The organism is Pseudomonas sp. AM14(2022) (genome assembly GCF_036346455.1).
Taxonomy (GTDB): Bacteria; Pseudomonadota; Gammaproteobacteria; order Pseudomonadales; family Pseudomonadaceae; genus Aquipseudomonas; species Aquipseudomonas putida_A.
The window spans coordinates 115,344-171,384 of record NZ_JAOTNY010000014.1; the positions used below are offsets into that span (position 1 = coordinate 115,344).

The following is a 56,041-nucleotide window of genomic DNA, read 5'->3' on the forward strand; positions in this document are numbered from 1 at the left end:
GTAGCGATGGCTTTGGTCAACAAACGATCCTTGGCACGAGCGCGAAGCTCGTTGACGATATCTTCGTCAAAGCCGTCGATGTTGAGCATTTCTTCCAACGGTACGTAGGCAATCTCTTCCAGGCTGGTGAAGCCTTCATCTACCAGCACCTGAGCCAGTTCTTCGTCGACTTCCAGCTCGTCGATGAAGTTGCGCAGGATGTCGCCGGTTTCTGCTTGCTGCTTAGCCTGGATGTCCGATTCGGTCATCACGTTCAGGGTCCAGCCAGTCAACTGGCTCGCCAGACGCACGTTCTGACCACCTCGACCGATGGCCTGAGCCAGATTGTCTGCGCCAACGGCGATGTCCATTGCATGGGCATCTTCGTCAACGATAATGGCCGCCACTTCTGCCGGCGACATGGCATTGATCACGAACTGCGCCGGGTTATCGTCCCAGAGGACGATATCGACACGCTCGCCACCCAACTCGCCCGACACGGCCTGGACGCGCGAACCGCGCATACCGATGCACGCGCCCTGCGGGTCGATGCGTTTGTCCTTGGAACGGACAGCGATCTTGGCACGCGACCCCGGATCACGGGACGCCGCCATCACTTCGATCAGGCCTTCAGCGATTTCCGGCACTTCGATACGGAACAGCTCGATCAGCATTTCCGGCGCGGTACGCGACAGGATCAGCTGCGGGCCGCGGTTCTCGGTGCGGATTTCCTTGAGCAGTGCACGCAGACGCACACCGACACGGAAGGTTTCGCGAGAAATGATGTCTTCACGGGCCAGCAACGCTTCGGCGTTGTTGCCCAGATCGACGATCACGTTGTCGCGGGTGACTTTCTTCACGGTGCCGGAGATGATTTCTCCCAGGCGCTCGCGATAGGCGTCGACCACTTGAGCGCGCTCGGCTTCACGAACTTTCTGCACGATGACCTGTTTGGCGGTCTGTGCTGCAATGCGGCCGAACTCGATGGATTCGATCTTTTCTTCGACGACGTCGCCGACCTTGGCGCCCGGATGCGTTTCGGCAACCTTGCTTGGCCAGGTTTCGATCGCAGGATCGTCGAGATCATTCTCTTCGACGACTGTCCAGCGACGGAAAGTCTCGTAGGAACCGGTGTGGCGGTTAATTTCCACACGCAGGTCAACTTCGTCTTCAAAACGCTTTTTGGTAGCAGTGGCCAGAGCCAGCTCCAGCGCTTCAAAAATCACGCTTGCCGGTACGCCCTTTTCATTGGATACCGACTCAACAACCAGCAGTACTTCTTTGCTCATCGTACGCCTCGCCTTTCGCAAGCCATTGGATCCGCGGGATCCGCGTCTCAGTCAAAACTGGGAATAATGTTGGCCTTGTCGATCATATCGATCGGCAACAGGAATTCATGGTCATCTACCTGCACCACGACATCCTGTTCTTCTACACCGCGCAGAAGGCCCTGAAAGTTGCGTCGACCTTCAAAAGGCGAGCGCAGCTTGATCTTCACTTGTTCACCGGCAAATTTTGCAAACTGCTCAAGAGTGAACAGTGGGCGTTCCATGCCAGGCGAGGAAACTTCGAGGGTGTATTCAACGGAGATCGGATCTTCAACATCCAGGACACCGCTGATCTGACGGCTGACAATGGCGCAATCGTCCACCAGCACGCCACCCTCTTTATCGATATAAACGCGCAACATCGAGTGACGACCTTGAGCCGAAAACTCGATACCCCAGCATTCATAGCCTAGGGCCACGACCACCGGGGCCAACAAGGCCTGCAACTCTTCTAGCTTGCTCGACACCTGAACCCCCTCGTGCATGTAAATGCATGCGCTGCAAAATAAAAAAATGGGCGAAACGCCCATCCTTGAAACGCCGTCGAACATCGGCGTAGAAAGTGTCCAGCTAACAAAAAGCCCCTGAAAAGGGGCTCCTTAAACTGGTTGCGGGGGCCGGATTTGAACCGACGACCTTCGGGTTATGAGCCCGACGAGCTACCAGACTGCTCCACCCCGCGACAAAGCTGGGGCGGAAGTATACGACCGATCCCTTATAGGGTCAATGTAACCTTCCACCTGCAAGAAAGCCCGCAACAGCGGGCTCTCCTGACTAATTGGTACCGAGAAGGGGACTCGAACCCCTACACCCTATGGGCACAACCACCTCAAGGTTGCGTGTCTACCAATTCCACCACCTCGGCAAAACTACGTTTGAAACCCTTCTTACTTCTGCTCTTGAGCTGGAGGTACGTCAGTCGCTGGAGTAGCCGACTTTTGCTCTTGAAGCACCGGGACATCATCAGAAGCCGGTTGTTGTTGCTTAGGTACTTCCAACACTACTGGATCTGGCAAACCTGCTTGAGTCAGCTGATGAGCCTTCTCTTTAGCAAAGTAACCTAACCCCAAGCTGGTTATGAAGAAACCGGCGGCAAGTATAGCAGTAAACTTACTAAGAAAGGTAGAGGAACCTTGGCTTCCGAACACAGTATTTGAAGCACCTGCTCCGAAAGACGCGCCAGCGTCCGCACCCTTACCCTGCTGCAGCAAAACCAGAGCAACTACGCCCAATGCACCCAGCAGATGAAAAACGACTACGACTGTTTCCAGCATTTTTTCAGTTTCCCGCGGCGCGACAAATCGCACCGAACTCATCTGCATTCAGGGAAGCTCCACCAATGAGCCCCCCATCGATATCCGGCATGCCGAACAGTTCGACCGCATTGGCCGCCTTCACGCTGCCGCCGTATAGAAGCCGCACACCTCGTGCGACTTCAGAATTCTCTGCCGCCAACTGCTCGCGAATGGCTTTATGCACATCCTGAGCCTGTTGCGGCGTTGCAGTCAGTCCGGTACCAATGGCCCAGACAGGCTCGTAAGCAATGACTGCCTTGGCAAAGGCACCAACACCCAGCTCCTCGATGATGCTGCCCAGCTGACGCCCGACAACTTCAAGAGTTTTTCCGGCTTCGCGCTGCTCGAGGGTTTCCCCTACACACAACACCGGAATCAAGCCACATGCCTGTGCCGCTGCGAACTTGCGATTCAGCATCCCGTCTCGCTCGCCCATTATCTGGCGGCGTTCGGAGTGCCCGACAAGCACCAGGGAACAACCTGCATCCACCAACTGACTCGGTGCAATTTCACCGGTCAATGCACCTTGCATGGATTCCACCGCAGAATTCTGCGCACCGACCGAAATCGATTTGCCTTTCAAGCCATCAATCACTTGATTGATATGCAAGCAAGGCGGGAATACCGCGACATCAACACCGCTTGGCAAGGCCAGATGACGAAGGCCGTTGATCAGCTCAGCGACGCTGGCGCGGGTACCGTGCATCTTCCAGTTACCAGCTACCATAGGGCGACGCATGCTGTACCTCGTCGGTCAAAGTGGGCGCAGATGTTACCCAACACAATCATGGCTGGCAAGCCGAATCAGGCAGAAACTTCACTTACCAGTTTTGCCAGTTCTTCGGCGTAGCTGCGAACCTGAGTTTCATCCTCACCTTCGACCATCACACGCACCAAAGGCTCTGTACCGGACTTGCGCAGAAGTACCCGGCCACGCCCCGCCATTGCCTGGGTGACACGCGCACTGGCTTCCTTGACCGCCGGATGCTCAAGCGGACTTTCACCGCCACCAAAACGCACATTGATCAGCACCTGAGGACACTTGCGCAAGGCCTGACGCGTTTGCGCAAGACCTTCATTGCGGGCCTTCAGTGCCATCAGCACCTGGAGCGCAGCAATGATCGCATCACCGGTGGTGGTGTGATTGAAGCAGACGATATGCCCCGAGTTTTCACCGCCTACCAGCCAGTCGCGCTCCAGCAGTTCGGCGATCACATAACGGTCACCGACATTGGCACGAATGAATGGTATCGAGAGCTCTGCCAGCGCGAGTTCAAGACCCAGGTTGCTCATCAGCGTACCGACTACGCCGCCCTGCAATTTGCCCCGCCCGTGCAGATCGCGCGCAATGATGAACAGCAACTCATCACCATCAACGATGGCGCCAGTGTGATCAACCATCAACACCCGATCACCGTCACCATCAAAGGCGATGCCCAGATCAGCGTGCTCGGCCAGAACCGCGGCCTGCAGCTGACCCATATGGGTCGAGCCGCAATTGTCATTGATGTTCAGACCGTTGGGCTGCGCCGACAGCACGACCACTTCAGCACCCAGCTCACGGAACACACTCGGAGCAACCTTGTAGGTCGCACCGTGCGCACAATCGATCACGATCTTCAAACCGGAAAAACTGGTACCGGTCGGCACACTGCTTTTGCAGAATTCGATGTAGCGGCCGGAGGCGTCATTGATGCGCGACACCTTGCCGATCTTGCTCGACTCAACCACAGTCATTGGGGTATCGAGCAGCTCTTCGATCATCAGCTCCAGCTCATCAGGCAGCTTTGTGCCCTTGCCGGAGAAAAACTTGATGCCGTTATCGTCATGCGGATTGTGCGAAGCACTGATCACGATCCCGGCTTCAGCCTGGAACGTGCGCGCCAGATAAGCAATGGCAGGCGTCGGCATCGGACCGAGCAGCATCACGTCCGCACCAGCCGAGGTCAGGCCTGCTTCAAGTGCCGATTCGAACATGTAGCCAGAGATGCGCGTGTCCTTGCCGACCAGCACCTTGCAGGCGCCCATCTTGCGAAAGGCCATACCCGCCGCCCAGCCGAGCTTAAGCATGAAGTCAGGAGTAATCGGATATTCACCGACACGACCACGAATACCGTCAGTACCAAAGTATTTCTTGCTCATAAGTGCTCCATCATTCTTATTCGGCTGATTCCACGGCCGCGAGCATGCGCATCACGTCTACCGTTTCCGCCACATCATGGACGCGCAATATACGCGCTCCTTTAACCGACGCGAGTGCTGCGAGAGCCAGACCACCATAAAGACGCTCACCCACGGGGCGGTTCAATGCGTGGCCGATCATGCTTTTGCGTGAGACACCGACCAATAGCGGACGCCCCAGCGCATGCAGGGCTTCCATATGCTTGAACAAGCTTAGATTGTGCTGCAGGGTTTTCGCGAAACCGAAACCGGGATCAAGAATGATCCGTTCGGCAGGAATACCCGCCGCCGCACATTGAGTCATGCGCTCTGCCAGAAACTCACCCACTTCCCGGGTAACGTCCTGATAATGCGGATTGTCCTGCATGTCACCCGGCTCGCCGAGCATGTGCATCAGGCAGACCGGCAACCCGGTCGCGGCTGCGGCATCCAGCGCGCCATCGCGGCGCAGCGAGCGCACATCATTGATCAACCCGGCACCCAGGCGCGCCGTTTCACGCATCACCGCTGGCGTCGAAGTATCGACCGAGATGACCACATCCAGCTCGCGATTGATCAACTCCACGATCGGAGCTACGCGCTCCAGCTCCTCCAGCGGCGAAACCGCTCGAGCGCCAGGCCGGGTCGATTCGCCGCCGACATCGATCAGCGTCGCACCAGCAGCCACCATGGCTTCGGCGTGACGCAAAGCCACGTCGAGCTGGTTGTACCGGCCACCGTCGGAAAAGGAATCGGGAGTGACATTGAGAATACCCATGACATGCGTCTGGGCCAAATCAAGAACCCGATTGCCGCAAGGCAACCGGGTCAGGGACTGTACAGAAGTCATTTCAAACCTTAAACGTCAGCAGCCGGACCGCCGATCGGTGTTTCCGGGCGCTCATCCTGAATCACTGGAGGCGGGGGCGTACCCGTGCCACCGGTCCAGTCACGCGGTTCGCGAGGCGTACGACCCGCCATGATGTCGTCGATCTGCTCGGCATCGATGGTTTCGTACTTCATCAGCGCATCAGCCATGGCATCCAGCTTGTCACGGTTGTCCGTGAGGATCTGCTTGGCCGTGCCGTAGCACTGGTCAATGATGCTGCGCACTTCGGAGTCGATCAGCTTGGCAGTCTCACCGGAGAAACTTGCATTCTGACCGCCACCACCGCGACCGAGGAACACTTCACCCTCTTCTTCGGCGTACATCAGCGGACCGAGCTTTTCCGACAGACCCCACTTGGTCACCATGTTCCGCGCAATCTGACTGGCACGCATGATGTCGTTGGAAGCGCCGGTGGTCACACCGTCGAAACCAAGGGTCATTTCTTCGGCGATACGGCCACCGTACAGCGAGCAGATCTGACTGATCAACGCACGTTTGGACAGGCTGTAGCGATCTTCTTCCGGCAGGAACATGGTCACACCCAGCGCACGACCACGTGGAATGATCGAAACCTTGTAGACCGGATCATGCTCAGGTACGACGCGACCGACAATAGCGTGACCCGCTTCGTGATAAGCGGTGTTCTGCTTCTCTTTCTCGGACATGACCATCGATTTGCGCTCGGCGCCCATCATGATCTTGTCTTTGGCCAGTTCGAACTCTTTCATTTCGACGATGCGCTTGCCGCTGCGTGCAGCGAACAGCGACGCTTCGTTGACCAGGTTGGCCAGATCGGCACCAGAGAAGCCCGGGGTACCACGTGCGATAACGGCCGGGGCAACGTCGTCACCCATTGGCACTTTGCGCATGTGAACCTTGAGGATCTGCTCGCGACCACGGATATCCGGCAAACCTACAACGACCTGACGGTCGAAACGGCCCGGACGCAGCAGCGCAGGGTCGAGTACGTCAGGACGGTTGGTAGCGGCGATCACGATGATGCCGTCATTCATTTCAAAGCCATCCATCTCTACCAGCAACTGGTTGAGAGTCTGCTCACGCTCGTCGTGACCGCCGCCCATGCCGGCGCCACGGTGGCGACCGACGGCGTCGATTTCGTCGATGAAGATGATGCACGGCGCATGCTTCTTGGCCTGCTCGAACATGTCGCGAACGCGGCTTGCGCCAACACCCACGAACATTTCAACGAAGTCGGAACCGGAAATAGTGAAGAACGGAACCTTCGCTTCGCCGGCAATCGCCTTGGCCAGCAAGGTTTTACCGGTACCCGGAGGGCCGACCATCAATACGCCGCGAGGAATACGACCACCCAGGCGCTGAAACTTGCCCGGATCACGCAGGAACTCAACCAGTTCGCCGACCTCTTCCTTGGCTTCGTCGCAACCTGCAACGTCAGCCAGGGTGGTTTTCACCTGATCTTCGGAAAGCAGGCGTGCCTTGCTCTTGCCGAAGCTCATCGGTCCGCCCTTGCCGCCAGCACCGCCCTGCATCTGGCGCATGAAGAACATGAACACCGCGATGATCACCAGGATCGGGAAGCTCGCCACCAGGAGTTGAGTCCAGATGCTTTGCTGTTCAGGCTGCTTGCCCTCAACCACAACGTGGTTGTCGACCAGGTCGCCGATCAGGCCATTGTCCTGGATCGCCGGACGAATGGTCTTGAAGCTGTCGCCATCGTTGCGCTTGCCGGTAATCACATAGCCATCAACGGCTACGCGCTCGACCTTGCCATCCTTGACCTGCTGGATGAAGTCGGAATAGTTGAGGGTCTGCGGCTCGTTAGGGCTGGAGAAGTTGTTCATCACCGTCACGAGGACTGCCGCAATGATCAACCACAGGATCAGATTCTTTGCCATATCGTTCAATTAACTACCCTCTGAAGCAAGCTCCGCTACTGGCGCGCGCTTCGCATGATATTCACCGGCCTAACTTACTACATTACCTACAACTCTGGCAGGCGCCGTCTGTAACCCTTTGTGAAACACTTTCTACACAATATTCGCTTATGCACGCGGGGCAAAATACGAAAAACCTATCGCCCCGGCAAAAAAACTCGTTTTACTCGTTACCACCGCGGTAACCCCAAGCCAGCATATATTGCTCGCGGGAGCTGCCTCGGGAAGAATCCGGCTTGATCATCTGGATCTTGTCGAATTTCTTGCGAGCATCCTTCAGGTAAACATCGAAACCTTCACCCTGAAAGATCTTGATCACGAAATTGCCACCCGGCTTGAGTATCCGTTCCGCCAGATCAAGCGCCAGTTCGCAAAGGAACATGGCTTTCGGCATATCCACTTCAGGCGTACCACTCATATTGGGGGCCATATCGGAAATCACAAGGTCCACCTGCGAATTACCCACAGCCTCAAGAATCCGCGCAAGCACTTCATCCTCGGTGAAGTCACCCTGGATGAAAGTCACGTCCGGGATGCTGTCCATTTCCAGAATGTCCGAAGCGATCAGACGCCCCTGACCGCCAATCAGCCGGCTGGTGACCTGCGACCAACCGCCGGGCGCTGCGCCCAGGTCGACAACGCTCATGCCGGAACGGATCAGCTTGTATTTCTCCTGGATCTCCAGAAGCTTGTAACTTGCACGCGAACGGTAGCCATCCTTCTGCGCCTGCTTCACATAAGGATCGTTGACATGTCGTTTCAGCCAACCAAGGCTTGTCTTGGAACGCGCCATTGGGCACCTCGATGATTAGGGTCGTGATTAATTGGGCGGATCCACGAACCCTCGGGTAAAATGGCCGCCATTTTACAGAATCCAGACGAAAGGGTCAGATTATGCCGCTCACTCCAGAGCAGAAGAAACAGTACAAATCCATTGGCCACCACCTGAAGCCGGTTTTGACGGTGGCGGACAACGGTCTGACTGAAGGTGTATTAGCCGAACTCGAACGCGCACTGGCGGATCACGAGCTGATCAAGATCAAGCTCAACATCCTCGATCGCGAGTCGCGCCTGGCGCACATTGCAGAGTTGTGCAAGGTCGGCAAGGCTGACCTGGTTCAGGTCATCGGCAAAATGGCACTGGTTTACCGCAAGAACTTCAGCGTCAACAAGCAGCTGTCGAACGTTCATCGCTTCAAGTGATGACAAGGGTCAAGGGTGTGCTTCGCGCACCCTGCCACTCCATCCCGGCAGCGGTTGCAACACCAACACCACACCGGAGAAGCCCAACAGCAGAAAACTGAATTCCTGCCAGCGCTGCGCTTGCGGCCAGCCGACACGCACTGCAATAAACATCGCACACGCATACAACGCCATCAGCAACACCTGCCCGCGAAAATCCCGCCATAGACTGGCAAGGCCATCGGCCTGTACCAGCACCAAAGCCTGAAAAATCACGCATGCCGCGGCAAAACCCGCCACCGGCACTTCGAATGCATCGGCAACTTCATCGATCAGCAACGGTGCCAGGCCAATCTTGCCCAACACCGGTCGCAAACCGAGATGTATCAACCAGAAGCCGCCGACCCACAACATCTGGGTCAGCTGCCAAAGCATGGCGCCCGCACGTAGCGGGCGCCTGCCTTCAGATGTGACGGACTTCGACAATCTCGTACTCGATAACGCCACTCGGCGTTTTCACGGCAACCACATCACCCTCTTCCTTGCCGATCAAGGCACGGGCCAATGGTGAGCCGACCGAAATCTTGCCGAGTTTGAAGTCAGCCTCATCCTCACCCACGATGTGGTAAGTGACGCTCTCATCAGTCTCGACGTTGGCGATTTCGACGGTAGTACCGAAGATCACTTTGCCGGTGTGCGGGATAGTCGTGACGTCGATGATGACCTGATTCTGAATCCGGCCTTCGATGTCACGGATCCGCGCCTCGACCATGCCTTGCTGTTCGCGGGCGGCATGGTACTCGGCGTTTTCCTTCAGGTCACCCAACTCGCGAGCGGTACCGATGTCCTGGCTGAGCTTCGGACGAACGACCTTGGTCAGGTGAGCGTGTTCTTCTTCCAGGGCTTTCGCGCCCTGGACGGTCATTGGGTATTTGATCATGCCTTCAATCCTGCGTGTAGATCCTGCAAGCGGCGCACGGTCTTCTCGGGACCGAACTTCAGCGCTTCGCAGATAGCTTCGCCCGCAGCAATGGTGGTGGTGCAGTAGATCTTGTGCTGCAGGGCATTACGACGAATGGAGTAGGAATCAGCGATCGACTGACGGCCTTCGGTGGTGTTGATGATCAGAGTGACTTCGTCATTCTTGATCATGTCGACCACGTGCGGACGCCCCTCGGTCACCTTGTTCACACGGCGCACTTTCAGGCCTGCAGCTTCGATCAGCTTGGCAGTGCCGGCAGTGGCGACCACTTCGAAGCCCAAGTTGATCAGATCACGGGCCACGCCTGCAACCAGCGGCTTGTCATCGTCACGCACGCTGATGAACGCGGTACCGCCGGTCGGCAGCACTTCGCTGGCGCCCATCTGGGCCTTGGCGAATGCTTCACCGAAGGTGTCGCCGACGCCCATCACTTCACCGGTGGACTTCATCTCTGGGCCGAGGATCGGGTCAACGCCAGGGAATTTGGCGAACGGGAACACCGCCTCTTTCACGCTGTAGAAGTTCGGGATGATTTCCTTGGTGAAGCCGATTTCCTTCAGAGTCTTACCGGCCATGACGCGAGCCGCGATCATTGCCAGGGAGACACCGATGCACTTGGACACGAACGGCACGGTACGCGAAGCGCGCGGGTTGACTTCGATGACGTAGATGTCTTCGCCCTGCAGCGCCAGTTGCACGTTCATCAGGCCGACAACGCCCAGTTCCAGGGCCATTTTCTTGACCTGTTCGCGCATCTCGTCCTGGATGTGCGCCGGCAGCGAGTAAGGCGGCAGCGAGCACGCGGAGTCACCGGAGTGAACGCCCGCCTGTTCGATGTGCTGCATGATCGCGCCGATCACCACGTCTTTGCCGTCGCAGACCGCATCCACGTCCATCTCGATGGCGCAGTTGAGGAAGTGGTCGAGCAGCACCGGGCTGTCGTTGGAGACTTGCACCGCGTCACGCAGGTAGCGCTTGAGTTCGTCTTCCTTGTAAACGATTTCCATCGCGCGGCCGCCCAGTACGTAGGACGGGCGAACCACCAGCGGATAACCGATTTTCGCGGCAGCGCGAACGGCTTCGTCTTCGCTGCGCACGGTGGCGTTTGGCGGCTGACGCAGGTTCAGGCGCTCGACCATTTGCTGGAAGCGCTCACGGTCTTCGGCGCGGTCGATGGCGTCAGGGCTGGTACCGATGATTGGCACGCCAGCGGCTTCCAGGGCACGCGCCAGTTTCAGCGGAGTCTGGCCCCCGTACTGGACGATCACGCCTTTCGGCTTCTCGACGCGGCAGATTTCCAGCACGTCTTCCAGGGTTACCGGCTCGAAGTACAGACGGTCGGAAGTGTCGTAGTCGGTGGAAACGGTTTCCGGGTTGCAGTTGACCATGATGGTTTCGTAGCCGTCTTCGCGCAGTGCGAGGGCAGCGTGTACGCAGCAGTAGTCGAACTCGATGCCCTGGCCGATACGGTTCGGACCGCCACCCAGAATCATGATCTTGTCGCGACCGGACGGTGCGGCTTCGCACTCTTCCTCGTACGTCGAGTAGAGGTACGCGGTGTCGGTGGCGAATTCGGCGGCGCAAGTGTCAACGCGCTTGTAGACCGGGAACACTTCCAGTTTTTGACGGTGAGTACGCAGGTTCTTCTCGGTCACACCCAGCAGCTTGGCCAGACGCTGATCGGAGAAGCCTTTGCGCTTGAGCTTGAACATCAGGTCGCGGTCGATAGCGGACAGACCGAGGGTCTTGACCTTCTCTTCGTCCTTGATCAGATCTTCGATCTGCACCAGGAACCACGGGTCGATCATGTTCATGCCGAAGATGTCTTCGACGGTCATGCCGGCGCGGAAGGCGTCCGCCACGTACCAGATACGCTCGGCGCCCGGCACGGTCAGCTCGCGCTTGAGGATGCTCATGCTTTCCGGGTTGCTCAGGTCGAGCTTCTCGTCCAGACCGCAAACACCGACTTCCAGACCGCGCAGGGCTTTCTGCAGGGATTCCTGGAAGGTCCGGCCGATGGCCATGACTTCACCGACCGACTTCATTTGAGTGGTCAGGCGTGCGTCAGCGTTGGCGAATTTCTCGAAAGCGAAACGTGGCAGTTTGGTGACGACGTAGTCGATCGACGGCTCGAAGGACGCCGGGGTCTTGCCGCCGGTGATGTCGTTCGACAGTTCGTCGAGGGTGTAGCCCACAGCCAGCTTGGCCGCGACTTTGGCGATCGGGAAACCGGTGGCTTTCGAAGCCAGTGCCGAGGAACGCGATACACGCGGGTTCATCTCGATCACGACCATGCGGCCGGTGTCCGGGCAGATGCCGAACTGCACGTTGGAACCGCCGGTCTCGACGCCGATCTCGCGCAGTACCGCCAGCGAGGCGTTACGCAGGATCTGGTATTCCTTGTCGGTCAGGGTCTGTGCCGGAGCAACGGTGATCGAGTCACCGGTGTGCACGCCCATCGGGTCGAAGTTTTCGATCGAGCAGACGATGATGCAGTTGTCCTTTTTGTCGCGGACAACTTCCATTTCATATTCTTTCCAGCCGATCAGCGACTCGTCGATCAGCAGCTCTTTGGTCGGCGACAGGTCCAGACCGCGGGCGCAGATTTCTTCGAACTCTTCACGGTTGTACGCAATACCGCCACCGGTGCCGCCCATGGTGAAGGACGGACGGATGATGCACGGGAAACCCAGACGCTCGAGGACGGCGTTGGCTTCTTCCATGCTGTGGGCGATACCGGAACGCGGGCATTCCAGGCCGATCGACTTCATGGCCTTGTCGAAACGCGAACGGTCTTCAGCCTTGTCGATGGTGTCGGCGTTGGCGCCGATCATTTCCACGCCGAATTTTTCCAGAACGCCTTCGCGCTCCAGGTCCAGGGCGCAGTTCAGAGCAGTCTGGCCGCCCATGGTTGGCAGCACGGCATCCGGACGCTCTTTTTCGATGATCTTGGCAACGGTCTGCCATTTGATCGGCTCGATGTAGGTCGCGTCGGCCATGTCCGGGTCGGTCATGATGGTGGCCGGGTTGGAGTTCACCAGGATGACGCGGTAACCCTCTTCGCGCAGGGCTTTGCAGGCCTGGGCGCCGGAGTAGTCGAATTCGCAGGCCTGGCCGATAACGATCGGGCCAGCGCCGAGAATCAGGATGCTTTTAATGTCTGTACGTTTTGGCATGGGTTTGTCACTCAAATCCGCAGGTCAGTCGGCAAGCCGTCTTGATCGATTTCTGAAGCCCTGAGGGGCGCCACCGGTGTCGGGGCCGCCCTCAAGGGCTTCTCGCTACAGTCTCAAGGCGAACGCTTAGCGTCGCTTGGCCATCTCGTTGATGAAGCGGTCGAACAGGGGTGCCACGTCGTTCGGGCCCGGGCTCGCTTCAGGGTGGCCCTGGAAGCTGAACGCGCTCTTGTCGGTGCGCTCGATGCCTTGCAGGGTGCCGTCGAACAGCGATTTGTGAATCGCACGCACGTTGGTTGGCAGGGTCGCTTCGTCAACCGCGAAACCGTGGTTCTGGCTGGTGATCATCACGACGCCAGTGTCCAGATCCTGTACCGGGTGGTTGGCACCGTGGTGGCCGTGACCCATTTTCAGGGTCTTGGCGCCGGAGGCCAGAGCCAGCAGCTGGTGACCGAGGCAGATACCGAATACCGGAATCTCGGTTTCCAGCACTTCCTTGATCGCCTTGATCGCGTAGTCGCAAGGCTCCGGGTCACCAGGGCCGTTGGACAGGAACACGCCGTCCGGCTTGAGTGCCAGCACATCGGCAGCCGGGGTTTGCGCCGGCACCACGGTCACGCGGCAGCCGCGCTCGACCAGCATGCGCAGGATGTTCAGTTTGACGCCGTAGTCGTAGGCAACCACGTGGTATGGCAGCTCGGAGGCATCGATGGTCGCGTGGCTGTCGGTCTTCAGCTCCCAGACAGTTGAGCGCCATTCGTACTTTTCCTTGGTGCTGACGACTTTCGCCAGATCCATGCCCTTCAGGCCCGGGAAGCCTTGCGCGGCGGCAATTGCAGCTTCTTCGGAGATGTTGTCGCCGGCCATGATGCAGCCGTTCTGTGCGCCTTTTTCACGCAGGATGCGGGTCAGGCGACGAGTATCGATACCAGCGATTGCCACAACGTTATTGGCTTTCAGGTAGTCGGACAGGGACATCGTGTTACGCCAGTTGCTCGCTACCAGCGGCAGGTCACGGATGACCAGGCCAGCGGACCATACGCGGTCGGACTCGGCGTCTTCCGGCGTGGTGCCGGTGTTGCCGATGTGCGGGTAAGTCAGGGTAACGATCTGCTGGGCGTAGGAAGGATCGGTAAGGATTTCCTGATAGCCGGTCATTGCGGTGTTGAACACCACCTCACCAACGGTTTGACCGTCGGCTCCAATGGCTTCGCCGCGAAAAATGCTGCCATCAGCAAGGGCGAGTATGGCTGGCTTAGTCAAGAAGACCTCCCGTAAATAACGCATGAAAGGGCAATCGCAGGTTGTAAAAAAGCGGAGTGACGTATGGACACGTCACCCCGCTTCTTCACTGAATTATTCTGCGCGCTTTTAGTGGACACACTAAAGCTGTAGCTTACAGAAAAAGGCTTTTTTGGTCCACCGCTAAAGAGCCTAAAAGGCCGGAGAATGCGACAGGCCGTCGCGCGGTGTAGAAAAACCAGCGCAAACCGGGCGTTTGCGCTGGGTAAAACAGTCAATCAATGCAGGTCGAGCACGTCCTGCATGTCGTACAGACCCGGCTCGCGACCATCCAGCCACAACGCCGCACGCACAGCACCCTTGGCGAATGTCATGCGACTGGAAGCCTTGTGCGTGATCTCCAGGCGCTCGCCCTCACAGGCGAACAGCACGGTGTGATCGCCAACCACATCACCACCACGCACGGTAGCGAAACCGATGGTTTCCCGCTCTCGCGCGCCGGTATGGCCTTCACGGCCATAGACCGCAACCTTCTGCAGATCACGATCCAGCGCATCGGCGATCACTTCACCCATGCGCAGCGCCGTGCCCGAAGGCGCATCGATCTTGTGCCGGTGATGCGCCTCGATGATTTCGATGTCGGCATCGTCGCCCAGCACCCGGGCGGTCATTTCGAGCAGCTTCAGCGACAGATTGACCCCAACACTGAAGTTGGCCGCGAACACGATCGGAATATCCTTGCCCGCCTCGGCCAGCAGCTGCTTTTGCGCAGCGTCGAGCCCGGTGGTGCCGATGACCATGGCCTTGCCGGCCTTGCGGCAGAACGCGAGGTTTTTCAGCATGACTTCCGGCAGGGTGAAATCGATCAGTACATCGAACTCTTCAGCCACCGATTCGAGATTGCCGGACAACGGCACACCGATGCGACCCAGCGAAGCCAGCTCACCGGCATCCACCCCGATCAGCGTACTGCCGGGACGAACGATCGCCGCGGTCAGGCCGGTCAGCGGCGCGCGCTGCTGCACGGCCTCGACCAGAATCTTGCCCATGCGCCCGGCGGCGCCCATCACAGCTATACGTCGCATGCCGACTCCTTACAGATCGCCGAAGAAGCGCTTCACACCATCGAACCAACCGGTGGTTTTTGGCGAGTGGCTGTTGTCATCCGCCAGCGAGCTGCGGAATTCTTCGAGCAATTCGCGCTGACGACGATTCAGATTGACCGGGGTCTCCACCGCTACACGGCACATCAAGTCGCCCGCACCACCGCCCCGCACGGGCGCCACGCCTTTGCCGCGTACACGGAACTGCTTGCCGGTCTGGGTGCCTTCAGGGATTTTCAGTTTGACGCGACCGTCGAGGGTCGGGATTTCCAGCTCGCCGCCGAGCGCCGCATCAACAAAGCTGATCGGCACTTCGCAGAACAGATGTTTGCCGTCGCGCTGGAAGATGTCGTGCTCGCGCACGTTGATCACCACGTACAGGTCGCCAGTCGGGCCACCTTGAGTACCCGCCTCGCCTTCGCCGGACAGACGAATGCGGTCGCCGGTATCAACGCCAGCCGGCACTTTGACCGACAGTGTTTTGTACTCTTCGACGCGACCGTCGCCGTGGCAGGAATCGCACGGATCGGAAATGATCTTGCCCTGGCCATGGCAACGCGGGCAGGTCTGCTGCACCGAGAAGAAGCCCTGCTGCATGCGCACCTGACCGATGCCGCCGCAGGTCGGGCAGGTCGATGGCGACGAGCCTTTCTTCGCGCCGGAACCATCGCATGGCTTGCAATTGACCAGTGTCGGTACGCGGATATTCACGGTAGTGCCGCGCACCGCTTCTTCCAGATTCAGCTCCAGGGTGTAGCGCAGATCGCTGCCACGCTGGGCGCCGCCACGGGAACCGCCACGACCGCCACCGAAGAAGTCACTGAAGACATCGCCAAAGATGTCGGAGAAGTTCTGCCCGCCGAAACCGGCGCCACCGCCACCCATGCTTGGGTCGACGCCAGCATGACCGTACTGGTCGTACGCCGCGCGCTTGCTCGAATCGGACAATACTTCGTAGGCCTCGTTGGCCTCTTTGAACAGTTCTTCCGACGCTTTGTCATCGGGATTACGGTCCGGGTGATGCTTCATCGCCAGACGACGATAGGCCTTCTTCAGGTCTGCATCGCTTGAACCACGCTCTACACCCAATACTTCGTAATAGTCACGCTTTGCCATAAGTCTTTTGCACTCTTGAGGACGTTCGGCAAACCCCTCCTGAGGATGGCCAAACTCGTTGAGCCCCAATACAGGCCCGGACCCAACTCACGTCAATTCAACGATCCTGGTCTTTGTTTCTTTTGGTACTTGCGGCGCGAAAAGCAGGAGCATTCCCGGCCATACCAGCAGTAGGCGAACCTTGTCGCATGCTGTAAAAATTCGTGTATTCCAGATACGCCAACGCGGGAGCAAGCTCCCGCGCGGCGACATCCTACCAGTCACCGCCGCAAGGCAGTCAACCGGCCGACCAACAACTTACTTGTGGTCTTTGACTTCTTCGAACTCGGCATCGACAACATCGTCAGCCTTTTCAGCTTTCTCGTCGTGCGGTGCCGCGCCTTCAGCAGGCTGAGCCTGTTCGGCGTACATCTTCTGAGCAACCGGAGCCGAGACTTTCGACAGCTCTTCGATCTTCGCTTCGATGGCAGCCTTGTCGTCGCCTTTCACAGCAGCTTCCAGTGCAACCACAGCGGCTTCGATCGCGGTCTTCTCTTCAGCGCTGACCTTGTCGCCCGCTTCGGTAACCATTTTGCGAGTCGAGTGAACCAGTGCATCACCCTTGTTACGGGATTCAGCCAGTTCAGCGAACTTGCGGTCTTCCTCGGCGTTCAGCTCGGCATCGCGAACCATTTTCTGAATTTCTTCATCCGACAGACCGGAGTTGGCCTTGATGGTGATCTTCTGCTCTTTACCGGTCGCCTTGTCTTTCGCACCAACGTGCAGGATGCCGTTAGCGTCGATGTCGAAGGTCACTTCGATCTGTGGCACGCCACGTGGAGCTGGTGGAATGTCGGCCAGGTCGAACTTGCCCAGGGACTTGTTCTGTGCGGCTTGCTTACGCTCACCTTGTAGAACGTGAATGGTCACAGCGCCCTGGTTGTCGTCGGCAGTCGAGAACACTTGCGATTTCTTGGTAGGAATCGTGGTGTTTTTCTCGATCAGCGCGGTCATCACGCCACCCATGGTTTCGATACCCAGGGTCAGCGGGCTGACGTCGAGCAGCAGAACGTCTTTCACGTCACCGGCCAGAACGGCGCCCTGAATCGCAGCACCCATGGCAACCGCTTCGTCCGGGTTCACGTCTTTACGAGCTTCTTTACCGAAGAAATCGGTCACCAGCTTCTGTACCAGCGGCATACGGGTCTGACCGCCGACCAGAATCACGTCGTTGATCGCGCCAACGTCGATACCGGCGTCTTTCATAGCGATACGGCAAGGCTCGATGGTGCGCTGAACCAGGTCTTCAACCAGTGCTTCGAGCTTGGCACGCGAAATCTTCACGTTCAGGTGCTTAGGACCGGTAGCGTCTGCAGTGATGTACGGCAGGTTGACGTCGGTCGACTGAGCGGACGACAGCTCGATCTTGGCTTTCTCAGCGGCTTCTTTCAGGCGCTGCATGGCCAGCGGGTCACCTTTGAGGTTCATGCCGCTTTCTTTCTTGAATTCGTCAACGAGGTAGTCGATCAGACGAATGTCGAAGTCTTCACCGCCGAGGAAGGTGTCACCGTTGGTGGCCAACACTTCGAACTGGTGCTCGCCGTCAACTTCAGCGATCTCGATCACGGAAACGTCGAAAGTACCGCCACCCAGGTCATAAACGATCACGGTGTGATCGCCCTTGGCCTTGTCCATACCGTAAGCCAGAGCCGCTGCGGTTGGTTCGTTGATGATACGTTTAACGTCCAGACCGGCGATGCGGCCGGCGTCTTTGGTCGCCTGACGCTGGCTGTCGTTGAAGTAGGCCGGAACGGTGATTACCGCTTCGGTCACAGGCTCGCCGAGGTAGTCTTCGGCGGTCTTCTTCATCTTCTTCAGAATTTCAGCCGAGATTTGTGGCGGCGCCATTTTCTGGCCGTTCACTTCAACCCAGGCGTCGCCGTTGTCAGCCTTGGCGATTTTGTACGGGACCATCTTGATGTCTTTCTGTACGACTTCTTCGTCGAACTTGCGACCGATCAGACGCTTCACCGCGTACAGGGTGTTGTGCGGGTTGGTCACTGCCTGACGCTTGGCCGACTGACCAACGAGGATTTCACCATCGTTGGCGTAAGCGATGATCGACGGCGTGGTACGCGCGCCTTCGGCGTTTTCGATAACTTTGGCTACGCCGTTTTCCAGCACGGAGACGCAGGAGTTGGTAGTCCCCAGGTCGATACCGATAATTTTGCCCATGTTCACTCTCCCGAAACTTTGGATTTTGTTGCCGCAGCAGTGGTGGCTAACTGCGGTAATACTTAAACGCTTGACTTCTAAATGGGGGCCTTGCGGCTAATTTCAAGCCTTCTCGTCAATCGAAGGCGAAATTGGCGCCGGCGCCTTGCTGACCACAACCATGGCCGGACGCAACAGTCGGCCATTGAGCTGGTAGCCCTTCTGGAACACCTTCAGAACGCTGTTCGGTTCGACGTCGGCGCTTTCCTGCATGGCCATCGCCTGATGGTGAACGGCATTGAACGGTTCGCCATGCGGATCGATCGCTTCAAGCTGGTAACGCTTGAGGGTGTCGTGGAACATTTTCAGGGTCAGCTCGATGCCTTCGCGCATCGGACGGATGCTTTCGTCGTCCGGGCTCGACAGTTCGAGACCGCGCTCCAGGCTGTCGACGATTGGCAGCAAGTCACCGGCGAATTTTTCCAGCGCAAACTTGTGCGCCTTCTCGACATCCTGCTCGGCACGACGGCGGACGTTCTGCAGATCGGCAGCTACGCGCAGCGACTGATCCTGCGCGGCGGCCAACTGCTCTTCGAGCACTTGTACACGGGTCGCCAGGTCGTCACCCGAAGTTTCGGGCGCCTGATTGGCTTCTGGATTTTGCGTATCTACTGTCTGTTCGTCAGCCATAGAATTCTCCTTTCAATTACGTCCGCGAGCAGTACTCGCGCTTCTGCCCCGATATATGGGGCCGCAAAATCAGGCTTCAAGGGCCTGCAATGATTAACCCTACAAAAAAGTGCTGCATTGTCATTCCTGCTCGGACTAAGCATTTGATCGGATCAAGCAAATCGAGCTAAGCGAGGGCATTGTCAGCCTGAAACAAAACACTGTATAAATAACCAGACCTAAAGCCTGGGAGCGGCCTTTATGCTGGTGCACCTGTCCGTACATAACTACGCCATCGTTGAACATCTCGATCTCGAACTCGATCGCGGGATGAGCGTGATCACAGGGGAAACCGGCGCCGGCAAGTCGATCATGCTCGACGCCCTGGGCCTGACCCTCGGCGATCGCGCCGACAGCGGCGTAGTTCGCCCAGGCGCCGACAAGGCCGATATCCTGGCCACCTTCGACCTGGTCGACATTCCCGAAGCCCATGCCTGGCTGGCCGAGCGCGATCTTGAAAGCGATGGTCCGTGCATCCTGCGTCGGGTGATCACCGCTGAAGGCCGTTCACGCGGCTATATCAATGGCACGCCCTGCCCGCTCGGCGATCTCAAGGCCCTCGGCGAGCTGCTGATCGATATCCACAGCCAGCACGAACACCAGTCCCTGCTGAAGACCGACACTCACCGGCGCCTGCTCGACGAATACGCCGGCGCTACCGATCTGGGCCGCCAGGTTCAACTCGCCGCGCAGCGCTGGCGTCAAACCCGCCAGGAGCTGGAGCGCCTCTCCAATTCTGGCGACGAACAACGCGCGCGCCACCAACTGCTCAGCTACCAGCTTGAAGAACTGGAAAACCTCGGCCTCGGCGACAACGAGCTGGACCAGCTGGAGCAGGAACACAAGAATCTGACCAATGCCGAAACCCTGCTCGGCATCTGCCGACAGGTGGTCGAGCAGTGCAGCGAAAGCGATTCCGGCAATGTGCTGAATGCACTGACCGCCAGCCTCAATCGCCTGTCGAGCGTGAACAACTCGGTTGGCGCACTGGGCGAAGCCAGCAGCCTGCTGACCAGCGCGCAGATCCAGGTCGAAGAAGCCGTGGGCGAACTCAATCGCTTCCTTGACAACTTCGATGCCGATCCGGCGCGCCTGCAGTATCTGGAAGAACGCCTCGACGCAATTTACACCCTGGCCCGCAAGCACCGGATCCAGCCAACTGAAGTCGCCGAGATGCAGCAGAAGTTGCTGGATGAAATCGAAACCCTCAATGCCAATGACGAATCCATCGAGCGCCTGGGTGAAGAACTGGCGTCCTACGCGCGCCATTATCAAGAGAAGGCCCGAGAGCTGAGCGACTTGCGTCATCAGGCCGCCGGCAGCCTTGCCAGCGCCGTGGAGCAGGAAATCCAGCGCCTGGGCATGCCGGGCGGGCGCTTCACCATCGAACTGCGCGCCAACAGCAGCGACGAATTGCTACCCAACGGCCTGGAGCAAGTCGAGCTGCTGGTCAGCGCCAACCCCGGCCAGCCACTGAAGGCGCTGGCCAAAGTGGCCTCCGGCGGCGAGCTGTCGCGGATCAGTCTGGCGATTCAGGTGATCACCGCGCAGACCTCACGGGTACCAACCCTGGTATTCGACGAAGTGGACGTGGGTATCGGCGGGCCGACCGCCGAAATCGTCGGCCAGTTGTTGCGACGTCTTGGCGATCGCGGGCAGGTACTGACCGTGACGCACTTGCCGCAAGTGGCAGCGCAGGGTCATCAGCATTTGTTCGTGCACAAGGTACGGGGCGAACAAGCGACTCACACCGCCGTGTCCAAGCTGAGCAAGAACGACCGTATAGAAGAAGTGGCGCGGATGCTGGGCGGCATCGACCTGACCAAAGAGTCTTTGGCTCACGCAAAAAAAATGGTGGTTACCGCAAAAGTTTAAGCACAGCAGAAAGCACGAAGGCGACCCTTGGGTCGCCTTCGTTCGTTTCGCGAACCTGAATTCGCGCGACATGCTTACTTTTTCTTGCGTACGTACAGCACCAGATTGTGATCTACCAGATCAACACCGTGCTCCTCGGCAATTGCCTTCTGGAGCTTTTCGATTTCCGGACTGACAAATTCGACGACTTCACCGGTTTCCACGTTGACCATGTGGTCGTGGTGGCCACCGTCGGCCAGTTCGAATACCGCGTGGCCACCGTCGAAGTTGTGACGGACCACGAGGCCAGCGGCTTCGAACTGGGTCAGAACACGGTAAACCGTGGCCAGACCAACGTCCTCGCCCGCTTCCATCAACGCCTTGTAGACGTCTTCGGCACTCATGTGACGCTGCTCGGTAGAGTCGAGCATTTGCAGGATCTTGACCCGTGGCAGGGTCACTTTGAGGCCGGCTTTGCGTAGTTCGCTATTTTCAACCATGGTCAGCTTTCTCGCGATGCTGCTTCGCAGCTTCTCTTAATGCGGGTATGATCGGCGTTTACGTTGTCCCAGCCAAGATAGTGGAAGTCGCCCACCGATGCAAAACACCAAGCTCTTGCTAACCAGTTTCACCTTTGTGGGACTGCTCGCACTCGCCGGTTGTTCATTCCCCGGGGTTTACAAAATCGACATCCAGCAGGGCAATGTCGTCACGCAGGACATGATAGACCAGTTACGCCCGGGAATGACCCGTCGGCAAGTACGGTTTATCATGGGTAACCCTCTGCTGACCGACACGTTCCATGCCGATCGCTGGGATTATCTGTACAGCCTGCAACCTGGTGGCGGTGAACGCCAACAGGAACGCGTGAGTGTTAACTTCAACTCCAACGACCAGCTTGTCAGCCTGTCCGGTGACTTCATGCCGGGCGTGAGCCGTGACGAAGCCATTCTCGGCAAGGACAGTGGCACCAGCGTGACCGCCCCTGCTGAAAACGCCGAGAAGCCGAAGCCGGAACAACCAGCCAAACCAGGCTCCTTGCTGGATTCGATCCAGAAGGACGTGGACGGTGTTGAAACCGTTCCGGTTCCGACGCCTGAGCCGCTGGACACCTCGCCGCAGTAATGTGCGAGGCAATAAAAAACCCGGAATTTCCGGGTTTTTTATTGCCTGCGATTTGGCCCATCTACTGATTTCGCGCTTTCGCCTCGGCAGCCTTGGCCGCGCGCAGACGCCGCACCTCTTTCGGGTCAGCCAGCAATGGTCGGTAGATCTCGATGCGATCCCCCGCCTGAATCAGGCGAACCTGCGGATCCGCGATCACTTTGCCGAAGACACCCAACGGGCACTCGCTCAAGTCCAGCTCCGGAAATTCATCGCCAATACCTGACTTGAGCACCGTCTCACGCACTGTCGTCCCTTCAGGAACGCTCAAAGTGCGCAAGATCTGACGATCCACGGCGGCATACACCACTTCAATCTCGATCACCGGCTCAACCATGCATCTGCTTGGCACGCTGGCAGAACGCATCCACCAGCGTATTCGCTGCCTGATTGAACAGCGGCCCGAGGGTCGCACGCACCAGTGGGCCGGCGTAGTCAAAAGACAGGTCAAGACTGATCTTGCAGGCCTTCTCGTTCAACGCCTTGAAGACCCAGACGCCATGCAGTTGGTTGAACGGGCCTTCTTCCAGGTTCATCTCGATCGATTGCCCCGGCACCAGCGTATTGCGCGTGACGAAGTGCTGACTGAGCCCCCCCTTGGCCACGCCAACGCTGGCACGCATGTGCTCGGGCGAACTCTCCAGCACCTCGGCGGACGAGCACCACGGCAGGAATTCCGGGTAACGCGCGACGTCGTTGACCAGGTCGTAAAGGAATTGCGCCGGGTATGGCAGCAACGCCGAACGTTGAATATGTGTCGTCATGTAAGCGTTACTTCCAGAGCTGAGCGGCAAACACTACCAGAATGCCGATGGGCGCCACGTAGCGCATCAAGAACAGGGCCAGGGCAAACAGCGCCGGGTTACGAATCGACAACTCGTCACGCACCGCCTCACGCCCCATCACCCAACCGGCAAACAGCACGAAGCACAAGCCACCGAGCGGCAACATGATCCGCGAGGTGAAGAAATCAATCACGCCGAAGAAGTCCAGACCGCCTGCCGCCCCCCATTGGTAGAGATGAAACAGCCCGCCATCGTTCACGAAAAATTTGGCTTCCTTCCAGATATTGAAGGAGAAAACCGTACCCAGACCGACGAACCAGCAAATGAATGCCAGCCAGAAAGTCACCCAGCCACGGCTGATTTTCGTGCGTTCAACCAGATAGGCAACCATTGGTTCGAGCAGGGAAATCGCCGAGCTCCAGGCGGCAATTGCCACCAGGACAAAGAACACCACGCCCATCAACTGGCCGAAAACCACATTACCGAAGGCAAATGGCAGACTGACGAACATCAGGCCCGGACCTTCGCTAGGGTTCAAACCGCCAGCAAACACAATCGGAAACAATGCCAGACCGGCCACCAGCGACACGAAGGTGTCGAGCAGTGCCACACCGACCACCGTGCCGGACAACGAGGCTTCCTTGGTCATGTAAGCGCCGTAGATCATGATCGAGCCGACGCCCACGCTCAGGGAAAAGAACGCATGGCCCATGGCGGGCAGCAAGCCGTCGAGGACTTTTTCCGGGTGGAAATCGAACATGAAATGCACGCCTTCCATGAAATGCCCGGTGGTCATGCTGTAACCCAGCAACACCAGCACCATCACGAACAGCAGCGGCATCATGATGCGCAAACTGCGCTCAAGCCCGGCAACCACGCCTTTGGCGATCACTACGGCCGACAACAGCATGAAAACTGTGTGCCAAAGTGTCAGGCGCCAGGGATCGGAGATGACATTGCCGAAATAAGCGCCGACCTGCTCCGCCGTAGCGCCCTGGAAGTCGCCGCGCCCCATGTCGATGATGTAATCCAGCGACCAGCCGCCAACCACACTATAGAAAGACAGGATCAGCAACGCCGTGATCATCCCGGCAAATGCACCCCACGACCACTTGCCCGAATGCCCGGCTTCCAGCGCCAGCACCTTCAGGGCGTTCGCCGGACTCTGCCGTGCGCGGCGGCCGATCAGGGTTTCAGCCAGCATGACCGGGATCCCGATCAGGGCGATGCAGGCCAGAAACATCAGCACGAAGGCGCCGCCGCCGTAGACCCCGACCATGTAGGGGAATTTCCAGATGCTGCCCAGTCCCACGGCCGAACCGGTCGCGGCGAATATGAAAACCCAGCGGCTAGCCCAACTGCCGTGGACAGAAACCTTGTCTGTCGACATTGAATATCACGCCCAAGCGTTAGAAAAAGAGGCCGCATTGTCCGGGATTCACTCAACGCGCTCAAGCACGCAGCATCACCGTAGCCGAGGACCGTTTATCTCCATATAATGCCGCCCCTATGGCTAAACAGAAGAAACACCCAACAGGGACCATCGCGCAGAACAAAAAGGCGCGACACGATTACTTCATCGAACATCGTTTCGAGGCTGGTCTGGTCCTGGCCGGCTGGGAAGTAAAAAGTCTGCGGGCAAGCAAGCTGCAACTGGTCGACAGTTACGTGCTGCTCAAGGATGGCGAAGCCTGGCTCCTCGGCAGTCACATCACGCCGTTGATGACCGCCAGCACCCACGTCATCGCCGATCCGACCCGCACCCGCAAACTGCTGCTGAACAAGCGCGAGCTGGAAAAACTCGCCGCTGCCGTGCAACAGAAAGGCTACGCCTGCGTGTGCCTGTCCTTCTACTGGAGCAAGCACATGGTCAAGTGCGAGATCGCTCTGGGCAAGGGCAAGAAGGAATACGACAAGCGTGACACCGAGCGCGAACGCGACGCCGGTCGTGAGTTGCAGCGCGCCGTGCGCAACAAGGGCAAGGAAGAATAATTTCTTCTGCCTGATACTGTGGCGAGGGAGCTTGCTCCCGCTGGGGCGCGTAGCAACCCTCGCTTTACAGGTAGTCACGAGAGCAGAGGGCGCCTGCTGCGCATGCGAGCGGGAGCAAGCTCCCTCGCCACAATTAAACTGCCGTCACATTCCCTTGCGCCGCTCCGCCCGAGCCATGCGCTGAACTTCCTGCCGCACCTCCTCCAGGACCTCCTGCACATACAGAATGTGCCGACTGGAAACCTCCCGCGCCTGCTCCGCGCGCCCCTCGATAATCGCCAAATACAGCTCCCGGTGCTGAGAGATCAGCATGTCGCGGGTTTCCGTACGCTGCTTGTACATGCCGCCGATGTTGGTCACCACGTTGCGCTTGAGCAGATCGAACAGCCCGCGAATGGTGTGCAGCAGCACCGCGTTGTGGCTGGCTTCGGCGATCGCCAGATGAAACTTGGCATCCGCCGCGCCCTCCTCCGCCCGGCTCACTTCGTCATGCCGCGTATAGCAATCCTGCAACTCATTGAACGCAGCAGTCAGACGCTCACGATCCACGTCCGTAGCGCGCAATGCTGCGTAATAGGCACACGATGCCTCCAGAGTGTGCCGAAACTCCAACAAGTCGCGCTGCGCCTCGGGATTGCTCTCCAGCAGCAATAGCAGAGGATCACTGAAGGTCGAGCCGAGCGTTTCCACAACATAATTGCCGCCGCCCTGGCGACTGACCAGCAAGCCCTTGGCCGCCAGTTTCTGAATCGCTTCGCGCAACGACGGACGCGACACGCCGAACTGCTCGGCCAAGGCGCGCTCGGCCGGAAGCCGCTCACCGGACTTCAGCGTGCCCTCGAGGATCATCCCCTCGAGGCGCTCGACAATATCGTCAGACAAACGGCGCTGACGAATCTGATCAAACCCCATAACTCAATTCTCCACGATCCCGACCGCTCGCCGGGCTCTCTATTCTGGCCCATCGGCGCCCCGCCGACACCTGTCAGCGCACATTCGCCCGACCGGATCAGATGCCCTCTGCACCGCTTATTCGACAAAAGTTTCAGGGCGACAAATTGACACACCGACATCAAGGCTTTTACCCTAGCCAACAGCGATTGTAAATTGGTATTACCAATTAACCAAAAACGCTGACAGTGCCTGACCAACAACAATTAGGGGCCACCCCATATGCAAACCTGGCAACAGCTCTATACCCCGCTCGGCAGTCTCGGCGTCTCCGCTCTTGCGGCCGTCATCCCCATCGTTTTCTTCTTTCTCGCGCTGGCGGTGTTCCGCCTCAAGGGTCACGTGGCCGGCAGCATCACGCTGGCCCTGTCGATTGCCGTGGCGATTTTCGCCTTCCACATGCCGGTCGACATGGCCTTCGCCGCCGCCGGATACGGCTTTGCCTATGGTCTGTGGCCGATTGCCTGGATCATTGTCGCGGCGGTGTTCCTCTACAAACTGACGGTCAAGAGTGGTCAGTTCGAGGTCATTCGCAGTTCGGTGCTGTCGATTACCGACGACCAGCGTCTGCAGGTGCTGCTGATCGGTTTCTGCTTCGGTGCATTTCTTGAAGGTGCTGCCGGCTTCGGCGCGCCAGTGGCGATTACCGCCGCGCTGCTGGTCGGCCTCGGCTTCAATCCGCTGTACGCCGCCGGCCTGTGCCTGATTGCCAACACCGCGCCAGTAGCGTTTGGCGCACTGGGCATTCCAATCATTGTTGCCGGGCAAGTGACCGGCATCGACGCGTTCAAGATCGGCGCCATGACCGGCCGCCAACTGCCACTGCTGTCGCTGTTCGTGCCGTTCTGGCTGGTGTTCATGATGGACGGCCTGCGTGGCGTGCGTGAAACCTGGCCGGCAGCGCTGGTTGCAGGCCTGAGCTTCGCCGTGACCCAGTACTTCACTTCGAACTTCATCGGCCCGGAGTTGCCGGATATCACCTCGGCTCTGGCCAGCCTGATTTCCCTGACCCTGTTCCTCAAAGTCTGGCAGCCAAAACGCGCCGCCGGCCAACACATCGCCGGCGCCGTTTCGGCCTCGGTGGTGACCGCCAGCGCAGGAGGTTTCGGCCAGAAGCGCAGCACCGTGGCGTCGCCTTACAGCCTCTGGGAAATTTTCATCGCCTGGTCGCCATTCCTGATCCTCACCGTGCTGGTAACCATCTGGACCCTCAAGCCGTTCAAGGCCATGTTTGCCGCCGGCGGTTCGATGTACGCCTGGGTGTTCAACTTCGCCATCCCGCACCTTGATCAACTGGTGATCAAGACCGCGCCGATCGTCGCCACCCCGACTGCGATTCCGGCAGTGTTCAAACTCGACCCTATTTCGGCGACAGGCACGGCGATTTTCTTTTCGGCGCTGATCTCGATGCTGGTGCTGAAGATCAACTTCAAAACTGGTCTGACCACTTTGAAAGAGACTTTCTACGAACTGCGCTGGCCGATTCTGTCGATCGGCATGGTGCTGGCCTTCGCCTTCGTCACCAACTACTCGGGCATGTCTTCGACCATGGCCCTGGTCTTGGCCGCGACCGGCGCAGCCTTCCCGTTCTTCTCGCCGTTCCTCGGCTGGCTGGGCGTGTTCCTCACCGGCTCGGATACCTCGTCCAACGCGCTGTTCAGTTCGCTGCAGGCGACCACCGCACACCAGATCGGCGTCAATGACACCTTGTTGGTCGCCGCCAATACCAGCGGCGGTGTGACCGGCAAGATGATCTCGCCACAATCGATCGCCGTGGCCTGCGCCGCGACCGGGCTGGTGGGCAAGGAATCGGATCTGTTCCGCTTCACTCTCAAGCACAGCCTATTCTTTGCCACGATTGTCGGCCTGATCACTCTGGTCCAGGCCTACTGGTTCACCGGCATGCTGGTGCACTAAACCTATAAACAAAACGGAAATAACCGACGCCGGCTGGTGATTCCGGCGTCAGCAATTCACACCCCGGTCTGTAAGGCTGCTGAAAGCAAGGCTCTTTATATTCAGCAGTCTCAACAGACGGATAACCGGGCCCACCCGGAGACACGCCTGATGAGCGAGCTTTTTTACAACGCTGTGCCCAACGCCACTCGCGTCGCACCGCCACTGCCCGAACCTCGGCAATACCCCAGCGAGAAACCGTCGCGGGTCTATCTGTTCGGCACGTGTGTGGTCGACCTGTTCTATCCCGAAGCCGGGATGGACGCGATCCACTTGCTGGAGCGCGAAGGGATCAAGGTCGAGTACCCGCAAGGGCAAAGCTGCTGCGGGCAACCGGCCTACACCTCGGGTTACACCGAGCAGGCGCGGACGGTCGCGCGCGCGCAACTGGCGCTGTTTGCCGGGGATTATCCGGTGGTGGTGCCGTCGGGTTCCTGCGCGGGCATGCTGCGTGAGCATTACGCCGACTTGTTCAAGGACGAGCCGCAAACGTTGAAACAGGTTCAGGCCCTCGCGGCCCGCACCTATGAACTCGCCGAGTTCCTGCTGTTTGTCTGCAAGGTGCAGCTCAAGGACAGCGGCGAACCAGTCAAAGTCGCGCTGCACACCTCGTGTTCGGCACGCCGCGAGATGAACACCCACCTGCACGGCCGCGAGTTGTTGGCGCAGTTGAGCAACGTGGAACGGGTCAACCACGACCACGAAAGCGAATGCTGTGGCTTCGGTGGGACATTCAGCGTCCGTATGCCAGACATTTCCGGCGCGATGGTGGCTGACAAGACCCGGGCGTTGAAGGAATCCGGCGCGCATAAGGTGTTGAGCGCCGACTGTGGGTGTTTGATGAACATCAACGGCGCATTGGAGAAACAAAAGGAAGCGCTGCGCGGGCAACATCTCGCCAGCTTTCTGTGGCAACGAACCGGAGGTGCGCAATGAGCACCTCGACGATTATTCCTACGGTTGCCGTAGAAGAAGATTTCCGCACCCGAGCACACAACGCCTTGGGTGATCAGCAGCTACGGAACAACTTCCGCACTGCGATGGATTCACTGATGACCAAGCGGGCAGCGGCTTTCAGCGATGCCCACGAAAGAGAACACTTGCGCGCCCTGGGCAACTCGATCAGGGCGCGTGCGCTCTCCAAGTTGCCCGACCTGCTCGAGCAACTGGAACAGAACCTGACCCGCAACGGTGTGACAGTGCACTGGGCGGAAACGGTGGACGAGGCCAATGGCATCGTCTTGTCGATCATCCGCGCTCACGAGGCGCGGCAAGTGATCAAGGGCAAATCGATGGTCAGCGAAGAGATGGAGATGAACCATTTCCTCGAGGCTCAAGGTATTGAATGCCTGGAGTCCGACATGGGGGAATACATCGTCCAGCTCGACCACGAGAAGCCTTCACACATCATTATGCCGGCGATCCACAAGAATGCCGGTCAGGTCGCGTCCTTGTTCCACGACAAACTTGGCGTGGAGTACACCAAGGACGTTGACCAACTCATTCAGATCGGTCGCAGGGTCCTGCGGCAGAAATTCTTCGAAGCGGACATCGGCGTTTCCGGCGTCAACTTCGCCGTGGCCGAAACCGGCACCCTGCTGCTGGTGGAAAACGAAGGCAACGGCCGCATGACCACCACCGTGCCGCCGGTGCACATCGCCGTCACCGGCATCGAAAAGGTCGTGGAAAACCTGCGCGACGTGGTGCCGCTGTTGTCGCTGCTGACCCGCTCGGCGCTGGGCATTCCGATCACCACTTACGTCAACATGATCTCCGGCCCGCGCAAGGAACATGAACTCGACGGCCCGCAAGAAGTGCATCTGGTGCTGCTCGACAACGGTCGCAGCCAGGCCTTCGCCGACAGCGAACTGCGCCAGACCCTCAACTGCATCCGCTGCGGTGCCTGCATGAACCATTGCCCGGTTTACACCCGCGTCGGAGGCCACACCTACGGCGAGGTGTACCCGGGACCGATCGGCAAAATCATCACGCCGCACATGGTCGGTCTGGCGAAAGTCCCGGATCACCCGAGCGCTTCGTCGTTGTGCGGTGCCTGCGGTGAAGTGTGCCCGGTGAAAATTCCTATCCCGGCGATCCTGCGGCGCCTGCGCGAAGAAAACGTCAAAGCCCCGGACAGTCCGCATCCAGTGATGCGCGGTCAGGGCAGCAAGTATTCGCGCAAGGAACGCTTCATCTGGAACGCCTGGGCGAAACTCAACAGCTCGCCGACGCTGTATCGGTTGTTCGGTTTCTTCGCCACACGACTGCGTGCGTTAACGCCGAACAATGTCGGCCCGTGGACACAAAACCACAGCGCACCAAAACCCGCCGCCCGCTCACTGCACGACATGGCCCGCGAGCATCTGGCCAAACAGGGAGACCGCTGATGAGCGCCAAGCAAAATATCCTCGCCAAGCTACGGAAAAGTCTGACCGGCACCACACCGATTGCCGACGACTTCGACGTCGATCTGGTGACCCAGCCTTACACCTACAGCGCCGAGCAACGCATCCCGCAACTGCGCAAACTGATGGAAGCGGTACACACCGAAATCCACCTGACCACCGGCGCAGACTGGCCGGCGCTGCTCGCGCAGTTGCTGCGTGACCGTCAGTTGCCAAGCCTGCTGATCGCACCGACTACGCCTCACGGGCAGCGCATCTCACAACACTGGGCGAACAATCCTGATCTGCCGGCACTGAAGTCCTACAACCGGCCGATGGAAGAATGGAAAGCCGAGCTGTTCAACGACACCCCGGCCAGCCTCACTGGCACCCTCGGTGCCATCGCCGCCACCGGCAGCCTGATCCTCTGGCCCACCCGTGAAGAACCGCGACTGATGAGCCTGGTGCCGCCGGTGCATTTCGCCCTGCTCAAGGCCAGCGAAATCCGCGACAACTTCTATCAGGTGCAACAGGAATTCGAGTGGGCCCAAGGCATGCCGACCAACGCGCTGCTGGTGTCCGGCCCGTCGAAAACCGCCGACATCGAACAAGTGCTGGCCTACGGCGCACATGGCCCGAAAGACCTGGTGGTATTGATCCTGGAGGACCAATGACGCTTCCGGTGAATTTCCTGCTTGATGCGCAGCAACTGATTCCAGCGGAGCGCCGTTTTGACGATCCGCTGTCGACCTTGGCCTTCGGCACCGACGCCAGTTTTTATCGGCTGATTCCCAAACTGGTGATCCGCGTCGAGTCCGAAGACGAGGTGGTGGCGCTGTTGAAACTGGCCCAGCGCGATCAAGTCCCGGTGACCTTCCGCGCCGCTGGCACCAGCTTGTCCGGGCAGGCGATCAGCGATTCGGTGCTGATTGTGCTGGGGGATAACTGGAACGCTCGCGAGATTCGCGGCCAGGGCATGCAGATTCGCCTGCAACCGGGCGTGATCGGCGCGCAGGCCAACGCGTGGCTGGCACCGTTCGGGCGCAAGATCGGCCCGGACCCGGCGTCGATCAATGCCTGCAAAATCGGCGGCATCGTCGCCAACAACGCCAGCGGCATGTGCTGCGGCACCGCGCAAAACACCTACCACACACTTGCCGGGATCCGCCTGGTACTCGCTGACGGCACCCGTCTCGACACCGAAGATGCCGCCAGCGTCGCCGCGTTTCGCGCCAGCCACGGTGATCTGCTGGAACGCCTGGCAACATTGGGCCGCGAGACCCGCGCCAATGCCGAACTGGCTGCGCGAATCCGCCACAAATACCGTCTGAAAAATACCACCGGCCTGTCACTCAACGCCCTGGTGGATTTCGACGAGCCTGTGGATATCTTGAGCCACCTGCTGGTCGGCTCCGAAGGCACGCTCGGCTTCATCAGCGCGGTGACCTACGACACGGTGGTCGATCACCCGAACAAGGCGTCGGCGCTGATCGTGTTCCCGGATGTGGAAACCTGCTGTAACGCGGTCACCGTGCTGAAAAGCCAACCGGTGTCGGCGGTGGAATTGCTCGATCGGCGCAGTCTGCGTTCGGTGCAGGACAAACCGGGCATGCCGGATTTCGTACAACACCTGTCGAGTAATGCCTGCGCGCTGCTGATCGAATCCCGCGCCGCCTCTTCCACTTTGCTGCAGGAACAACTGGCGCAGATCATGGCTTCGCTGACCCGTTTCCCGGTGGAGAAACAGGTCGATTTCACCGAAGATCCGGCCGAGAACGCCAAGCTCTGGGCGATCCGCAAGGACACCTTCCCCGCCGTCGGCGCCGTGCGCAAAACCGGCACCACGGTGATCATCGAAGACGTGACCTTCCCGGTCGAACAACTGGCCATCGGCGTCAATCGCCTCATCGCGCTGTTCGACAAACACGCCTACGACGAAGCGATCCTTTTCGGACACGCACTGGAAGGCAATCTGCACTTCGTCTTCACCCAAGGCTTCAACAGTCCGGAAGAAGTCGCACGCTACCAAGCGTTCATGGACGACGTGGCGCAACTGGTGGCGGTGGAATTCGGCGGTTCGCTCAAGGCCGAACACGGCACCGGGCGCAACATGGCACCGTTCGTTGAGCTGGAATGGGGCAGCGACGCCTACCAGTTGATGTGGCAGCTTAAACGCCTGCTCGACCCTAACGGCATCCTCAATCCCGACGTGGTGCTCAGCGAAGATCCGCAGATCCACCTCAAACACCTGAAGCCGCTGCCGGCGGCTGACGAGATTGTCGATAAATGCATCGAGTGCGGCTTCTGCGAACCGGTCTGCCCGTCGAAAGGTCTGACCCTCAGCCCGCGCCAGCGCATCGTGATCTGGCGTGACATTCAAGCGAAGAAACGCGCCGGTGTTGACACCACCGAGCTGGAACAAGCCTACGAGTACCAAGGCATTGAAACCTGCGCCGCGACAGGCTTGTGCGCGCAGCGTTGCCCCGTAGGCATCAATACCGGCGAACTGGTGAAAAAGCTCCGCGCCCGTAACGCCACGCATCAGAAAACCGCTGACTGGATCGAAGGACATTTCGCCAAGACCCTGCAAGGCGCACGCTTCACCCTGCACGTGGCCAACGGCGCACGGATGCTGCTTGGCGCACCGCGCCTGGCGAAGCTGTCGGCAACCCTGACACGTTTGTCCAAGGGGCAGGTGCCGCTGTGGACCAACGCGATGCCGCAACCGGAAAAAGCCATTCGTTTCAGCCCAAGCGTCTCCGATGAGCGCCCGCGGGTGGTGTATCTGGCTGCCTGCGTTTCGCGGGTGATGGGCCCGGCAGCCGGCGACAAAGAGCAAATGTCACTCTACGACAAAACCCGTGGCCTGTTGGAAAAGGCCGGTTACCAAGTGGTGTTCCCGGACAATCAGGACAACCTCTGCTGCGGTCAGCCTTTCGCTTCCAAAGGCTATGCCGAACAGGCCGAGCACAAGCGTCAGGAGTTGATCAGCGCGCTCCTGCATGCCAGTCGTGGCGGGCTCGATCCGATCTACTGCGACACCAGCCCCTGCACCTTGCGCCTTGTGCAGGACGTGGGAAATGTTCGCCTGGATCTGTACGACCCGGTGCGCTTCATCCGTACGCATCTTCTCGATCGACTGGAGTTCACTCCGCAAGAGGCACCGATTGCAGTTCACGTCACCTGCAGTACCCAGCATCTGGGCGAAAGCCAGGCGCTGATCGATCTGGCGCGCAAATGCAGCAAAACCGTGGTTATCCCGGAAGGCATTCATTGTTGCGGGTTTGCCGGTGACAAGGGTTTCACCACGCCGGAGCTGAACAGCCACTCGCTGCGCACACTCAAGGACGCGGTGCAACATTGCAACGAGGGGATTTCCACCAGCCGCACCTGTGAGATCGGCCTGACGCAGCACGGCGGCATCGACTATCACGGACTGGTCTATCTGGTGGATCGGGTGACCCGGGCCAAGGCCTGCTGAAGAAAAATAGAACCCTTGCGTGCGACCGTAGTCCACAGAACAGACCCCGAAAATCGGGGCTTTTCTTCCACTCGGTTGCCCGTCCTGACGGCCAGCGCAGTCTGGATCCCTCAGTTCAAGGAGATACACATGAAACGTTCTGTACTGTTAGGTCTGTTCGTTACTGCCTCGATGATGGCCTCCACCTCGTTCGCCGCCGACAAGCCTGCCGACCTGTGCGATGCCAATATCCAGACCATCGACAATGCCAAAGGGCAGCTGTCTTCGAATCCAGAACTGACTCAGCGCGCTGAAACCAGTGTTGCCAAAGCCAAGGCGCTCAAGGCCCAAGGCAAAATCGACGACTGCATTGCGGAAACCTCGCAAACCATCGTGGAACTGCGTAAATCCACCGGCACCAACAACTGATTCACGCCCCGGCCAACCTTCGGGTTGGCCTCGTGGGCCGTTTGGCGTACACTGCGCAGGCTTGTTGCCTCACCTGATGTACGAGGCAATGAGTTCGGGGCCGATTAGGATTCGACGCCGGTGACGAAACTTTAGGTGCATGCCGACTTGGTAACAGAAGTCGTAAATCCACTGTTGCAACTTCTTATAGTTGCCAATGACGACCAATACGGTGCTGCTCTCGCTGCTTAATTGCAGCTGACATGCACTCCTGGTGCCTTCGGGCCCAGCAATCATCAGGGGATGTCTGTAAACCCGAAATGATTGTCATATAGAACAGAATCGCCGTGCAGTACGTTGTGGACGAAGCGGCTAAAACTTACACAACTCGCCCAAAGCACCCTGCCCGTCGGGTCGCTGAGGGTTAACTTAATAGACACGGCTACGCATGTAGTACCGACAGCGGAGCACTGGCGGACGGGGGTTCAAATCCCCCCGGCTCCACCAACTCTCGACGACAAAGCCCGCCTAGTGCGGGCTTTGTCGCATCTGGACATCAGCCAAACCGGCCACACAAGCCCACAGCCTGCAAGCGATCGAGCTCGATAACCCTGGCAATGCTCTGCCTACTCATAAAAAAGGACGACACGATGTCGTCCTTTTTCGTACCCGCATTCATCAGAATCAATGAACCGCGCTGAGCAGATCCGGACGGCTGGATTTGAGCATTGCCTCATTGACCTTGCCTTGAATCGAGCAGGTAAACATCCCCTTGCTGCCAGTCGTCAGCTCTTGCGGAGCAGGCTCGATCAGGAACACGCGCTCGGCACTGTCGACAACCAGCTTGCCCGCCGTTGCGGATGGGTCTTCCGGCTGCCAGTTGGATTTGCCGTGGGACCAGATTTCCGCGCGTGCGTAGAGTCCCTGCGACATGTCCATACGCGGCCCGCCCGCTTTTTCCAACTGGGTGTGGAGTTCATTCGGCGTCTGTTTGGCGTAGAACCCCCAACTGATGATGCGAGTGCCCATCAGGTCTGTGTCTTCGGCGTAGAAGCCGGTCAACGACATGCCGTCAATTTCGACCGGCTTGGCGAACATCCAGCGCTGCCCCATATCGCTCTTGGTGCCGCCGGACAATTTGATCTGGCCATTTTCGACCGTGCTCGGCACCAGATCCTTGAACAAAGGTGATTGCACGACTGCCAGGGAGTGATCGTCACAAGCGGCAAACGACGCCACCGGCGAAGGTGCAGCGGCAACGCTGAAAGCAGAAAAAAGGGCCGCAATGGGCAACAACAGGAAAATGGGTTTCATGGAATGACTCGAATGAGAGACTGAAGAAATCGACAGAGACGATATCACAATGACATCAATCGACAGACTTCAGAGTTTCAATCAATGCCCATGCCGATGATGCACATCCGGAAAATGCGCATGACTGTGCCGCATCGGCGTGTGCACATGCGGATGGCTATGCGGCTCCACCCCATCCCACTCAAACCCATGCGTATGTTGATGATGCTCATCGTGTGTATGCCGATGATCATGCTCAAGCGGTTCGTGCTGATGCTCATGAACATGGTTTTCCATCAGATGAATCCATACCCCCACAGCCATTAACGCCGCTGCGAGCAGAAACATCAGCGATATCGACTCGCCGAGCAGCAGAATCGAGATGCCTGCGCCGAGAAACGGTGCGGTGGAAAAGTACGCGCCGGTGCGTGCGCTGCCGAGGCCGCGCAGGGCGAGGACGAACATCACCAGGCTGACGCCGTAGCCGAGAAAGCCGACGAGCATGATCGGCACCAGCGAGGTGGCGGCGGGTAGTTGGCTGCCGATGATCAGGGCCAGTGTGCAGTTGACCAGACCGGCCACGAGGCCTTTGCTGCCGGCGATGAACAGTGCGTCCGAGGCCGAGACTTTACGGGTGAGGTTGTTGTCGATGGCCCAGCAAAAGCAGGCGAAAGCCACAGCCAGCGGCCCGATCCAGTCTTGCGCAGAGACGGCCTCTTGCGGCCAGGACAGCACGACGCCACCGGCGACGATGGCGAGCATGCCGATCACGATTCGTCGGTCGGCGTTTTCCTTGAACACCACCCACGCCAGCAGCGCCGTGAGCACGGATTCGAGGTTGAGCATCAGTGACGCGCTCGCGCCGGACGTTCGGGTCAGACCGAACATCAGCGCCACTGGCGCCAACACGCCGCCGAAGCCGATGGCGCCGAGCAGCCATGGCCATTCACCGGTGCCGAGCCCGGAAGGCTTCCAGCCACGATCGCGGACAAAACGCAGGGCGGTCAAGCCCAGACCGCTACCGAGATAGAGCAACCCGGCCAGCAGAATCGGCGAAACCTGTACCCCCAACAGTTTGGCGAGAGGCGTACTGGCGCCAAACAGCGCCGCCGCAATCAATGCGTGGAGAACGCTCACATTCATGCTGGGATCACTCGCTGGGGCCGATGGAATACCGACGCCCATCATCGCAAAACTCAGGTGAGAATTATGTGAACAGCTGATTCGTGTCAGCGAACATCATCTCTGGCTTGTGCTCAAATCCAGCAACATTTAATCCGCGCAATCTCTGGGCGGTCGCTCGACGCAGGCTCTATGCTGCGAACATCGAGATGTAATGGAGTTGAAGATGAAGAGCTGGATTGCCGTAGCGCTGGCCGCGCTGATTTCCTTGTCCGTCCATGCGGCCGACGCCCCCACCGTGCGCGTCGAGCCGATCGCGTTCACAACCAGTGCCGACAGCATCCAGCGCAAACAGTCGATCAAGGGGGACCAGACCGCGCAGTACACATTCAACGCCAAGGCCGGCCAGATACTGACCGTCGACTTCAAACCGTCCAACACCTCCGCTTACATCAACATCCTCGCCAAGGGTGCGGATTACGCGCTGTTCAACGGCTCGATCATGGGCAATCACTTCTTCGGTTCTCTGCCCGGCGATGGCGAGTACACGGTTCAGGTCTACCTCATGCGCAACGCCGCCCGGCGTAATGAAGTGGCCAACTATCAGTTGTCGCTGAGGCTGGTCGATGGCGATGCCATCAGCCGGCAGCAGCCATTCGACCAGACGCTGGAATTGCACGGCATCGCTTTTCACGTCAGCACCGAGCAGGTCGATGGCAAACCGACGCTGCACATCGCTCCCAAGGGGCTGGAGATCGACAACACGGTCATCAGCCAGGCGCTAACGGGTGATGTGGTACGCGCCGAAGTCGCCGACATCAATAACGACGGCTCCCCCGAACTCTACGTTTTTACCCGCTCGCCCGGGCGCGGCATGCCGGGCGAACTGATCGCCTATTCAGCCAACAACAAGAAATCCCTGAGCGCAATCTACCTGCCTCCGGTCAGCGACAACCCGAAGACCGCGTCGGGCTATCAGGGCGAGGACTCGTTTGCGGTGGTGGAAAGCACCCTGGTGCAACGTTTCCCGGTGTATGACAGTGCCGACGCTGGCGCCGGGCGTACTGGGAAGATGCGTCAGGTTCAGTACAAGTTGGTGGCGGGTGAAGCCGGGTGGATTTTGCGCGAGGACAAGGTCACGGAATTCTGAAATGACCTGGCTCGTTACGGCCGACCCGGAAGCCGATTTCGCCGCGGATCACCTGCCCTGAGGCGTTGCAGAGCGGTCGCTGCCGAGATGAATTTTTCTTCACTGCTCAGGCTCGATCAACACGGTACAGTCCGCTCGCTCATTCAAGAAACTACGGTTCGCCCGCGCTCTCCCGCGGGCTTTTTTTTGTCTGGCGTTTGCTGCCGAAGCGATACACCCGGTTTGTTTTTTTCCATCCCGTGATCAATCCTGTCCCTCAACCCTGCCCACCGGAGCGCCCGATGTCACTGCTGAGCCTGCCCTGCCAACGCCTGACGCTCGCCATCCTCGCCCCGGAACAGGCCGAGCTGGAAAGTGACTTTTATGCACGCAACCAGCGCCATCTCGCCCCCTGGTCGCCGATTCGCACCACCGAATACTTTTCTACCGAACAGATTCGTCGACGCCTTGAGATCCAGGCCAGTGCTTTCGAGGCCGGGCTGGCGATGCATTTCGCCCTGCTGACGCCGGATGGCCAACAGATGATCGGCGCGTGCAATTTCAGCGGGATCATTCGCGGCGCGTTTCAGGCGTGTTATCTGGGTTATCACATTGACCACGCGCATCAGGGTCAGGGTTTGATGCAGGAGGGTCTGGAGGCCGGCATCGGCTACATGTTCGATACGCAGAACCTGCATCGGATCATGGCCAACTACATGCCCGGTAACGAGCGCAGTGCGCGCTTGCTGGAGCGCCTGGGGTTCGAGCGCGAAGGCTATGCCAAGGCTTATCTGAACATCGCCGGGCGCTGGCAGGACCATGTGCTGACGGCGCTGGTCAATCCGTTGTTTGAAACGCCGGAGAAGCGTTGGTCGCGGCAACTGGCGTGAGTTTCACAATTTGTTAAGCATTGGCGAAGTATGCTCAAGGCTCCTGCCCTTTCCGGTTGCCTGAAATCCATGCCGCGTGCCGCCACTTCACTGTTTCTACTCGCCGCCCTGCTGTTTTTTTTCGCTTTGGGTAACCACCAGTTGCAAGGCTCCACCGAGGCCCGGGTCGCCGGGATCGCCATGGAGATGCATCTGGACGATGACTGGGTGACGCCGCGCCTGTTCGGCGAACCGTTTCTGGAAAAGCCACCGCTGAGCCTGTGGCTGGACGCCGGCGCCATGCGCGTGTTCGGTGTTTCGCCATGGGCGGTGCGGCTGGCGTCGGCGGTGGCCGGGCTGCTCAGCGTGATGCTGCTGTACGGCATGTTGCGCCGCTTCGGACGCCCGCAAGCGGTCGCCTGGACAGCGGGAATTCTGCTGGCAACCATGGCCAGCTACTGGAGCAACGTGCGCGGGGTCGGCGAAGATGCGCTGCTGGCGCTCGGCGTGACCACAGCGCTGCTGGCGTTCTTTCAGGCGCAACGCGCACCGAACGCGGCTAACTCGCTGCTGTTTATCGTCGGGATCGCTATCGCCACTTTGAGCAAGGGCGTGCTGGGACTGGCGATGCCGGGGGTGGTGATTTTCGCCTACCTGCTGGCCGACAGCCTGATCGACAAGCGCCTGAAGATCGACGCGTGGCTGCGTCCCGGCCTGCTCACGGCAGTGGGCCTGATTCCATTGCTGATCTGGCTCGCCGTGCTCTATCAGCGCGGTGGCTCGCACGCCGTCGCTGAAGTGCTGCTGACCAACAGCGTCGGTCGCTTCAGCGGCTCGTTCGTCGAGGCCGGGCATTACGAGCCGTTCTATTACTATCTGGCCAAACTGCCGGAAGCGTTCCTGCCGTGGAACATTCTGGTGTATCTGGGACTGTGGCATTTCCGCAAGGAGCTGAAGGCCAACCGTTACCTGTTGTTTTTCAGCCTGTGGATCGTCGCGCAGTTCATCATGCTCACCCTGGCCTCAAGCAAGCGCACGGTCTACCTGATGTCGATGACCCCGGCGGCGGCGGTGATCGCCGCTGAGTACGCACGGGTGTTGTTCGATCGCTTGCAGGCGCGTGAAAACGCAGACCGCTTCATCGGAAAAGTCGCCCGCCATCGTCAGGCGATTGCCGCAGGATTGCTCACGGTGGTGATCGCCAGCTACCTCGGCGCCGCGCAGTGGGCACTACCCAACGCCGACAAGGAGTTGTCGTTCCTGCCTTTGACCGAACACATTCAGAGCTTGCAGGCCAACGGTCAGCAAGTCGCACTGTTCCAGGCCAATGAACGGGTCGGCGGCGCCAGCGTGTTCTACACCCAAAGCGTGCTCAAGGGGCTGGATACTGACGCGCAACTGCACGACTTCCTCAGCGCTTCCCCCTCGAACGTCGCGGTGATCTCGGCAGACAGCGAACCCGCCGCACCACTCAAAGTGCTCAAGACCATGATGGTCGGGCGTCAGGCGTATTACTTCGTCGGCTACTGACGACCCTCCGCCACACAATAAAAAACCCGCCGTCACTGGCGGGTTTTGTTTGCGCTGACGCTTGGCAAACGTCGTTTCATCGGGTGCTCACTGAGTGCCAGTCGGAGGCTTCGATGAAGCCAATCACCCGCGGGTCCGCTTTGTTTGCGGCAGACACAAACAGTGAGGAACCGTAGCCAGGGTCAGAAACCGGTGTATTCAAGTCCTTTTCCAGCTCCGCCATGCATTCGCTGTGGGTCACCAGGATCAGGTTGCGCCCCGCAAGCTTGTGCGCCAGCGCTTCCTGCAGGATGTGGCCCTTGCAGCTGATTAGCCAATCTTCGCCGCTGGCCGCGCGGTTGAACATGTAACCGGCGGTCTGCACGGTGCGCAGCATCGGGCTGTTGTAGATGTCGGCGTTATTCAGGCCCAGATGCTCAAACTGTGCACCGACACCGACCGCAACACTGCGCGAGCGGTCGGTGATGCCGTCGTCGCCACTCAGGCACGGCGCCGGCGAGTGATCGCAGCGCTCGACGTGACGCACCAGCACAATCATGTCGCCCTTGGCCCACCCGGCCGCCAGTGCCCGGTCACCGGACACATTGCCATGGGCCAGGTCCGGCACCGCCGCCGGGGCGAGCAGCCACAGGGTCAGCGGGATCACCAGCAGCAACGCGGCGAGCACCACCCAGGTATTGCGATAGCGGGCCAGTCCGCTCAGAGAAATCGAGCGTTTGACGCCGAACAGACTCAGTCTCAATTCCACATCGGGCCGCCTCGTCGGCATCCATCACAGTCAATTCGATGCGGCGAGGGTAGAGAGACGGGCGTAAGTGACGAGTGAAACGCATGTGAAAAAAGTCTTGAAGCGCCCTTGTTACAAATTCCGTCGGACAAAAACCTTTCAGCTCTCGTGTTTGCGGCCGATACAGACCTGCTAACACCCTTGCTGGCTCAAAAAAACAACAATCTTCCAGCCTGACCGACGATCAAGTAGCTCTACGTTCCTGGAGGAATTGTGATGAATAGCTGGTTCGGCAACATCAGCGTGAACATGAAATTGGGCCTGGGCTTCGGCCTGGTCCTGGCCCTGACCTGCGTGCTGGCCCTGACGGGCTGGACCAGCCTCGGCGGCCTGATTGACCGCAGCAACTGGATGAGCGACATCACCCAGCTCAATGCCGGTCTGACCAAGCTGCGCGTGGTGCGCCTGCAATACATGCTGACCAACGGCGACGAAACCGCCGCGCAGAATGTACAAACCACCCTCGAAAGCTTCGCCGCGCAACAACAAGCGCTGATCAACAAGTTCAAGAGCCCGGAAAACGTCAAACTGCTGAAAGAGCAGGCCGCGACTATCGCCGAATACCAGACCTCGCTGAACAAGATGCGCAACGCCTACCGTACCGGCAACAGCGCCCGCGACGTGATGGGCACCAACGCCGACACCGCTTACAACCTGATCGAAACGATCAGCAAGCGCGTGCAGCAAATGGACATGAGCGAGCAGCGCTTCGAGCAGTTCCAGGCCATCACCCAGGCCAAGGAAGCGTTCATCCTGGCGCGCTATGAAGTGCGCGGCTACACCGCCACCACCAACGCCGAAACCGAGCAGAAAGCCGTCGGCCAACTGGACGCAGCAATCGCCAGCCTCAAGCAACTGAACGTGCATTTCGCCGCCACCCAGCAAGACGCCCTGCGTCAGCTGGAAACCGCCCTGAGCAACTACCGCAGCGCGTTGCAGGCGTACAAGAACGCCAACAGCGAAGCGGTGCAGGCGCGTAAGGAGATGACCGATCAGGGCACCGCGATCGTCAACACCAGCGAGCAGCTGTACCAGATCCAGCTCGACCGCCGTGACATCGAAAGCGCCCAGGCGCGTACCTTCCAGCTGATCAGCACCCTGCTGGCGCTGTTGGTCGGTGTGATTGCCGCGGTGATCATCACCCGTCAGATCACCCGTCCGCTGCAAGAAACCCTGGCCGTGGTCGAGCGCATTGCCAGCGGCGACCTGACCCAGAACGTCACGGTCACCCGTCGCGACGAACTCGGCGTGCTGCAACAAGGCATTGCCCGCATGGGCGTGACCCTGCGCGACCTGATCAGCGGCATCCGCGACGGCGTCACCCAGATCGCCAGCGCCGCCGAAGAACTCTCGGCCGTGACCGAGCAGACCAGCGCCGGGGTGAACAGCCAGAAGGTCGAGACCGACCAGGTGGCCACCGCCATGCACGAGATGACCGCCACCGTGCAGGAAGTCGCGCGCAACGCCGAAGAAGCCTCGCAAGCCGCTGCCGCCGCTGACGGCGAAGCCCGTGAAGGCGACAAGGTGGTGAATGAAGCCATCGCGCAGATCGAGCGTCTGGCCAGCGAAGTGGTGCGCTCCACCGAAGCCATGAGCGTGCTGCAACAGGAAAGCGACAAGATCGGCAGCGTCATGGACGTGATCAAAGCCGTGGCCGAACAGACCAACCTGCTCGCGCTCAACGCCGCGATCGAAGCGGCGCGTGCCGGTGAAGCCGGGCGTGGTTTTGCCGTGGTCGCCGACGAAGTCCGTGGCCTCGCCCAGCGCACGCAGAAATCCACCGAAGAAATCGAAGGTCTGGTCGCCGGTCTGCAGAACGGCACCCAGCAAGTGGCGGCGGTGATGAACAACAGCCGCGCCCTGACCGACAGCAGCGTGGCCCTGACCCGCAAGGCTGGCGACTCCCTGGAGAACATCACCCGCACGGTGTCGAATATCCAGTCGATGAACCAGCAGATCGCCGCCGCGGCCGAACAGCAAAGCGCCGTGGCCGAAGAAATCAGCCGCAGCATCATCAACGTGCGCGACGTGTCGGAACAGACCGCCGCGGCCAGCGATGAAACCGCAGCGTCCAGCGTTGAACTGGCACGCCTGGGTGGTCAACTGCAACAGATGGTCAGCCACTTCCGCGTCTGATCTTCACCTTTGCGCTGAACGAAAGATCGATTCGCGAGCAAGCCCGCTCCCACAGGTAAGGCGTTGAACACAACTCATGTGAACAACGCCATTCCCTTGTAGGAGCGAGCCTGCTCGCGATGGTGTCAGCCCGACCACCCCATACTCACTGCCGCAACGCTCACACCTCCCACGGATTCATCACTTCCACTCACGAGAACTGAAAGTCCTTCACGTTCGCGTGGCGATTGCTGCGCCTGGGCAGGTCGTGCATCTGATGGTCAGCCAAGCTTGTTTGGCTGTGAAGCCTCCGCGCGCAAACTCTCTATTAACCGTTTCTCCGTACCATCCAAGGTTGTCAGTGGCTTGGTAATACCCGTAACAGAAAATACTACGTCGACCTCGCAGTAACGGCCGCCGGCTCCTTTTTGGGTCACGAAATTCAAACGGCCATTGACACGTAATTCGCCCGCCCCATCATGGTTTTCAAACATCACTTCACCCTGTTGCGCAGGATAGCGGGGGTAAAACTCACCATCAACAAACGCCAGACTCTGAATGTCACTAGATGGAAAAGTAAAATTGTCACTGTGTTGACGGTCTTTTTTAAACCTCAAGGAGATTAATGCCAAGGGGGCCTCATTTAGACCTGCGACCTCCAAACCTAAGCCTTGATCGTCAAATCGATGAACAATTGTCGTTTTAAAAGTGATTTTTTTTTCTAAGTCTCCAATACCCGATTTAACCAGAACCGTTCCCTTCATCTCGCCCTGCGACTTGTTAATTCCCTGATCGGTTTCCATATCGCTCGCCTCTCTCTGCCCTATACCCATATGGGAATTGGCGCGAAATCAGCATGCTTCAAAAGCAGAAAATTTTGACCTGTCATAGATGACAGGTCATAAGATTTGATCGCGATTAAAGAGCCGCTATCAATGCCTCAGCCCCTCACCGTGTCCCGCGCTGGCGCAACGCCGATGGCATGAAATACGCGTCTTCCGGCACCGGTTGCGAGAAGTCGACGGTGGAGGCTTCTTCGTTGTCGAGGTTCTGCACGTAGTAACGGCGGGCCTGCAGGTCGTGGAACACGTCCAGTGCGCTCCAGGTGGTCGGCAGGTCGTAGAAGTTTTTCAGGTAGGCCATCGACACACGCCACAGCTCCCCTCGCCCATCGTATTGATCGACCAGCGCCGCGCCCCAACTGTCCTCGTCGAGAAACAGCACGCGCTTGGAATAGACATGCCGCGCACCCGGTTTCAGGTTGCCTTCGACCACCCACACGCGGTGCAGCTCATAGCGGGTGAATTGCGGGTTGAGGTGGCCGGGGGTCAGCAGCTGCGCGTACTTCACGTCCGGGCTGCCAACCTTGTAGTTGTTGTAGGGAATGTAGATTTCCTGCTTGCCCTTGAGCTTCCAGTCGTAGCGGTCCGGCGAGCCGTTGAACAGGTCGGTATCGTCCGCCGTGCGCAGGCCATCGGATGAGGCGATCGGCGTGTCATATGCCAGGTTCGGCGCGCGGCGCACACGGCGTTGGCCGGCGTCGTAGACCCAGGCCTGGCGCGGGTCCTTGAGCTGATCGAGCATCTCGTGCACCAGCGCCGCACCGCCGGCCAGCCGCGCCGGACTTTTCACGAAGGCGAGGTAGTAGAACAGGATGTTTTTCAGGTCAGCATACTGCCCGCCCGGACGATAGAAATTGAACAGCGCTTCCTGCTGCGAAGTCACCAGCGCAAAGCTGCCGTTGCGCTGCACCGGGGCTTCGGATGCGCGACGCACCACGTAGATCCCGCGATAACGGGTGATGTGGTTCCACAGCACCTCGATGCCGTCCTTGGGCACCGGGAACGGTACGCCGCCGTAGGCATCGGCGAATCCGCTGCCGCCCTCCAGCAGCTTGGCCGAGATCGCGTTCTTCAGGGTGTTGTCATACAGCCACTGCGGCGCCGAACCGGAACGACGCGATGGATAGACCGGCATCTGGAACGTGTCGGGGTAGCTGTTGAACAGCGCAATCTGACCGGGGCTGAGGTGGGCCTTGTACTGGTCGAGATTGGCCTTGGTAATGGTGAACAACGGCTTGTCCGCCGCATATGGATCCGGGTGATGTTGGCCCGGTTTGTAGCCGGCGGGCGCCTGGGTGATGCCGCCGGTCCAGGCCGGAATGGTGCCGGCGGCGTTGCCGGCGCGCTCGGCGCCCATAGGCGTGAGGGTGGTTTTCAGTTGTTCGGCTTGTTGTGGGGTGATGGCGGCGAGGGCGCTGCCGGCGGTGAAGCCCAGAACCAGCGCCAACATGGTTTTGCTGAATCGTGATGAGTAAAACATGATCGCTCTCCGTGTGAGGTCTGCAGGACACCGCAGTTCCCCTGTGGGAGCGGGCTTGCTCGCGAAGGCGGTGTGTCATTCAAAATAACGGTGACTGACACGGCGCATTCGCGAGCAAGCCCGCTCCCACAATGGATCTGCGTGTAGTCCTAAAGGAAATACTTGAGGTTGAACCCGACGTTGTCGCGGTCGCGAATCCCGTTGTTCTGCCCGCCGCCCCAGAAGTTGGTGTATTGCACCTCGGCTTCGAGCTTGTTCTGGTAGTTGGCCTTGATCCCCAGGGTGTAGGCCTTGCGACCTTCGATGGTGTTGCCGGCCTGATAGCTGTTGCCCTTGAAGTCGTCCTTGTAGACGACGTAAGGCGAGACGTTGACCCCGGCGTACACGTCGTTCCAGGTACCGTTGAACATCACCGTGTAGCTGTAGGAGTTGCGGTTGACCTGATCGTCACGATCACCGCCGGAGACATAAGAGGTGTTGCCGGTACCGGCGTAATAGCGCGTGCTGCCGTCGTAGGCGGTGTATTGCAGACTGCTGCCGCGCAGGTGTTCGGAGGCCAGTTCGAAGATGCCGAACATCGAGTCGAACGACAGCGTCGGGCCGAAGTTGTAGATGCTGCCCAGCGAGGTGTTGAACGCCTCCACGCGCTCGGCGTTATTGATCTCGCTGTCGAGGGTGACCATCTGCCCGCCGACGTTGACGGGCTTGCCGGTCACCGCCACAGCGGAGCCGTTGGCCAGGTCGCCAATCAAATCGTTGGTAGCCGCCACACCGATCGGCAGGTTCGGCCGATAGGCGATCTCGCCGAATACTGAAGCCTGACCCAAAGTGGTGTTGAAGCTGAAACCGTACATGCGGATGTCTTCGGCATAGCGCCGATGCGCCTGAATATTGCCCATCACGTCGGCTGTCGCCAGACCATTCGCCAGCGCCCCGGCCTGACTGCCAGCGACGCTGGAGAGCATGTTGGTCAGGGCATTTATGTCGATGCCTTTGTAGCCACCGAGGTCAGCGGCGATGGTCGGCTCCTTGGCGTGGTAGTTGACCAGATACAGGCCGAACTCGGTGCTGTTGAGCTCCTCGGCGATGTAGCGAAACGCAAAGCCAAACTGACCATCGTTGCGCGCGTTGTAGTCCTTGCCGACCGACGCCACTTTCAGCGTATTGCCGTAGGCCGGCGTCACGCCGTTGGCGTACAGGCCAGTGGTCTGCAAAACCGGACTGAGCAACGGGTTGTTGCCTAATGCGCTGTACAAGCCGATGACGTTGCCGAAGCCCGGCACCGGCGTATCAAGCGCGGTGCCGCTGAAGTTGTTGTAACCGGTGTTGCCGCCATCGGCGAACAGGTCGGTCTGTGAGTAGAAAGTGCCAACCGGGTCGATGCGGGTTTCCTTCCAGTTGGTCTGGTAGAAGCTCTCCAGGGTCAGCGAATCGGTCAGGCCGATGTTGAAGCTCACCGCCTCCACCGGCATCAGCACTTCCTTGACTTCGGCGCCCGGCAAGCGGTACTTGGCGGCGTCCACCGGGTTGGTGGTGTTGATCCCGCCGCGATAGAAAATCCCCTCGCCCCAGTTGAACACCTGACGCCCGACCCGCGCGGTGAGCGGCATCTGCGCCACGTCCCAGTTGCCGTAGACATAGGCGTCGAGCATCTCGATCCGGCTGCCGGCGATGTCGCGGGTCTGACTGGTGAAACGGTCGTCTTGCGGATAGCTCTGGCTTGGTTGCGACGGGTTGTTGTTGCGGTAGTAATCGTTGCGCTTGTCCATCAACTGGGTGTCGTAGAACGCGGTGCCGCGCAGGAACATCCCGTAGTTCTGGTAGTTGGCTTCCAGCTCCGAAGTGATCTTGTACACCTCGGAAACCAGCCCGGTGTCGAAGTTGCGATTGCCGTCATTGGTGTTGACGTCATCGTTGTTCTTGTCGCGGCCCTGCACCCGCCACAAACGACCATACGACAGGGTCGTGTCGATCGAGCCGGTGACCTGATTGTCCAGCACGCTGAACTCGGCAGCCTGCAACGCATCCACCGCGCAGAGTTGCAGCAGTCCTGCCAAGCCGACACCGGGCAATGCCACGCCGGTGAGGCGCAATCGAGTGTTGATCATGGGTGCCTCCTTGTTCTTATTGTTTTTGTGTGGCCGCGATGGCTACGGTGCCAGTCCCGCACGGACATAAATCCGGCTGTGCGCGCCGAAATGGCCGAGCAGTTTGAACAGCTGCTGATTGAGTGCTGGATGCTCGAAGGTCTCGCGCTGTAGTTGATTGCCGCTACTGAAATCACTGGTCACCTGCGCCGTATCCAGCCATTGACCGATGGCTTCATCGAACGCTGCCGAGTCCTCGACCGACTCGGCGCTGACCACGTCGCGCAAGTAGTCCACCGAGTACGGCGGATAGTGTTGGTCTTGAGCGACATCGGCGTAGGCCGCGAGCATCGGATGCGCCTGACCGGTGCGCAGCACGCGGCGCAACCAGGTTGATTGATACTTCTCGATTTCCATATGGCGGGTGGCGACCCGTTCGATCGAGGCTTTTTTATCATCGGCAAAACCGGCCAGCGCCTTGCCTTCCAGCAGCAACAGACTCGGCAGTTCGACCCCGGGCAGCGGCTTGGCGTGATACGGCTGAGTCAGGTCCTGCACATGGTGCGCGCCCCAACCGAGGAACCGATAGCCCCAGTAGGGATGGCCAGAGGCGAATGCCAGTCGCGCTAGGCCCAGGTACTGATAGGCGCGCCAGTCCGGCCAACTGCGCTGAAGAAATCCGGCAGCGGCATACACCACCGCGCTTTCATGGAAGAAGCCCATGTGGAACGGCGCCTGCGAGCTGTACTGAAAACGCGCATCGCCGAACGGCTGCGGGCCGAAGCCATACAGCGCGCCGACCTCGCCGGGGTTGTCGCTGAACAGGTTGATGTCGTGACCGTAATCCGGCTCGTCGGCGGCGCTTGCCAGCACCGCCAGCGGTGCAACTTTCTCGCCGTCCGCCACGCGGATGAAACGCTGGCGATTCCATGGCGAAAGCGTCTGTTCGACCATCACCTGATCGGCACTGAGATGTTCGCGTTCGGGGATGTCTTGACCCGGCAGCGGCTGAATGACCATCGCCAGATGAATGCGCGGATTGAGCCGCAACGCGGTGAGAAAATCGTGGCGCAGATTGTCACCCGGTACGGCGGGCAGCTTCAGGTTGTCGGGGCGCGGCGGGTACTGGGTGAAGTGTTCACGGGCGAAGCTTTCCTGTTGCTCCAGCAATGCGACCACGGCCGGATATTGCTCGGCGAGAAAACGCTCCAGCGGCTCGACTTCGACCGGCAGCGCATCGCGCAGCGCCGGCAGTTCCTGCAACGCCAGATAGCTGCCCACCGTGTGGTTCGACCAGCCCCACGCCGTTGGGGCCGTTGCACAAAGCAGCAACAGGAGAAAGGTCAGCTTCATTGCTTTTAATTCTTATTGGAGGTGCTGTGGGGGTTGAGCCTAACAACCGCCCCCGGCGCTGACACTGTCCGATCTCACCAGAAAAAGTCTCCGATAGCGCCATGTGCACAATAGCGAGAACACCAATGTTCCCTGTGGGAGCGGGCTTGCTCGCGAAGGCGGTCTACCTGTCGCCTCATGTGCAAGCTGATACACCGCCTTCGCGAGCAAGCCCGCTCCCACAGGAGATCACCACCGTACTTTTAAGCGGGGTAACCGGTGATTTTGCGGATGCTCTGGTACAGCGGCTTGAGCTGGCGATACATGCGCAGGTACACCTCGTTGTACAAACGCTCATAGACCTGCTGCGCCTCGGGCTGCGGCGTGAACACCGTGCCCACTCGCGTCATCGCAGCGATCGCCGTGGGGAAATCCGCATACAAGCCCAACCCCACCGCACAACAGATCGCCGCGCCCAGCCCGGACGCTTCGTACACATGCGGACGCTCCGCCGGCAGGCCAAAAATATTCGCCGTCAGCTGCATCGCCGCATCGCTCTGCGAACCGCCACCGGCCACCCGCAGACGCTTGACCGACACCTTCGAACGCCTCTCGATGTTCTCCATGCCCTGACGCAACGCATACGCCAACCCTTCGAGAATCGCCCGGTAAATATGCGCGCGGGTGTGCACGTCGCCGAAGCCGATCATCGCGCCTTTGGCTTCGACACCCGGCTCACGAATCCCCGGCGACCAATACGGTTGCAGCATCAGCCCCATCGACCCCGGCGGTACCGCGTTCACCAGCGCATCGAACAGTTGCTCGGGTTCAATGCCCTGCTCTTTGGCCTGCTGCATCTCACGCAGACCGAACTCGTTCTTGAACCAGCTGACCATCCAGTAACCGCGATAAATCATCACCTCGCAGTTGTACTGATCCGGCACCGCCGAGGGGTACGGCGGGATCAGCGGGACGATTTCCAGATAGCGCGAACGGGTGCTGGTGATCGTCGCGGTGGTGCCGTAGGACAGGCACACCGTGCTCGTATCGACCACGCCGGCACCGACCACTTCGCAGGCCTTGTCAGCGCCCGCGGCAATCAGCGGCAGACCCTCGGGAATCCCCGTGTGACGGCTAGCTTCGGCGCTGATGTAGCCGAGGGTTTCGCCGGGTTTGTGCAAGGTCGGCAATTGCTCCGGACGCACCGCCAGCGCCTGCCATTTCCAGTCGCTGGGCGCGGCCCATTTCAGGCGCTTGAAGTCGAACGGCAGATAGCCGACGCAACAACCCACCGAGTCGACAAAGCGCCCACACAAACGATGGGAGAGAAACCCCGAGAGCAGCAAAAACTTGTCGGTCGCCGCCCAGATTTCCGGTTGATGTCGGGCGATCCAGTTGGCCTCGGCCTGAGCACGAAAGTAATCCACGGTGGCCTGCGCGCCGACCAGTTTGAATAGCCAGCCCCACGGCCCCTTGATCCCGCCCTCGACTTCGCTCTGGCGCTGATCGAGCCACAGAATGGCCGGGCGCAGCGGCTTGCCCTGAGCATCGACGTTGATCACCGTGCCGCGCTGAGTGGTCAGCGACACCCCGGCAATCTGCGAGCGATCAATCCCGGTTTGCGCCCATACCTGCTGGCAAGCCTCGCCGAGTTTCGCCCAGTAATAGTCCGGGTCCTGTTCGGCCCAGCCCGGTTGCGTCGAGTAGTACGCCTGCAACTCGACCTTGCCTTTGCCGAGCAGATTGCCCTGCAAATCGAAGAGCAATGCGCGCACGCTCTGGGTGCCGTTGTCGATCGCCAGCAGGTAGCGCTTGTTCGAGTGGTTATCCATGGCGCTCTCTTCAAGGGGCATCAAGGCGTGGAATCCGGCAGACCGTGATGGCGTTGCCACAACGCCCGGTAACGCTGCAGCTCTTGCTGCCAGTGTGCATCGTCCCAGCCCAGTCTTGGCTGGCAGAGTTGGCGGATGGCAGCGAAATATTCTTCACCACCGCGCGCCAGCAACAGGCCCAGACGGGTACGGCGCAGCAACAGATCATCGAGGTGCAGCACCATTTCCGCTTCGCAGGCAAAGGCCAGCTCTGCCCACAAGGTATCGGTGTTGCCGACCGTTTCGTGGCCCAACTCGGCGATCAGTTGCGCCAGTCGCGGCAGGTCACGACCGTGGCGTCCGGCCAGACGTCGCCACTGTTGCGGGCTGAGTCCGGGGATCGGCCGTGGCACTACGGCGGCAAAAACCGCTGCGCCATCATCTTCGAAATCGCGGCCAAGCATGTCGGCACAGGCCTTGAGCACTTCGACGGCTTGCGGGCGAAACGTCGTCAGTTTGCCGCCGGCCAACGTGACGCAACCCGGCTCCTGCCACAGCACATGCTCACGGGTTTCATTCGACGGTTTGCCTTGCTGCTCACCCGCCGCGCTGCCCACCACCGGACGCACGCCGGACCAGGTCGACAGCACATCGCTCGCCGTCACTTCGGCACCCGGAAATTGTTGCGTGCAGGCCGCCAGCAGATAGTCGAGTTCGTCGGCGCTGATGCTCGCGCTCTGATCCAGATTCTCGCGATGATCGAGATCCGTAGTGCCAACCACCGTCGCCCCTTCCCACGGAAACACGAACACTGGCCGACGGTCGCGCTCATGCAAAAAAGTGAAGGCCTGCGCCACCGGCAAACGCCAGCCCGGCAGCAGCAGATGGCTGCCACGCAGCGGGCGCAATTGCCGCGGAGCCTCGGGCAAACGCAGGCGCTCAGCCCACGCTCCGGTCGCCACCGCCAACACGCCGCAACGCAATTGCAGCGATCCACCCGCTTCGCAGTCCTCGATCTGCACCCCACACACCCGACCGTTTTCGCGCAGCAAATGTTCGACGCGCACCCCGTTGAGCACTACCGCGCCATCGGCTCGCGCTTCGCTTAACACGCGCATCACCAGCCGTGCGTCATCGGTCAGCGCATCGACAAAACAGGTGCCGCCGAGCAGGTAATTTTCCTTCACCCCCGGCGCGAGAAAACGCAGTTGCTGCGCGTCATGAAAACGATGGCTGCGGCGTCCGGCCAACGCGTCGTAAACCGACAACAAGCCACCGAGCACACGCGGCCCGGGAAAGCCGCCGCGATAGTGCGGCATCATGAAACTCATCGGTTCCACCAGTCCCGGCGCTTCGTCGAGCAGACGCTGACGCTCACGCACCGAATCGCGGGTCAGGCGCCACTGGCCCTTGGCGATGTAACGCAAACCGCCGTGAACCATTTTCGACGATCGGCTGGAGGTGCCCCAGGCGAAATCCCGTTGCTCCAGCAGCAGACAACGCCAGCCACGCCGTGCCGCTTCGCGCAGAATTCCAGCACCGCTGATGCCGCCGCCAATCACGATCAGGTCCCAGGTTTCGTCGGTCAATGTCGGCAAGGTTTGCTGGCGCCACGCGGCGTTCCAGTCCGGGGGCATGATCGTCACTCCTGCAACAGCGTGCCGGGGTTGAGGCGCCCGGCCGGATCGAAGTGCCTGCTCAGCGCCTGCAAGGTATCCATCGCCAGCGCGCCTTTTTCGCGCGGCAGGTACGGCGCGTGATCCTTGCCGACCCCATGCTGGTGGCTGATGGTGCCGTGGTTGTCGACGATGGTCTGGCTGGCCGCGTGCTTGAGCGCCTGCCAGCGCGCCAGCGTCGCCGGATAATCCGCCGCCGGGCGAAACACGTAAGTGGTGTAGATGCTCGAGCCTTCGCCGTAAACGTGGGACAGATGGGTGAACACATGCACCCGCTCGCCCTGCGCTGCCAAGGCATCGCGCAGGCTGTTTTCGATCAGGTTGAGCAGATTGTCGACGTTGCTCCAGTCGGTGGCGGTTTCCAGGGTGTCGACCACGTAACCGGCGTTCCACAGGTTCTCGCGCAGGTAGGGAAAACGGAAGCGATTCTGCGCCCACTTCTTGCCAAGCAACGTACCGGTGAACACACCGCCGAAGGCTTTCAGATGCTGGCGCGCCTGGCTCAGCGACAGCGCGTTTTGCCGACGGTTGCCGGTCACGCCGAAGGTTAGCAGGCACTTGCCTTCACCGGCACCGCGCAGGTTCAGATACTTTTCCAGCCAGGCGATCTGCTGCGGATGACCGGCCAGCGCCAGTTGGGTTTCGGTCTCCACCGCGTTCGACAGGCGCAGCATCGACAACGGCACTCGCGCCTGGGCCAATTGGCGGATCGCTTGCAGCGCCTTGCTCCAACTGGGCAGGAACACCCCGTAGAAACGCTCATCGGCGGGCAGCGGACTGACCCGAACTTTGACCTGGGAAATGATCCCGAAGCGGCCCTCGCAACCGAGCACCACTTCGCGCAGATCAGGCCCCGCCGCCGAAGCTGGGAACGTCGGAATTTCCAAGGGCCCGGCGAAAGTTTCCAGGGTGCCGCCAGCGAACAATTGCTCGATGCGCCCGTAGCGCAACGACTGCTGACCACTGGAGCGACTGGCCACCCAACCGCCCAGCGTCGACAACTCCCACGACTGCGGGAAATGCCCCAGCGTATAGCCGCGAGCGCGCAGCTGACTTTCCACCTGCGGGCCACTGGCGCCGGGGCCGAACGTCGCCAGTTGGCTCTGCTCGTCGAGGTCGATCAGGCGATTCATCCGCGCCAGCGACACCGTCACCACCGGCCGCGTCGAATCCGGCGGGTTGATGTGCCCGGCCACTGAGGTGCCACCGCCATAAGGAATCAGGCACAGGTTCTGTTCATGGGCGAGCGCCAGTAATTGACGGATCTGCCCGGCGGTTTCGGGAAACGCCACCGCATCGGGATAGATGCCCAGCGCGCCTTCGCGCAACGCCAGCCAGTCCGGCAGACTCTGGCCCCGGGCGTGCAGCAGACGGTCATGGGCGTCGACGCTGTACAGGGCGTGCGCCGCCAGCCGTGAGAGCGGCACCCGCGCCAATGCCGACTCCAGCGTGGCATCGGGCAACACGTGCCCGGCCCCCAGTCGTTCATGGAGAAAACTCGCGCCCTGGGCCGGCAGTTCGACCACCGTGGTTGCATCTCCCCAGCCGTTCCAGCGTCGCATGCGTGTGTCCTTCTTATGCAGTCTGATCAGTGATGTGGCAGGCCTCCATACTAGTCAGCGGCCGCAAAGTGTCACGGTCGCATCCGGCCAGTTCGAGTAGCCAATTGAGTCAAACGTCGCGCAAGTGCCAGCCATTTACTTTAGTCGGGGTTTCAAATTACCTTTCAGGCATTCATTCGCTCACGCAGGCCTTGATCAAGGGATTCGGATCATGCAATCGCTCGGCTTCACCTCGGTTCCGCCGCTGCTCAAATACGTGCGCCATGCCGAGCAGCTGGGCATGGCCATCGAGCCGGCGCTGGCGGCAGCCGGATTGCAGGCGCAGCAACTGAGCGACAACAGCCTGCGCCTGCCGGGCGAAACCCATGAGCGCCTGCTCGATTATTTCTGCGAGCACTCGGGCGATCCGCTGTTTGGTCTCAACGCGGCAAATTTCGTCCTGCCCAACTCCTGGAGCGTGCTCGGTTACATCACCATGAACTGTGCGACCCTGGGCGATGCCATGAGCCGGATCATGCCGTTCGAAAAACTGGTGGGCGACATGGGCGTCAGCCGTGCCGAAGTACAGGACGGCCACGTACACCTGATCTGGACTTGCCGCTACGAGCGTCCGCGGATTCGCCGGCATCTGGTGGAAAACGTTCTTGGCTCTTGGCTGCAATATGCACGCTGGATTGCCGACACACAGATGTCGCCCGCCGCCGTGTGGCTGGAACATCCGCGCCCACCAGACGCCAGTCAGGCGCAATACGAAGCGTTTTTCGATTGCCCGGTGCTGTTCGAGCAGGCGTATTCGGCGCTGATCGTGCCGCTGGCGTATCTGCAATTACCGCTGCGCCAGGCCGATGCGCAGTTGCTGCGCACCCTGGAAGAACACGCGATGGGCTTGATGGCGACGCTGGAGGATGCGTCGCTGGAACAACGGGTCAAAAGCATCCTGCGCCAGTTGCTCAAGGAAGGTTTGCCGCGCAAGGAACAGGTGGCCGAGCAGCTCGCGGTGTCGGTGCGCACGTTGCAACGCCAGTTGCATCAGGCGGGGACGTCGTATCAGCAGATTCTGGATGACTTGCGTCAGGAGCTGGCGGAGCATTATTTGCTCAACAGCACCTTGCCGATTCAGGACATTGCGCAGTATCTGGGGTTTACCGAGCCGAGGTCGTTTCACCGCACGTTCAAGAGCCGGCGCGGGATGCCGCCGGGGGAGTTTCGGCAGATGCATCGCGGGTGATTGTTCTGGCCTCATCGCGAGCAGGCTCACTCCTACAGTGAGTCGTGCGGAACACAAAATCTGCGTTCACTGAAGATCATTTGTAGGAGTGAGCCTGCTCGCGATGAGGCCAGCCGCCATAACGCAGTAAACACTTTTAGTACAAATGTTTAAAGACACTCAGTGTTACGCCCTACTGCCTACAAATCCTTGCGCCACTGCCTACGGCTACGCCAGAATCCGCCGGCTTGTGCGCCCCGGAGGCCGTCGGTAACTTGAGTCCGTCACTGATTTCCAGTGATCGGGTTTAGTAGCCCGAGGTAATTCGGCTGGTCGTACATTCATCACAGGTGCTGCATACCTGAGCTTGATGGTGGCTGTACGTAGGGCGCTTCGGCGCGCCGGCTTAAGCTGAGTTCCCCGGTCTACTAACCTGCGTACAGCTGCCACCCTTTCGTTTAGTAGCAAAGGGGCTGGCGCTCAATGACGGGAACACAGCCTATGTTCAAAGTTACGCCAAACCCACCGGACACCGGTCCGGCCTCCCCCTACGAATCCCCCGAATCAAGGAAATTCCACGAAGCCGCCGAGCGCGCCCTCGACCACTACCTCGGCCCACCGAGGCCCGCGATCATGGCCACCCCGTACCAGCCCAATCGTCTCTACATGGCCAACCCGGCCAGCGGCACCGAACCGTTGCTGGCCGATGCCTGCGAATCCCTTGGCTCGGCCACCGTGATGCTCAACGACTTCGCCGGCCTGCTTGAAGGCTCACACCGCAAGACCCTGCAAGGCATCGCGCAGGTGGTGATGGTGGCGGAAATCGCCGTCAATCGGGTGCTGGATCAGTTAGTGCCAACCGAGTAACGAAAAAGCCCGCGGCAAAACCTTAGTGGTTTGGCAGCGGGCTTTTTTGTATGGTGTGAATCTTTTTCCCTCACCCCAGCCCTCTCCC

The 56,041-nt window shown here is 59.6% G+C and carries 46 protein-coding genes, 2 tRNA genes, 1 other RNA gene and 2 pseudogenes (1 of these 51 running past the window's edge); 18 read left to right on the forward strand and 33 right to left on the reverse strand.

The window, feature by feature from the left end; all coding sequences use genetic code 11:
• The 10 genes from nusA to rlmE all read right to left on the reverse strand — a co-directional run.
• On the reverse strand, positions 1 to 1,268 hold the 5' portion of the coding sequence (gene nusA, locus V3W27_RS23610) for a transcription termination factor NusA (protein WP_003221546.1). Its footprint begins 214 nt before the window's first position; the window shows 1,268 of its 1,482 coding nt (coding positions 1–1,268); it begins with the start codon at positions 1,266 to 1,268; its stop codon lies beyond the left edge, outside the window.
• 47 nt (positions 1,269 to 1,315) lie between these two features.
• Positions 1,316 to 1,774, reverse strand: a complete 459-nt coding sequence (gene rimP / locus V3W27_RS23615; protein ID WP_007915250.1) for a ribosome maturation factor RimP — start codon at positions 1,772 to 1,774, stop codon at positions 1,316 to 1,318.
• Positions 1,775 to 1,912: 138 nt separating this feature from the next.
• Positions 1,913 to 1,989: transfer RNA gene (locus V3W27_RS23620), tRNA-Met, on the reverse strand.
• 97 nt (positions 1,990 to 2,086) lie between these two features.
• Positions 2,087 to 2,172, reverse strand: a tRNA-Leu gene (locus V3W27_RS23625).
• 22 nt (positions 2,173 to 2,194) lie between these two features.
• Entirely contained in the window at positions 2,195 to 2,581 is a 387-nt protein-coding gene (gene secG / locus V3W27_RS23630; protein WP_330207694.1) for a preprotein translocase subunit SecG, read from the reverse strand.
• 4 nt (positions 2,582 to 2,585) lie between these two features.
• Positions 2,586 to 3,341 (reverse strand): triose-phosphate isomerase, encoded by a 756-nt coding sequence (gene tpiA / locus V3W27_RS23635; RefSeq protein ID WP_008088336.1) that lies wholly within the window; start codon positions 3,339 to 3,341, stop codon positions 2,586 to 2,588.
• Between the two features lie 65 nt (positions 3,342 to 3,406).
• Positions 3,407 to 4,744, reverse strand: coding sequence for a phosphoglucosamine mutase (gene glmM, locus V3W27_RS23640; protein WP_027610781.1), 1,338 nt, complete (start codon positions 4,742 to 4,744; stop codon positions 3,407 to 3,409).
• Between the two features lie 16 nt (positions 4,745 to 4,760).
• The gene (folP, locus tag V3W27_RS23645; RefSeq protein ID WP_330207675.1) at positions 4,761 to 5,612 is read right to left on the reverse strand and encodes a dihydropteroate synthase; all 852 of its coding nucleotides are present in this window, start codon (positions 5,610 to 5,612) and stop codon (positions 4,761 to 4,763) included.
• An 8-nt stretch (positions 5,613 to 5,620) separates the two neighbouring features.
• On the reverse strand, positions 5,621 to 7,528 hold the full coding sequence (gene ftsH / locus V3W27_RS23650) for an ATP-dependent zinc metalloprotease FtsH (RefSeq protein WP_027610779.1): 1,908 nt from the start codon (positions 7,526 to 7,528) through the stop codon (positions 5,621 to 5,623).
• A 202-nt stretch (positions 7,529 to 7,730) separates the two neighbouring features.
• Positions 7,731 to 8,360 (reverse strand): 23S rRNA (uridine(2552)-2'-O)-methyltransferase RlmE, encoded by a 630-nt coding sequence (rlmE, locus tag V3W27_RS23655; protein ID WP_003221536.1) that lies wholly within the window; start codon positions 8,358 to 8,360, stop codon positions 7,731 to 7,733.
• A gap of 101 nt (positions 8,361 to 8,461) precedes the next feature.
• Between rlmE and V3W27_RS23660 the strand changes: the two genes are divergently transcribed.
• Positions 8,462 to 8,770: a YhbY family RNA-binding protein gene (locus V3W27_RS23660; protein ID WP_003221534.1), complete on the forward strand. Its 309-nt coding sequence runs from the start codon at positions 8,462 to 8,464 to the stop codon at positions 8,768 to 8,770.
• Between the two features lie 9 nt (positions 8,771 to 8,779).
• Here the strand turns inward: V3W27_RS23660 and V3W27_RS23665 are convergent, their stop codons facing one another.
• The 8 genes from V3W27_RS23665 to grpE form a co-directional block, all read right to left on the reverse strand.
• Positions 8,780 to 9,184 (reverse strand): hypothetical protein, encoded by a 405-nt coding sequence (locus V3W27_RS23665; protein ID WP_027610778.1) that lies wholly within the window; start codon positions 9,182 to 9,184, stop codon positions 8,780 to 8,782.
• 28 nt (positions 9,185 to 9,212) lie between these two features.
• Positions 9,213 to 9,689 (reverse strand): transcription elongation factor GreA, encoded by a 477-nt coding sequence (greA, locus tag V3W27_RS23670; protein WP_003221530.1) that lies wholly within the window; start codon positions 9,687 to 9,689, stop codon positions 9,213 to 9,215.
• On the reverse strand, positions 9,686 to 12,907 hold the full coding sequence (gene carB, locus V3W27_RS23675) for a carbamoyl-phosphate synthase large subunit (RefSeq protein WP_007961429.1): 3,222 nt from the start codon (positions 12,905 to 12,907) through the stop codon (positions 9,686 to 9,688). The genes greA and carB overlap by 4 nt, the downstream gene beginning before the upstream one ends.
• Before the next feature lie 126 nt (positions 12,908 to 13,033).
• On the reverse strand, positions 13,034 to 14,170 hold the full coding sequence (gene carA / locus V3W27_RS23680; protein WP_097090471.1) for a glutamine-hydrolyzing carbamoyl-phosphate synthase small subunit: 1,137 nt from the start codon (positions 14,168 to 14,170) through the stop codon (positions 13,034 to 13,036).
• Between the two features lie 257 nt (positions 14,171 to 14,427).
• Entirely contained in the window at positions 14,428 to 15,234 is an 807-nt protein-coding gene (gene dapB, locus V3W27_RS23685; RefSeq protein WP_003221523.1) for a 4-hydroxy-tetrahydrodipicolinate reductase, read from the reverse strand.
• Positions 15,235 to 15,243: 9 nt separating this feature from the next.
• The gene (gene dnaJ, locus V3W27_RS23690; protein ID WP_003221522.1) at positions 15,244 to 16,368 is read right to left on the reverse strand and encodes a molecular chaperone DnaJ; all 1,125 of its coding nucleotides are present in this window, start codon (positions 16,366 to 16,368) and stop codon (positions 15,244 to 15,246) included.
• A 297-nt stretch (positions 16,369 to 16,665) separates the two neighbouring features.
• Entirely contained in the window at positions 16,666 to 18,582 is a 1,917-nt protein-coding gene (dnaK, locus tag V3W27_RS23695) for a molecular chaperone DnaK (RefSeq protein ID WP_003221521.1), read from the reverse strand.
• 102 nt (positions 18,583 to 18,684) lie between these two features.
• The gene (gene grpE, locus V3W27_RS23700; RefSeq protein WP_007961425.1) at positions 18,685 to 19,251 is read right to left on the reverse strand and encodes a nucleotide exchange factor GrpE; all 567 of its coding nucleotides are present in this window, start codon (positions 19,249 to 19,251) and stop codon (positions 18,685 to 18,687) included.
• A 240-nt stretch (positions 19,252 to 19,491) separates the two neighbouring features.
• On the opposite strand from grpE, the gene recN reads away from it, so the two are divergent.
• Positions 19,492 to 21,165 (forward strand): DNA repair protein RecN, encoded by a 1,674-nt coding sequence (recN, locus tag V3W27_RS23705; protein ID WP_150370254.1) that lies wholly within the window; start codon positions 19,492 to 19,494, stop codon positions 21,163 to 21,165.
• Between the two features lie 74 nt (positions 21,166 to 21,239).
• Here the strand turns inward: recN and fur are convergent, their stop codons facing one another.
• Positions 21,240 to 21,644, reverse strand: a complete 405-nt coding sequence (fur, locus tag V3W27_RS23710) for a ferric iron uptake transcriptional regulator (RefSeq protein ID WP_003221515.1) — start codon at positions 21,642 to 21,644, stop codon at positions 21,240 to 21,242.
• 97 nt (positions 21,645 to 21,741) lie between these two features.
• On the opposite strand from fur, the gene V3W27_RS23715 reads away from it, so the two are divergent.
• The gene (locus V3W27_RS23715; protein ID WP_027610774.1) at positions 21,742 to 22,269 is read left to right on the forward strand and encodes an outer membrane protein assembly factor BamE; all 528 of its coding nucleotides are present in this window, start codon (positions 21,742 to 21,744) and stop codon (positions 22,267 to 22,269) included.
• A gap of 61 nt (positions 22,270 to 22,330) precedes the next feature.
• Here V3W27_RS23715 and V3W27_RS23720 read toward each other — a convergent pair whose 3' ends face one another.
• The 3 genes from V3W27_RS23720 to V3W27_RS23730 are packed head-to-tail and all read right to left on the reverse strand — an operon-like array spanning position 22,331 to position 24,483.
• Positions 22,331 to 22,645 (reverse strand): RnfH family protein, encoded by a 315-nt coding sequence (locus V3W27_RS23720; protein WP_150370253.1) that lies wholly within the window; start codon positions 22,643 to 22,645, stop codon positions 22,331 to 22,333.
• On the reverse strand, positions 22,638 to 23,072 hold the full coding sequence (locus V3W27_RS23725) for a type II toxin-antitoxin system RatA family toxin (protein WP_003221509.1): 435 nt from the start codon (positions 23,070 to 23,072) through the stop codon (positions 22,638 to 22,640). The genes V3W27_RS23720 and V3W27_RS23725 overlap by 8 nt, the downstream gene beginning before the upstream one ends.
• Positions 23,073 to 23,079: 7 nt before the next feature.
• A complete protein-coding gene (locus V3W27_RS23730; protein ID WP_097090468.1) occupies positions 23,080 to 24,483 on the reverse strand; it encodes a sodium-dependent transporter in 1,404 nt (467 codons plus the stop codon).
• Between the two features lie 119 nt (positions 24,484 to 24,602).
• Between V3W27_RS23730 and smpB the strand changes: the two genes are divergently transcribed.
• The gene (smpB, locus tag V3W27_RS23735; protein WP_003221505.1) at positions 24,603 to 25,085 is read left to right on the forward strand and encodes an SsrA-binding protein SmpB; all 483 of its coding nucleotides are present in this window, start codon (positions 24,603 to 24,605) and stop codon (positions 25,083 to 25,085) included.
• A 144-nt stretch (positions 25,086 to 25,229) separates the two neighbouring features.
• On the opposite strand, the gene V3W27_RS23740 is transcribed toward smpB, so the two are convergent.
• Entirely contained in the window at positions 25,230 to 25,997 is a 768-nt protein-coding gene (locus tag V3W27_RS23740) for a GntR family transcriptional regulator (RefSeq protein WP_027610772.1), read from the reverse strand.
• Between the two features lie 261 nt (positions 25,998 to 26,258).
• Here V3W27_RS23740 and V3W27_RS23745 point away from each other — a divergent pair, with 261 nt between their 5' ends.
• From V3W27_RS23745 to ssrA, 7 genes are all read left to right on the forward strand, one after another.
• On the forward strand, positions 26,259 to 27,953 hold the full coding sequence (locus V3W27_RS23745; protein ID WP_330207676.1) for a lactate permease LctP family transporter: 1,695 nt from the start codon (positions 26,259 to 26,261) through the stop codon (positions 27,951 to 27,953).
• A 150-nt stretch (positions 27,954 to 28,103) separates the two neighbouring features.
• Complete coding sequence (locus V3W27_RS23750) at positions 28,104 to 28,928, forward strand: (Fe-S)-binding protein (RefSeq protein WP_330207677.1); 825 nt, start codon at positions 28,104 to 28,106, stop codon at positions 28,926 to 28,928.
• A complete protein-coding gene (locus V3W27_RS23755) occupies positions 28,925 to 30,379 on the forward strand; it encodes a LutB/LldF family L-lactate oxidation iron-sulfur protein (RefSeq protein WP_330207678.1) in 1,455 nt (484 codons plus the stop codon). Before V3W27_RS23750 ends, V3W27_RS23755 begins: the two co-directional genes overlap by 4 nt.
• A complete protein-coding gene (locus tag V3W27_RS23760; protein ID WP_330207679.1) occupies positions 30,379 to 31,050 on the forward strand; it encodes a LutC/YkgG family protein in 672 nt (223 codons plus the stop codon). Before V3W27_RS23755 ends, V3W27_RS23760 begins: the two co-directional genes overlap by 1 nt.
• Positions 31,047 to 33,857 (forward strand): FAD-binding and (Fe-S)-binding domain-containing protein, encoded by a 2,811-nt coding sequence (locus V3W27_RS23765; RefSeq protein WP_330207680.1) that lies wholly within the window; start codon positions 31,047 to 31,049, stop codon positions 33,855 to 33,857. The genes V3W27_RS23760 and V3W27_RS23765 overlap by 4 nt, the downstream gene beginning before the upstream one ends.
• Before the next feature lie 129 nt (positions 33,858 to 33,986).
• Positions 33,987 to 34,265, forward strand: a complete 279-nt coding sequence (locus V3W27_RS23770) for a hypothetical protein (RefSeq protein ID WP_123587312.1) — start codon at positions 33,987 to 33,989, stop codon at positions 34,263 to 34,265.
• A 96-nt stretch (positions 34,266 to 34,361) separates the two neighbouring features.
• Positions 34,362 to 34,751, forward strand: a transfer-messenger RNA (tmRNA) gene (ssrA, locus tag V3W27_RS23775).
• Positions 34,752 to 34,928: 177 nt separating this feature from the next.
• Here ssrA and V3W27_RS23780 read toward each other — a convergent pair.
• Both V3W27_RS23780 and V3W27_RS23785 read right to left on the reverse strand, forming a co-directional pair.
• Positions 34,929 to 35,558 (reverse strand): hypothetical protein, encoded by a 630-nt coding sequence (locus V3W27_RS23780; protein WP_047291136.1) that lies wholly within the window; start codon positions 35,556 to 35,558, stop codon positions 34,929 to 34,931.
• A gap of 81 nt (positions 35,559 to 35,639) precedes the next feature.
• Entirely contained in the window at positions 35,640 to 36,680 is a 1,041-nt protein-coding gene (locus tag V3W27_RS23785; protein ID WP_330207681.1) for a DMT family transporter, read from the reverse strand.
• Between the two features lie 205 nt (positions 36,681 to 36,885).
• Between V3W27_RS23785 and V3W27_RS23790 the strand changes: the two genes are divergently transcribed.
• The 3 genes from V3W27_RS23790 (at position 36,886) to V3W27_RS23800 (ending at position 40,187) form a co-directional block, all read left to right on the forward strand.
• Complete coding sequence (locus V3W27_RS23790) at positions 36,886 to 37,809, forward strand: hypothetical protein (RefSeq protein ID WP_330207682.1); 924 nt, start codon at positions 36,886 to 36,888, stop codon at positions 37,807 to 37,809.
• Positions 37,810 to 38,090: 281 nt separating this feature from the next.
• A complete protein-coding gene (rimJ, locus tag V3W27_RS23795) occupies positions 38,091 to 38,678 on the forward strand; it encodes a ribosomal protein S5-alanine N-acetyltransferase (RefSeq protein WP_330207683.1) in 588 nt (195 codons plus the stop codon).
• 30 nt (positions 38,679 to 38,708) lie between these two features.
• Complete coding sequence (locus V3W27_RS23800) at positions 38,709 to 40,187, forward strand: ArnT family glycosyltransferase (RefSeq protein WP_330207684.1); 1,479 nt, start codon at positions 38,709 to 38,711, stop codon at positions 40,185 to 40,187.
• A 76-nt stretch (positions 40,188 to 40,263) separates the two neighbouring features.
• Here V3W27_RS23800 and V3W27_RS23805 read toward each other — a convergent pair whose 3' ends face one another.
• The gene (locus V3W27_RS23805) at positions 40,264 to 40,935 is read right to left on the reverse strand and encodes a histidine phosphatase family protein (RefSeq protein ID WP_330207685.1); all 672 of its coding nucleotides are present in this window, start codon (positions 40,933 to 40,935) and stop codon (positions 40,264 to 40,266) included.
• A gap of 288 nt (positions 40,936 to 41,223) precedes the next feature.
• On the opposite strand from V3W27_RS23805, the pseudogene V3W27_RS28285 reads away from it, so the two are divergent.
• Together V3W27_RS28285 and V3W27_RS28290 are read left to right on the forward strand one after the other, a co-directional pair.
• Positions 41,224 to 42,204, forward strand: a pseudogene (locus tag V3W27_RS28285) (methyl-accepting chemotaxis protein); the annotation flags it as partial.
• Positions 42,205 to 42,513: 309 nt separating this feature from the next.
• Positions 42,514 to 43,110, forward strand: a pseudogene (locus V3W27_RS28290) (methyl-accepting chemotaxis protein); the annotation flags it as partial.
• 260 nt (positions 43,111 to 43,370) lie between these two features.
• Here V3W27_RS28290 and V3W27_RS23815 read toward each other — a convergent pair.
• The 7 genes from V3W27_RS23815 to V3W27_RS23845 all read right to left on the reverse strand — a co-directional run bounded on the left by V3W27_RS23815 (position 43,371) and on the right by V3W27_RS23845 (position 53,879).
• The gene (locus V3W27_RS23815) at positions 43,371 to 43,892 is read right to left on the reverse strand and encodes a hypothetical protein (protein ID WP_247267953.1); all 522 of its coding nucleotides are present in this window, start codon (positions 43,890 to 43,892) and stop codon (positions 43,371 to 43,373) included.
• 145 nt (positions 43,893 to 44,037) lie between these two features.
• Positions 44,038 to 45,411 (reverse strand): DUF1329 domain-containing protein, encoded by a 1,374-nt coding sequence (locus V3W27_RS23820; protein ID WP_330207686.1) that lies wholly within the window; start codon positions 45,409 to 45,411, stop codon positions 44,038 to 44,040.
• A gap of 149 nt (positions 45,412 to 45,560) precedes the next feature.
• Positions 45,561 to 47,519 carry a DUF1302 domain-containing protein gene (locus V3W27_RS23825; protein WP_330207687.1) on the reverse strand — a complete coding sequence of 653 codons (1,959 nt, stop codon included), beginning with the start codon at positions 47,517 to 47,519 and terminating at the stop codon, positions 45,561 to 45,563.
• A gap of 42 nt (positions 47,520 to 47,561) precedes the next feature.
• The gene (locus V3W27_RS23830) at positions 47,562 to 48,851 is read right to left on the reverse strand and encodes a phospholipase (protein WP_330207688.1); all 1,290 of its coding nucleotides are present in this window, start codon (positions 48,849 to 48,851) and stop codon (positions 47,562 to 47,564) included.
• Positions 48,852 to 49,093: 242 nt separating this feature from the next.
• Positions 49,094 to 50,662 (reverse strand): FGGY-family carbohydrate kinase, encoded by a 1,569-nt coding sequence (locus V3W27_RS23835; protein WP_330207689.1) that lies wholly within the window; start codon positions 50,660 to 50,662, stop codon positions 49,094 to 49,096.
• A gap of 20 nt (positions 50,663 to 50,682) precedes the next feature.
• Positions 50,683 to 52,278, reverse strand: coding sequence for a glycerol-3-phosphate dehydrogenase/oxidase (locus V3W27_RS23840; RefSeq protein ID WP_330207690.1), 1,596 nt, complete (start codon positions 52,276 to 52,278; stop codon positions 50,683 to 50,685).
• Positions 52,279 to 52,283: 5 nt separating this feature from the next.
• A complete protein-coding gene (locus V3W27_RS23845) occupies positions 52,284 to 53,879 on the reverse strand; it encodes an FAD-binding oxidoreductase (RefSeq protein ID WP_330207691.1) in 1,596 nt (531 codons plus the stop codon).
• Positions 53,880 to 54,090: 211 nt separating this feature from the next.
• On the opposite strand from V3W27_RS23845, the gene gliR reads away from it, so the two are divergent.
• Together gliR and V3W27_RS23855 are read left to right on the forward strand one after the other, a co-directional pair.
• Entirely contained in the window at positions 54,091 to 55,107 is a 1,017-nt protein-coding gene (gene gliR, locus V3W27_RS23850) for an AraC family transcriptional regulator GliR (RefSeq protein ID WP_285373952.1), read from the forward strand.
• 480 nt (positions 55,108 to 55,587) lie between these two features.
• The gene (locus V3W27_RS23855) at positions 55,588 to 55,953 is read left to right on the forward strand and encodes a DUF6124 family protein (RefSeq protein WP_095139853.1); all 366 of its coding nucleotides are present in this window, start codon (positions 55,588 to 55,590) and stop codon (positions 55,951 to 55,953) included.
• Positions 55,954 to 56,041: the final 88 nt, after the last annotated feature.

Coding starts and splice junctions, on each gene's coding strand:
- secG (WP_330207694.1), bottom strand. CDS start 2,581: ATGCTGGAAACAGTCGTAGTCGTTTTTCATCTGCTGGGTGCATTGGGC.
- greA (WP_003221530.1), bottom strand. CDS start 9,689: ATGATCAAATACCCAATGACCGTCCAGGGCGCGAAAGCCCTGGAAGAA.
- glmM (WP_027610781.1), bottom strand. CDS start 4,744: ATGAGCAAGAAATACTTTGGTACTGACGGTATTCGTGGTCGTGTCGGT.
- smpB (WP_003221505.1), top strand. CDS start 24,603: ATGGCTAAACAGAAGAAACACCCAACAGGGACCATCGCGCAGAACAAA.
- V3W27_RS23725 (WP_003221509.1), bottom strand. CDS start 23,072: ATGACGACACATATTCAACGTTCGGCGTTGCTGCCATACCCGGCGCAA.
- V3W27_RS23830 (WP_330207688.1), bottom strand. CDS start 48,851: ATGAAGCTGACCTTTCTCCTGTTGCTGCTTTGTGCAACGGCCCCAACG.
- V3W27_RS23820 (WP_330207686.1), bottom strand. CDS start 45,411: ATGTTTTACTCATCACGATTCAGCAAAACCATGTTGGCGCTGGTTCTG.
- V3W27_RS23815 (WP_247267953.1), bottom strand. CDS start 43,892: ATGGAAACCGATCAGGGAATTAACAAGTCGCAGGGCGAGATGAAGGGA.
- V3W27_RS23780 (WP_047291136.1), bottom strand. CDS start 35,558: ATGAAACCCATTTTCCTGTTGTTGCCCATTGCGGCCCTTTTTTCTGCT.
- dnaK (WP_003221521.1), bottom strand. CDS start 18,582: ATGGGCAAAATTATCGGTATCGACCTGGGGACTACCAACTCCTGCGTC.
- grpE (WP_007961425.1), bottom strand. CDS start 19,251: ATGGCTGACGAACAGACAGTAGATACGCAAAATCCAGAAGCCAATCAG.
- V3W27_RS23740 (WP_027610772.1), bottom strand. CDS start 25,997: ATGGGGTTTGATCAGATTCGTCAGCGCCGTTTGTCTGACGATATTGTC.
- V3W27_RS23825 (WP_330207687.1), bottom strand. CDS start 47,519: ATGATCAACACTCGATTGCGCCTCACCGGCGTGGCATTGCCCGGTGTC.
- recN (WP_150370254.1), top strand. CDS start 19,492: ATGCTGGTGCACCTGTCCGTACATAACTACGCCATCGTTGAACATCTC.
- V3W27_RS23755 (WP_330207678.1), top strand. CDS start 28,925: ATGAGCACCTCGACGATTATTCCTACGGTTGCCGTAGAAGAAGATTTC.
- V3W27_RS23745 (WP_330207676.1), top strand. CDS start 26,259: ATGCAAACCTGGCAACAGCTCTATACCCCGCTCGGCAGTCTCGGCGTC.
- V3W27_RS23840 (WP_330207690.1), bottom strand. CDS start 52,278: ATGCCCCCGGACTGGAACGCCGCGTGGCGCCAGCAAACCTTGCCGACA.
- rlmE (WP_003221536.1), bottom strand. CDS start 8,360: ATGGCGCGTTCCAAGACAAGCCTTGGTTGGCTGAAACGACATGTCAAC.
- dapB (WP_003221523.1), bottom strand. CDS start 15,234: ATGCGACGTATAGCTGTGATGGGCGCCGCCGGGCGCATGGGCAAGATT.
- V3W27_RS23845 (WP_330207691.1), bottom strand. CDS start 53,879: ATGCGACGCTGGAACGGCTGGGGAGATGCAACCACGGTGGTCGAACTG.
- fur (WP_003221515.1), bottom strand. CDS start 21,644: ATGGTTGAAAATAGCGAACTACGCAAAGCCGGCCTCAAAGTGACCCTG.
- V3W27_RS23770 (WP_123587312.1), top strand. CDS start 33,987: ATGAAACGTTCTGTACTGTTAGGTCTGTTCGTTACTGCCTCGATGATG.
- V3W27_RS23800 (WP_330207684.1), top strand. CDS start 38,709: ATGCTCAAGGCTCCTGCCCTTTCCGGTTGCCTGAAATCCATGCCGCGT.
- V3W27_RS23715 (WP_027610774.1), top strand. CDS start 21,742: ATGCAAAACACCAAGCTCTTGCTAACCAGTTTCACCTTTGTGGGACTG.
- V3W27_RS23765 (WP_330207680.1), top strand. CDS start 31,047: ATGACGCTTCCGGTGAATTTCCTGCTTGATGCGCAGCAACTGATTCCA.
- tpiA (WP_008088336.1), bottom strand. CDS start 3,341: ATGCGTCGCCCTATGGTAGCTGGTAACTGGAAGATGCACGGTACCCGC.
- V3W27_RS23790 (WP_330207682.1), top strand. CDS start 36,886: ATGAAGAGCTGGATTGCCGTAGCGCTGGCCGCGCTGATTTCCTTGTCC.
- V3W27_RS23660 (WP_003221534.1), top strand. CDS start 8,462: ATGCCGCTCACTCCAGAGCAGAAGAAACAGTACAAATCCATTGGCCAC.
- V3W27_RS23730 (WP_097090468.1), bottom strand. CDS start 24,483: ATGTCGACAGACAAGGTTTCTGTCCACGGCAGTTGGGCTAGCCGCTGG.
- folP (WP_330207675.1), bottom strand. CDS start 5,612: ATGACTTCTGTACAGTCCCTGACCCGGTTGCCTTGCGGCAATCGGGTT.
- rimJ (WP_330207683.1), top strand. CDS start 38,091: ATGTCACTGCTGAGCCTGCCCTGCCAACGCCTGACGCTCGCCATCCTC.
- V3W27_RS23720 (WP_150370253.1), bottom strand. CDS start 22,645: ATGGTTGAGCCGGTGATCGAGATTGAAGTGGTGTATGCCGCCGTGGAT.
- V3W27_RS23835 (WP_330207689.1), bottom strand. CDS start 50,662: ATGGATAACCACTCGAACAAGCGCTACCTGCTGGCGATCGACAACGGC.
- V3W27_RS23760 (WP_330207679.1), top strand. CDS start 30,379: ATGAGCGCCAAGCAAAATATCCTCGCCAAGCTACGGAAAAGTCTGACC.
- gliR (WP_285373952.1), top strand. CDS start 54,091: ATGCAATCGCTCGGCTTCACCTCGGTTCCGCCGCTGCTCAAATACGTG.
- ftsH (WP_027610779.1), bottom strand. CDS start 7,528: ATGGCAAAGAATCTGATCCTGTGGTTGATCATTGCGGCAGTCCTCGTG.
- V3W27_RS23750 (WP_330207677.1), top strand. CDS start 28,104: ATGAGCGAGCTTTTTTACAACGCTGTGCCCAACGCCACTCGCGTCGCA.
- carB (WP_007961429.1), bottom strand. CDS start 12,907: ATGCCAAAACGTACAGACATTAAAAGCATCCTGATTCTCGGCGCTGGC.
- dnaJ (WP_003221522.1), bottom strand. CDS start 16,368: ATGGCAAAGCGTGACTATTACGAAGTATTGGGTGTAGAGCGTGGTTCA.
- V3W27_RS23855 (WP_095139853.1), top strand. CDS start 55,588: ATGTTCAAAGTTACGCCAAACCCACCGGACACCGGTCCGGCCTCCCCC.
- V3W27_RS23665 (WP_027610778.1), bottom strand. CDS start 9,184: ATGCTTTGGCAGCTGACCCAGATGTTGTGGGTCGGCGGCTTCTGGTTG.
- V3W27_RS23785 (WP_330207681.1), bottom strand. CDS start 36,680: ATGAATGTGAGCGTTCTCCACGCATTGATTGCGGCGGCGCTGTTTGGC.